At 39.1% G+C, this 57671-nt stretch carries 58 protein-coding genes, 1 pseudogene and 1 riboswitch (1 of these 60 cut by a window edge); of the genes and pseudogenes, 34 read left to right on the top strand and 25 right to left on the bottom strand.

The window, feature by feature from the left end; all coding sequences use genetic code 11:
• On the bottom strand, positions 1–1441 hold the 5' portion of the coding sequence (locus PQ474_RS07745) for a spore germination protein (RefSeq protein ID WP_273841589.1). Its footprint begins 167 nt before the window's first position; 1441 of the gene's 1608 nt are visible here — the first part of the coding sequence; its start codon is at positions 1439–1441; its stop codon lies beyond the left edge, outside the window.
• 229 nt (positions 1442–1670) lie between these two features.
• Between PQ474_RS07745 and galE the strand changes: the two genes are divergently transcribed.
• Positions 1671–2678, top strand: coding sequence for a UDP-glucose 4-epimerase GalE (gene galE, locus PQ474_RS07740; RefSeq protein WP_273841587.1), 1008 nt, complete (start codon positions 1671–1673; stop codon positions 2676–2678).
• Between the two features lie 46 nt (positions 2679–2724).
• Here galE and PQ474_RS07735 read toward each other — a convergent pair whose 3' ends face one another.
• The gene (locus PQ474_RS07735) at positions 2725–2895 is read right to left on the bottom strand and encodes a Fur-regulated basic protein FbpA (protein ID WP_273841585.1); all 171 of its coding nucleotides are present in this window, start codon (positions 2893–2895) and stop codon (positions 2725–2727) included.
• A 243-nt stretch (positions 2896–3138) separates the two neighbouring features.
• Between PQ474_RS07735 and PQ474_RS07730 the strand changes: the two genes are divergently transcribed.
• Entirely contained in the window at positions 3139–3960 is an 822-nt protein-coding gene (locus PQ474_RS07730) for an endonuclease/exonuclease/phosphatase family protein (RefSeq protein WP_273841583.1), read from the top strand.
• 98 nt (positions 3961–4058) lie between these two features.
• On the opposite strand, the gene PQ474_RS07725 is transcribed toward PQ474_RS07730, so the two are convergent.
• The 3 genes from PQ474_RS07725 to PQ474_RS07715 all read right to left on the bottom strand — a co-directional run bounded on the left by PQ474_RS07725 (position 4059) and on the right by PQ474_RS07715 (position 6380).
• On the bottom strand, positions 4059–4301 hold the full coding sequence (locus PQ474_RS07725; protein ID WP_273841579.1) for a hypothetical protein: 243 nt from the start codon (positions 4299–4301) through the stop codon (positions 4059–4061).
• Between the two features lie 79 nt (positions 4302–4380).
• Positions 4381–5988, bottom strand: coding sequence for an ATP-binding protein (locus PQ474_RS07720; protein WP_273841577.1), 1608 nt, complete (start codon positions 5986–5988; stop codon positions 4381–4383).
• A 215-nt stretch (positions 5989–6203) separates the two neighbouring features.
• Positions 6204–6380 (bottom strand): hypothetical protein, encoded by a 177-nt coding sequence (locus tag PQ474_RS07715; protein WP_273841575.1) that lies wholly within the window; start codon positions 6378–6380, stop codon positions 6204–6206.
• A gap of 298 nt (positions 6381–6678) precedes the next feature.
• On the opposite strand from PQ474_RS07715, the gene PQ474_RS07710 reads away from it, so the two are divergent.
• Positions 6679–7815 (top strand): S8 family peptidase, encoded by a 1137-nt coding sequence (locus tag PQ474_RS07710; RefSeq protein WP_273841573.1) that lies wholly within the window; start codon positions 6679–6681, stop codon positions 7813–7815.
• Positions 7816–7948: 133 nt separating this feature from the next.
• Here PQ474_RS07710 and PQ474_RS07705 read toward each other — a convergent pair whose 3' ends face one another.
• The 4 genes from PQ474_RS07705 to PQ474_RS07690 all read right to left on the bottom strand — a co-directional run bounded on the left by PQ474_RS07705 (position 7949) and on the right by PQ474_RS07690 (position 10595).
• On the bottom strand, positions 7949–8104 hold the full coding sequence (locus PQ474_RS07705; RefSeq protein WP_273841571.1) for a hypothetical protein: 156 nt from the start codon (positions 8102–8104) through the stop codon (positions 7949–7951).
• Positions 8101–9348, bottom strand: a complete 1248-nt coding sequence (locus PQ474_RS07700) for a helix-turn-helix domain-containing protein (protein ID WP_273841569.1) — start codon at positions 9346–9348, stop codon at positions 8101–8103. Before PQ474_RS07700 ends, PQ474_RS07705 begins: the two co-directional genes overlap by 4 nt.
• 158 nt (positions 9349–9506) lie before the next feature.
• On the bottom strand, positions 9507–10022 hold the full coding sequence (locus tag PQ474_RS07695; protein ID WP_273841568.1) for a YsnF/AvaK domain-containing protein: 516 nt from the start codon (positions 10020–10022) through the stop codon (positions 9507–9509).
• A 93-nt stretch (positions 10023–10115) separates the two neighbouring features.
• Positions 10116–10595, bottom strand: coding sequence for a YsnF/AvaK domain-containing protein (locus tag PQ474_RS07690; RefSeq protein WP_273841565.1), 480 nt, complete (start codon positions 10593–10595; stop codon positions 10116–10118).
• A gap of 383 nt (positions 10596–10978) precedes the next feature.
• On the opposite strand from PQ474_RS07690, the gene PQ474_RS07685 reads away from it, so the two are divergent.
• The 6 genes from PQ474_RS07685 to PQ474_RS07660 all read left to right on the top strand — a co-directional run bounded on the left by PQ474_RS07685 (position 10979) and on the right by PQ474_RS07660 (position 17462).
• The gene (locus tag PQ474_RS07685; RefSeq protein ID WP_273841564.1) at positions 10979–11467 is read left to right on the top strand and encodes a dihydrofolate reductase; all 489 of its coding nucleotides are present in this window, start codon (positions 10979–10981) and stop codon (positions 11465–11467) included.
• Between the two features lie 80 nt (positions 11468–11547).
• Entirely contained in the window at positions 11548–12315 is a 768-nt protein-coding gene (gene yunB, locus PQ474_RS07680) for a sporulation protein YunB (protein WP_273841562.1), read from the top strand.
• Between the two features lie 67 nt (positions 12316–12382).
• Positions 12383–12565, top strand: a riboswitch (Lysine riboswitch).
• Between the two features lie 132 nt (positions 12566–12697).
• Complete coding sequence (locus PQ474_RS07675; protein WP_273841560.1) at positions 12698–14299, top strand: Na+/H+ antiporter NhaC family protein; 1602 nt, start codon at positions 12698–12700, stop codon at positions 14297–14299.
• A gap of 349 nt (positions 14300–14648) precedes the next feature.
• Complete coding sequence (locus tag PQ474_RS07670) at positions 14649–15659, top strand: TRAP transporter substrate-binding protein (RefSeq protein ID WP_273841558.1); 1011 nt, start codon at positions 14649–14651, stop codon at positions 15657–15659.
• Positions 15660–15680: 21 nt separating this feature from the next.
• Positions 15681–16172 carry a TRAP transporter small permease gene (locus PQ474_RS07665; RefSeq protein WP_273841557.1) on the top strand — a complete coding sequence of 164 codons (492 nt, stop codon included), beginning with the start codon at positions 15681–15683 and terminating at the stop codon, positions 16170–16172.
• 15 nt (positions 16173–16187) lie between these two features.
• Positions 16188–17462 carry a TRAP transporter large permease gene (locus PQ474_RS07660; RefSeq protein WP_273841555.1) on the top strand — a complete coding sequence of 425 codons (1275 nt, stop codon included), beginning with the start codon at positions 16188–16190 and terminating at the stop codon, positions 17460–17462.
• Between the two features lie 541 nt (positions 17463–18003).
• Here PQ474_RS07660 and PQ474_RS07655 read toward each other — a convergent pair.
• Positions 18004–19185 carry a M20 family metallopeptidase gene (locus PQ474_RS07655; RefSeq protein ID WP_273841552.1) on the bottom strand — a complete coding sequence of 394 codons (1182 nt, stop codon included), beginning with the start codon at positions 19183–19185 and terminating at the stop codon, positions 18004–18006.
• A 158-nt stretch (positions 19186–19343) separates the two neighbouring features.
• Between PQ474_RS07655 and PQ474_RS07650 the strand changes: the two genes are divergently transcribed.
• A complete protein-coding gene (locus PQ474_RS07650) occupies positions 19344–21422 on the top strand; it encodes a sigma-54 interaction domain-containing protein (RefSeq protein WP_273841550.1) in 2079 nt (692 codons plus the stop codon).
• A 45-nt stretch (positions 21423–21467) separates the two neighbouring features.
• Here the strand turns inward: PQ474_RS07650 and yfcC are convergent, their stop codons facing one another.
• From yfcC to PQ474_RS07635, 3 genes are all read right to left on the bottom strand, one after another.
• Positions 21468–22976 (bottom strand): putative basic amino acid antiporter YfcC, encoded by a 1509-nt coding sequence (gene yfcC, locus PQ474_RS07645; protein ID WP_273841549.1) that lies wholly within the window; start codon positions 22974–22976, stop codon positions 21468–21470.
• A 1362-nt stretch (positions 22977–24338) separates the two neighbouring features.
• Entirely contained in the window at positions 24339–25700 is a 1362-nt protein-coding gene (locus PQ474_RS07640; protein WP_273841547.1) for an MFS transporter, read from the bottom strand.
• A gap of 398 nt (positions 25701–26098) precedes the next feature.
• Entirely contained in the window at positions 26099–26860 is a 762-nt protein-coding gene (locus tag PQ474_RS07635; protein ID WP_273841545.1) for an IclR family transcriptional regulator, read from the bottom strand.
• A gap of 415 nt (positions 26861–27275) precedes the next feature.
• On the opposite strand from PQ474_RS07635, the gene PQ474_RS07630 reads away from it, so the two are divergent.
• The 10 genes from PQ474_RS07630 (at position 27276) to PQ474_RS07585 (ending at position 36673) form a co-directional block, all read left to right on the top strand.
• Positions 27276–27527, top strand: coding sequence for a YciI family protein (locus tag PQ474_RS07630; RefSeq protein ID WP_273841543.1), 252 nt, complete (start codon positions 27276–27278; stop codon positions 27525–27527).
• Between the two features lie 42 nt (positions 27528–27569).
• Entirely contained in the window at positions 27570–28511 is a 942-nt protein-coding gene (locus PQ474_RS07625; RefSeq protein WP_273841541.1) for a fumarylacetoacetate hydrolase family protein, read from the top strand.
• A 5-nt stretch (positions 28512–28516) separates the two neighbouring features.
• Positions 28517–29002: a DinB family protein gene (locus PQ474_RS07620; RefSeq protein WP_273841539.1), complete on the top strand. Its 486-nt coding sequence runs from the start codon at positions 28517–28519 to the stop codon at positions 29000–29002.
• 21 nt (positions 29003–29023) lie between these two features.
• Positions 29024–30136, top strand: a complete 1113-nt coding sequence (locus PQ474_RS07615) for a cupin domain-containing protein (RefSeq protein ID WP_273841537.1) — start codon at positions 29024–29026, stop codon at positions 30134–30136.
• Positions 30137–30175: 39 nt separating this feature from the next.
• Complete coding sequence (locus PQ474_RS07610) at positions 30176–31378, top strand: FAD-dependent monooxygenase (protein ID WP_273841535.1); 1203 nt, start codon at positions 30176–30178, stop codon at positions 31376–31378.
• A gap of 409 nt (positions 31379–31787) precedes the next feature.
• Positions 31788–32615, top strand: coding sequence for a hypothetical protein (locus PQ474_RS07605; protein ID WP_273841533.1), 828 nt, complete (start codon positions 31788–31790; stop codon positions 32613–32615).
• 498 nt (positions 32616–33113) lie between these two features.
• A complete protein-coding gene (locus tag PQ474_RS07600) occupies positions 33114–34625 on the top strand; it encodes a sodium-dependent transporter (protein WP_273841531.1) in 1512 nt (503 codons plus the stop codon).
• 16 nt (positions 34626–34641) lie between these two features.
• Positions 34642–34755, top strand: coding sequence for a methionine/alanine import family NSS transporter small subunit (locus tag PQ474_RS07595; RefSeq protein ID WP_273841530.1), 114 nt, complete (start codon positions 34642–34644; stop codon positions 34753–34755).
• A gap of 272 nt (positions 34756–35027) precedes the next feature.
• Complete coding sequence (locus PQ474_RS07590; RefSeq protein WP_273841528.1) at positions 35028–36563, top strand: sodium-dependent transporter; 1536 nt, start codon at positions 35028–35030, stop codon at positions 36561–36563.
• Positions 36564–36565: 2 nt separating this feature from the next.
• Positions 36566–36673: a methionine/alanine import family NSS transporter small subunit gene (locus PQ474_RS07585; RefSeq protein ID WP_273841527.1), complete on the top strand. Its 108-nt coding sequence runs from the start codon at positions 36566–36568 to the stop codon at positions 36671–36673.
• A gap of 34 nt (positions 36674–36707) precedes the next feature.
• Here the strand turns inward: PQ474_RS07585 and PQ474_RS07580 are convergent, their stop codons facing one another.
• Complete coding sequence (locus tag PQ474_RS07580; protein ID WP_273841525.1) at positions 36708–37280, bottom strand: CBO0543 family protein; 573 nt, start codon at positions 37278–37280, stop codon at positions 36708–36710.
• A gap of 169 nt (positions 37281–37449) precedes the next feature.
• Complete coding sequence (locus PQ474_RS07575) at positions 37450–38463, bottom strand: M23 family metallopeptidase (RefSeq protein WP_273841523.1); 1014 nt, start codon at positions 38461–38463, stop codon at positions 37450–37452.
• Positions 38464–38740: 277 nt separating this feature from the next.
• Here PQ474_RS07575 and lipA point away from each other — a divergent pair, with 277 nt between their 5' ends.
• A complete protein-coding gene (lipA, locus tag PQ474_RS07570; RefSeq protein ID WP_273841521.1) occupies positions 38741–39649 on the top strand; it encodes a lipoyl synthase in 909 nt (302 codons plus the stop codon).
• Between the two features lie 503 nt (positions 39650–40152).
• On the opposite strand, the gene PQ474_RS07565 is transcribed toward lipA, so the two are convergent.
• Positions 40153–40785, bottom strand: coding sequence for a YhcN/YlaJ family sporulation lipoprotein (locus tag PQ474_RS07565; protein WP_273841520.1), 633 nt, complete (start codon positions 40783–40785; stop codon positions 40153–40155).
• Positions 40786–40925: 140 nt separating this feature from the next.
• Between PQ474_RS07565 and PQ474_RS07560 the strand changes: the two genes are divergently transcribed.
• Positions 40926–41222: a YutD family protein gene (locus tag PQ474_RS07560; RefSeq protein WP_273841518.1), complete on the top strand. Its 297-nt coding sequence runs from the start codon at positions 40926–40928 to the stop codon at positions 41220–41222.
• A gap of 31 nt (positions 41223–41253) precedes the next feature.
• Here PQ474_RS07560 and PQ474_RS07555 read toward each other — a convergent pair whose 3' ends face one another.
• Both PQ474_RS07555 and PQ474_RS07550 read right to left on the bottom strand, forming a co-directional pair.
• Positions 41254–41574, bottom strand: a complete 321-nt coding sequence (locus PQ474_RS07555) for a cytosolic protein (RefSeq protein WP_273841516.1) — start codon at positions 41572–41574, stop codon at positions 41254–41256.
• 106 nt (positions 41575–41680) lie between these two features.
• Positions 41681–41947 (bottom strand): DUF3055 domain-containing protein, encoded by a 267-nt coding sequence (locus PQ474_RS07550; RefSeq protein WP_273841514.1) that lies wholly within the window; start codon positions 41945–41947, stop codon positions 41681–41683.
• 134 nt (positions 41948–42081) lie between these two features.
• On the opposite strand from PQ474_RS07550, the gene PQ474_RS07545 reads away from it, so the two are divergent.
• The 4 genes from PQ474_RS07545 to PQ474_RS07530 all read left to right on the top strand — a co-directional run bounded on the left by PQ474_RS07545 (position 42082) and on the right by PQ474_RS07530 (position 45542).
• Complete coding sequence (locus PQ474_RS07545; RefSeq protein ID WP_273841512.1) at positions 42082–42522, top strand: DUF86 domain-containing protein; 441 nt, start codon at positions 42082–42084, stop codon at positions 42520–42522.
• Positions 42523–42619: 97 nt separating this feature from the next.
• A complete protein-coding gene (locus PQ474_RS07540) occupies positions 42620–43249 on the top strand; it encodes a helix-turn-helix transcriptional regulator (protein WP_273841510.1) in 630 nt (209 codons plus the stop codon).
• Between the two features lie 58 nt (positions 43250–43307).
• Complete coding sequence (locus PQ474_RS07535; RefSeq protein ID WP_273841508.1) at positions 43308–44075, top strand: TIGR01457 family HAD-type hydrolase; 768 nt, start codon at positions 43308–43310, stop codon at positions 44073–44075.
• A 201-nt stretch (positions 44076–44276) separates the two neighbouring features.
• A complete protein-coding gene (locus PQ474_RS07530) occupies positions 44277–45542 on the top strand; it encodes an ATP-binding protein (RefSeq protein WP_273841506.1) in 1266 nt (421 codons plus the stop codon).
• Between the two features lie 32 nt (positions 45543–45574).
• Here the strand turns inward: PQ474_RS07530 and PQ474_RS07525 are convergent, their stop codons facing one another.
• Positions 45575–47203 carry a PAS domain-containing sensor histidine kinase gene (locus PQ474_RS07525; protein ID WP_273841505.1) on the bottom strand — a complete coding sequence of 543 codons (1629 nt, stop codon included), beginning with the start codon at positions 47201–47203 and terminating at the stop codon, positions 45575–45577.
• A 281-nt stretch (positions 47204–47484) separates the two neighbouring features.
• Here PQ474_RS07525 and PQ474_RS07520 point away from each other — a divergent pair, with 281 nt between their 5' ends.
• Positions 47485–48021: a CueP family metal-binding protein gene (locus PQ474_RS07520; protein WP_273841503.1), complete on the top strand. Its 537-nt coding sequence runs from the start codon at positions 47485–47487 to the stop codon at positions 48019–48021.
• Between the two features lie 130 nt (positions 48022–48151).
• Here the strand turns inward: PQ474_RS07520 and PQ474_RS07515 are convergent, their stop codons facing one another.
• Positions 48152–48649, bottom strand: a complete 498-nt coding sequence (locus PQ474_RS07515) for a phosphatidylglycerophosphatase A family protein (RefSeq protein ID WP_273841500.1) — start codon at positions 48647–48649, stop codon at positions 48152–48154.
• A 224-nt stretch (positions 48650–48873) separates the two neighbouring features.
• Between PQ474_RS07515 and yutH the strand changes: the two genes are divergently transcribed.
• From yutH to PQ474_RS07490, 5 genes are all read left to right on the top strand, one after another.
• Complete coding sequence (yutH, locus tag PQ474_RS07510; RefSeq protein WP_273841499.1) at positions 48874–49917, top strand: spore coat putative kinase YutH; 1044 nt, start codon at positions 48874–48876, stop codon at positions 49915–49917.
• A 247-nt stretch (positions 49918–50164) separates the two neighbouring features.
• Positions 50165–51463, top strand: a complete 1299-nt coding sequence (locus PQ474_RS07505) for a homoserine dehydrogenase (protein WP_273841497.1) — start codon at positions 50165–50167, stop codon at positions 51461–51463.
• 2 nt (positions 51464–51465) lie between these two features.
• Positions 51466–52530, top strand: a complete 1065-nt coding sequence (gene thrC / locus PQ474_RS07500) for a threonine synthase (RefSeq protein ID WP_273841495.1) — start codon at positions 51466–51468, stop codon at positions 52528–52530.
• Complete coding sequence (thrB, locus tag PQ474_RS07495) at positions 52527–53462, top strand: homoserine kinase (protein WP_273841492.1); 936 nt, start codon at positions 52527–52529, stop codon at positions 53460–53462. The genes thrC and thrB overlap by 4 nt, the downstream gene beginning before the upstream one ends.
• A 48-nt stretch (positions 53463–53510) precedes the next feature.
• The gene (locus tag PQ474_RS07490; RefSeq protein ID WP_273841490.1) at positions 53511–53741 is read left to right on the top strand and encodes a transcriptional regulator SplA domain-containing protein; all 231 of its coding nucleotides are present in this window, start codon (positions 53511–53513) and stop codon (positions 53739–53741) included.
• 41 nt (positions 53742–53782) lie between these two features.
• On the opposite strand, the gene PQ474_RS07485 is transcribed toward PQ474_RS07490, so the two are convergent.
• Complete coding sequence (locus PQ474_RS07485; protein WP_273841488.1) at positions 53783–54019, bottom strand: NifU family protein; 237 nt, start codon at positions 54017–54019, stop codon at positions 53783–53785.
• 202 nt (positions 54020–54221) lie between these two features.
• Between PQ474_RS07485 and PQ474_RS07480 the strand changes: the two genes are divergently transcribed.
• A complete protein-coding gene (locus PQ474_RS07480; RefSeq protein WP_273841486.1) occupies positions 54222–54533 on the top strand; it encodes a YuzD family protein in 312 nt (103 codons plus the stop codon).
• Between the two features lie 120 nt (positions 54534–54653).
• Here PQ474_RS07480 and PQ474_RS07475 read toward each other — a convergent pair whose 3' ends face one another.
• From PQ474_RS07475 to PQ474_RS26390, 3 genes and pseudogenes are all read right to left on the bottom strand, one after another.
• Positions 54654–55028 (bottom strand): hypothetical protein, encoded by a 375-nt coding sequence (locus PQ474_RS07475; protein WP_273841483.1) that lies wholly within the window; start codon positions 55026–55028, stop codon positions 54654–54656.
• 196 nt (positions 55029–55224) lie between these two features.
• On the bottom strand, positions 55225–56295 hold the full coding sequence (locus PQ474_RS07470; RefSeq protein ID WP_337956352.1) for an NAD(P)/FAD-dependent oxidoreductase: 1071 nt from the start codon (positions 56293–56295) through the stop codon (positions 55225–55227).
• A gap of 411 nt (positions 56296–56706) precedes the next feature.
• A pseudogene (locus tag PQ474_RS26390) lies at positions 56707–56868 on the bottom strand (TetR/AcrR family transcriptional regulator); the annotation flags it as partial.
• 335 nt (positions 56869–57203) lie between these two features.
• Between PQ474_RS26390 and PQ474_RS07465 the strand changes: the two are divergent.
• Complete coding sequence (locus PQ474_RS07465; protein ID WP_273841479.1) at positions 57204–57440, top strand: YuzB family protein; 237 nt, start codon at positions 57204–57206, stop codon at positions 57438–57440.
• A gap of 23 nt (positions 57441–57463) precedes the next feature.
• Here PQ474_RS07465 and PQ474_RS07460 read toward each other — a convergent pair.
• A partial coding sequence (locus PQ474_RS07460) for a hypothetical protein (protein WP_273841477.1) occupies positions 57464–57671 on the bottom strand: 208 nt, incomplete at its 5' end.

The raw sequence follows: 57671 nt of genomic DNA, 5'->3' as shown, positions 1-57671 counted from the left end.
GAGTTAAGTAGGGAGTACCAAAAGAACGTAAGGAACACATATGACCTAATAGGATAAGAGTTCCCATCAAGATCCCGTAAAAACCAAAGATTGCTGCCATAATAAGAAGGACAAACCTAGCTAAGACGGCAGCATCAGTTAAGGCTGATACAACAAAACCACTAATAGCTGTAAGTGCGACTACAATTACCATCGGTGCACTTACAAGTCCAGCTTGTACCGCTGCTTCGCCAATGACTAACGCTCCGACAATACTAATAGCCGAACCAACTGGCCTAGGCATTCGAACCCCAGCTTCTTTAAGTAATTCGAAAACAAGGATCATGATAAAGGCTTCGATAAAGACAGGAAAGGGCACTTTTTCTTCAGCTGCAGCCATTGTAATCAGTAGAAGAGAGGGAACCATTTCTTGATGATAGGTAGCAACGGCGACAAAAAGAGCTGGTGTTCCAACCGTTAAAAATAAAGCTAGCACTCGTAACAGCCTCATCATTGTAGACAAAAAAGGCCTGGAATAATAATCTTCTGGTACTTGTATGGATTCAATAAATACATTTGGTACGGTTAATACAAAAGGGGTACCGTCACAAAAGATCGCAACCCGGCCCTCTAATATTTTTGCAGCTACTTTATCAGGTCTTTCACTATTTCCAACGGTCGGAAAAATAGAATACGGATGGTCTTCAATAAATTGTTCAATATAACCAGACTCTAAAATCACGTCGGTTTCAATGCGCTCGATTCGATTTCTAACTTCATCAACAATTTTGGAATCGGCAATGTCATTGATATAGGCAATGCGAATTTTTGTTTTCGTTTGTTTACCAACCTGCATGTCTTCAAAAACTAAATTAGGATTATTAATCTTCCGCCGAACTAAAGCAGTATTGACCTTTAGAACTTCATTAAACCCTTCACGAGATCCTCTAACACTTGACTCTGTATCAGGTTGTTCTACGCTTCTGGCCTCAAATCCTTGAGTGCCAACGGCCAAAGCAGAAGCATAACCATCAATAAAGATAACCGTTTCTCCTGTTAGTACACTAGTAAAAACAGCTTCTATGGTGTTAATTTCTTGCATCGTCGATGTGCTTATCATTCGTTTTTTTATGAGGGCTAACACGTCTGCAGACAAGTTAGGATCCGTTTCTTTGACATAGTTAGGTTCCATTAATGGCTTAACAATATATGAATTAATAGACGTTTCATTAACGAGCCCATCTAGAAAGCAAATAAATACTTTTGTAGATGTACGAAAGTAAATGTCAAACTCTCGAAATTTGATATCATTGCTTTGCCCTACGATATTTTTTAATTGAGTTAAATTTTCATTTATATCCTCAACTAATTTTTGATCTAGGTTTTGACTAACCTTGGTTTTATTTTGCGAAGATGATTTTAAGGACTGGATCTTTTTAGCGTATCGGAACTTTCTAAGCATTTTCGATTCCTCTTTCACACCGAATGATTCTTTATATTCTCTGTAGTAACAAGAAAAAAATACTAATGATATGTAAAGGTTGGACTAGTCATAAAGTCACATCTTCTATTAAATTTAACAGATATATGGTAAAGTAAGAGAAATATGCTGGAACCTTTATAAGGTAATGTTACTAGTATGTGTTTAAACGCCTAAATATTTATTTACTAATGATCAGGAGTGATTTGAATTGATCCTTGTTACAGGTGGAGCAGGATACATAGGTAGTCATACTTGTGTGGAACTACTAGATGCCGGATATGAGATTGTGGTAGTGGACAACTTTTCGAATAGTAAAATGGAATCGATTGAACGCGTCAAAAAAATAACCGGAAAAGATTTTGCCTTTTATGAAGTTGATCTTTTAGACAAGGCCGCACTTGAATCCGTGTTTGTCGAAAATAAAATCCAAGCGGTCATTCATTTTGCGGGTCTGAAAGCAGTAGGGGAGTCAGTGAGCATTCCGTTATATTACTACTACACAAATGTAACAGGTACTCTCGTTCTGTGTGAGTTGATGCAAAAGTATGGTGTGAAGAAAATCGTGTTCAGTTCTTCTGCAACTGTCTATGGTATGCCTGAACGTGTGCCAATTGTGGAAGATTTCCCTCTTAGTGCGACAAACCCATATGGTCGAACGAAGCTGATGATTGAAGAAATCCTGCGTGATCTTTATGTGTCTGATTCAGAGTGGAGTATGGCTTTGTTACGCTATTTCAATCCAATTGGTGCGCATGAAAGTGGATTGATTGGTGAGGATCCGAATGGGATTCCTAATAACTTAATGCCATTTATTACCCAAGTAGCTGTTGGGAAATTAAATGAGTTAAAGGTATTTGGTCATGATTACCCAACAGTTGATGGCACAGGTGTGAGAGATTATATTCACGTTGTTGACCTCGCTAAAGGACATTTAAAGGCAGTTGAAAAAGTGATGAGTTCAACAGGCGCTCATGCATATAATCTTGGAACCGGTAATGGGTATAGTGTGATTGAAATGGTTGAGGCGTTTGAAAAGGCATCAGATCGAAGTGTTCCTTATCAGATTGTCGAAAGAAGACCAGGGGATGTGGCGATTTGTTATGCAGACCCAGCAAAAGCAAAGAGAGAGCTTGGCTGGACAGCAACGAAGGGTATTGAGGATATGTGTGCAGATTCTTGGAGATGGCAAAAAAATAACCCAAATGGGTATGAATAAAAGAGTGTAAGCCTGTGTTCATTAGGTCACAGGCTTTTCATGTGTATTATAATGAACAAAACGTATCAAGATCATCGATTGTCGAACAGATAAAGCTTTGAAGTTCGGATTCAGATGCTTCATATAATTGGCGACCATCAGGCATTTTAAAATATTGATGCTGTAAAAGGGTATCGATAATTTGCTCCTTATCGAATTCAGAAAGTGTTGCAGACATAACGTCACTCCCTTTAATCATAATAATGTAAGCGGTTACAATATTAATTGTAATCGATTATAGAAGCGCTGTCAATCAAAGAGCTGACCAAAAGGAAATTAAATGGTATTTTTAGCGTAAAAAAGGAAAAAAGCCCTAAGGAAGATAGGTTTGGATTATTTTACCTCCCACTTAACAAAGGAACTCTATTCAAAATATTCTGATTATATAGTATGATGAATGAAAAGTAGGGAGGGGCTATAAATGGTCAAAAAGGATTATCTTTTCATTATGATCTCATTAGGGATATCGGTGCTTTTCCTTGTGAGCGAGCACGCACATCATAAAAAAACGTACACGTGGGATTATAATCAAGAGATAAATGTAGGAAACGGAAAAATGATAACGGTTTCAACTTTTAATATGCAATATGGAAAAGGGACCGATAATCGGGTTAATTTGAATCGAACGATAGAGACCTTAAGGGAATTAGATGCCGATATCATTAGTCTACAGGAAGTAGAGAGAAATAGTGTGCGTTCAAACTTTAAGGATCAGGTAACGGTGATTGCTGAGAGCCTTGGGATGAATGCTGTATTTTCTCCATCTTTATCATATCCTGGCCTTTACTACGGAAATGCGATTCTTTCTCGTTATCCCATACAAGATACGATGACCCTTCCTTTCTCAAACAGAGTAGAAAACCGAAGTGCGATTTTAGCGAAACTGGAGCTAACAGAAGGACAATCTATTTATGTTCTTAATACTCACCTAGGTTTAAATCAAGAAGAAAGGCTACAAGCGATTGATGAGATTCATCAAAAACTTAGTACACTTAATCACCCGATTATTTTAACGGCCGACCTTAATTCTCTTCCTGTGCATAATGAATACGTGGCATGGAGTGACTTATTAGCAAAAGCGAATGAAGGGACTCCGATCCAAACGTATCGACATAAGGATTGGCAAATCGATTATATTTTTCACAGTCGTGATTTCATTGTTAGGCAAACGACAGTAGTCGAAAGTGAGGCTTCGGATCATTTTCCAGTTACAGCCATGCTTCTGCTAAAAAGAGAGCAGTAAAAAAACTAAAAAAGAATGCAAAGGCTCTGCCTGCTGCCTCGTTTTCAGGCTACTCGTTGCAAGCTGAAAGCGAGGCAAGGCTCTGCTCATTGCATTCTTTATTGATGCTCTTGGGAAAGTTCGTCAATTAATTGTCGGGAACGCTTGGCATTGCCTTCTGCAAAATTGACTAGCCGATTCTTTAATACATCGTTATCATGAATATGCTCGGCAAGCATTAAATAAGAGCGCATCATTTCCTCTTCTTTGTCCAGGTTTGTCTGCAATTGGTGCATAACCTTTTCTGGTGTTAACGCATCTTCTCTATCTCCATCACGATCGTAATCTAAATCATGGTTCATTCGTATCACCTCTGTTCCATAGTTTAGACAAAAGGTAAAAACAATAACCACGTTTTTCGGCTCACTTCAATTTTTCCTGTTATTTTCGAAGGGAAATGGCAAAAGTCGTTCCTTGATTTTTAGTTGACGTCACTTCAAGCTTTCCTTTATGACCCTCGATAATTTGTTTACAAATGGATAAGCCTAAGCCTAAGCCATTTTCTTTTGTCGTATAAAATGGGTTAAAGGCGTTAACCACTTGAGAGTCGCTCATTCCTTCTCCGTCATCCTCCACGTTGATTTGAACATACTCCATCGATTCAATGGTTGTTTCAGAAAGGGTAATCTTAATGTTGCCGTCTTCGGCGATTGCTTCAATGGCGTTTTGGATCAGGTTCATCATAACTTGTTTGATTTGCGATTCGTCGATCGGTAATGTCACATCTCGAGCAGAAACAAGCTCTATATTTACATTTGCTTTGCTGGCTTGACTCTCTAATAAATAAGTCATTTCTTTGATGAGATCGGTGATATTACAAACTTTCTTTTCCTTTGTACTTGGTTTTGCCATTAAAACAAATTGATCGACTAAGCTTTTCATTCTTTTAAGTTCGCTTGAAATGATGTTTAGGTGCTTTTGGGGGAGTGTTTTCTCTTCATTTTTCTCCAAAAGGTTCATAAAACCGATGACGGATGTAAGCGGATTTCTGATTTCGTGTGCAAACCCAGCGCCGAGCTTTCCTAATACCGATAATTTTTCCGCTGCGATCACTTGTTTTTGGAGCTCGATCCGAACAGAAATATCTTTAAATTGACCGAAAGCGCCGATGAGTTGTTGGCTTTCGTCAAAAATTGGCAAAGCGTCAAATAAACAAGTCTTCTTCTCTCCATCATCTAATGACGGAAATGTAACCTCTAAGTTCTCAAACTTTTGCCCGCTTTGTAGTACTTGTTTCATGTAAAAGCTAATGGGTGCTAATACATCAATAGGCTGTTTGATTGCATCTGCTTTCGTTCGGCCAGTCATTTTTTCACCGACAGAGTTAAATTCAGTGATGAGACCGTTTGTATCCGTCATTACGATGGCACTTCTAGTGGAGTCGACTGTAACTTGATGGAGGATATTTAGACGCTTGTTTTGTTCTCTAATCTTGAGTTCTCGTTCAATCGTATCTACAGCAGAGGATAACAATCCTAAGTGAAAGGAACTAGCATAATCTATTGTCGTCATGATCGAAAGGGTTCCTCTTGTTTTCTTTGGAGCGTGATACGAGAAAGGCGCGGTAAAACAAGCGACTGATTGTAAGCAATAATGGTAATGATCTGTCCCAATAAGTTGGACAGGCTTATCCAGTTTTAGCGCGAGCGAAAGAGAATTGGTTCCAACATCTTTTTCGACAAATAAGGAGCCTTCGTGTATTCCAAGTGTATGGACTTGGTTTTCAATCGTTTGATCTCCATACATTTCAAGTAGGTAACCTTCGTCATCTGAAATCAACACTAACGTAGGAGTGCCTTCCATGAACTGAAGGAGTTTTTTTACAAAATGTCTGGAAACGGTTAAGAACTCTTGATATTCTGTCTGTTTTTGAGAAAGCACGCTCTTTATTAAATTAGATTTTGGGAAAGGGATATCGTTACGATCTAACCCATGTACATACTCACACGTATGATGGGATTCTTCGATATAGAAAGGTATTTGCTTCATCCAGTTCTCCTTGCTGTAGCCAGGAACATCAACTACACAAATAATCGCTTGCATAAAAAGTCGTATTTTGTCTAATGCCCTAAAGATATCATAAATTTACTTCTGGTGCTTCATAAATTTTTGTAGGGTACTAACTTTTTTATGGGATTATTTATAGTGGATGAAGCTTATAAAGAAAAACCTATCCTCTATATAGATGGAGGATAGGGAGGGGGTCAATCGGAATTGGCGCGATCGGTCATTCTCCAGTTAATGAAACCGAGTGCGACAAATAGAATAAATAAGAATATATAAACTCGGTTGGACCAATTTCCTATACCGGTAAAGGCTAAGAAAAGCCACAGTAGTGAGGCAACAAAATAAATGATGCTGCCAACTGGCATTCTTTTCATGTCGGACAACCTCCTTTAGACAACGTAAACGAAACCATTATGTTTACTAGTTATGTTACCCCAATAGTCATCAAGCTAATCTTAAAGCTCGAGACAACCAAATGGATTCAAAAGTTTTCCCAATACAAAAGAAAAATATTTTTTGTTAAGGTTAAAGCACCAAGTAAGTATTGGAATTTTGAAAAGGGATGTGATGGATGATACGAACCAAGCTAGTTAAACACATACTTGATCCTTAGGCCTTACTTTTATTAGCTATCTATTAAACTGTTAAAATGAGCATAGGAGGAACTACTTTATGAAGAGATTCTTATCCGTATTTTTCACCTTAGTACTGTTATTCAGTTTAGCGTTCCCAGGAGCAGGTTTAGCACAATCTCCACTTAACGTGAAAGAATATTTAGTTCAGTTTAATGGACCTGTAGATAAAGGGTTATTAAAAGCATTTGGAGTAAAAGATCAAGATATTATTTACCAATACAACTTGCTTCCTGTTGTCCATTTAGAATTAAGTGACAAACAGGCTAAGGGGCTATCGAATAATCCTCATATAAAATACTTAGAAGAAAACGCCTCGGCTGAAGCTTTTGGTCAATCTGTTCCATGGGGGGTCCCACACGTACAGGGGACATCTGTACATTCAAGTGGAGTGAACGGGAATGGAGTGAAGGTTGCGATTCTCGATACCGGGATTGATCGGAGTCATGAAGATCTTTCGGTTAATGTAAAAGGTGGCTTTTCCGTCTTTGATGATGCAGCCAATAGCGATCCATATTATGATGGCAGTGGTCATGGTACCCATGTAGCAGGGACGGTGGCTGCAGTGAATAATGATCTAGGTGTTTTAGGAGTTGCCTATAACGCAGATCTCTATGCGGTGAAAGTGTTAAACAATGATGGGAGTGGATCATATGCTGGGATTGCAAGAGGAATCGAGTGGTCTGTTCAAAATGGAATGGACATCGTAAATATGAGCTTAGGAGGGTCTACAAGTTCGCAGATCTTAGAGGAATGGTCTGATTTAGCTTATGCTGAAGGAGTATTGTTAATTGCAGCGGCAGGAAACAGTGGTACGCGTCCAGGTAGAGGCGACAATGTCGGATACCCTGCTAAATACGACTCGGTCGTGGCCGTTGCTGCCATTGATCAGAATAACCAAAGGGCTACGTTCTCAAGTACAGGTCCTGCAGTAGAGATTTCAGCACCAGGAGTAAGTATATTAAGCACAACTCCAAACAATGGCTATGCTTCTTACAATGGAACATCAATGGCTTCACCTCATGTTGCTGGAGTGGCGGCACTTGTATTGGAAAACAAGTCTCATTTAACGAATGTTGAGGTTCGTGAATTGCTTCAAACAACGGCTCAGAATTTAGGAACAGCTACTCAATATGGATACGGGTTAGTACAGGCAATGGATGCGATTAATCAGTAATAAGAGGGTGAATCAAAAGGCAAATAGCCTTTTGATTCACCCTTTGGTAATGGGCGTATGCTGGTGATGAGCATTTTTACGTTGAAAAAGCCTGCTATAGATTCCCTATAACAGGCTTAGAATGAGTAAGCATTTAGTTTGGTGGGTGTATAGGTTCTGGTGATAATGGCTCGTTCTCATATCCTTGTTTCCATTCAAAATCTGCTGCAGCACTTAAGTTCGTTAAATCCCCTGTAGCACCTAAAGCTATAGCTAATGATAAAGTTAAGGTGAAAATGGTTTTCTTCATTGGAATTCCTCCTTTTGCAAATTAGATATATATTCGTTATAATAGTCATTCGCTTTTTCAATATGACCAAGGGTTTGGTGGTGTTTGGCAAGGTCAAGAGCTGTTATCATCATTTCCTCGATATGATGATGTTTCTTTAAAAAAGGAAATAACTGATTTTCTATAAAGTCATACATCTCATTATGAGATGTGAGTTCATACTCAAATTTCTGAGCTAATAAAGCATATTTTTTTAGATTAGTAGAGTGACTATACTGGAGGACTTCCTTAATATGTTCTCGGATCTCACTCGGGTCTTTTTTTAATTTAATAAGAATTTCAATAATAGCCAGTAAACTTAGGATATGGTGCTGAGAGCCTTTATTAAAAACCGTTATAGCTTCATTAAGATAATGTAAGGCCTCAGTGAAATGATTCTTTCGAAGGAGCAATAAACTATAATTATAAATAATTTGATGATAAAGGTTGTCTAATCTTAGTAATCTCGTATTTCTGAGCAATATTTTATAGATATCGACTCCTTCGTTGTACAAGCCAAGCCTAGCATAGTTTATGCCGAGTATCATTTGGGTATGTACAGTGCGAATGAAATTATTCTCCTCTTTGTAGTAGGTGAGAGCCTTTTTTGCATAAGTTACCGCTTTTTCAGGATGATTGAGGACACTAAAACACAAACTAATTTGATAGAACAAGTCACGAATAATAAAACTGCTTATACTCATTGATTTTAAAGTAAGGAAATGGTCTCTCGCTTCAACCATTTTATTCTCATCGAACAATAATAATCCGATATTAAATGAAAAAAGTAATTCCTCCAAAGGGGAGAGGTTCGCTTGCAGTTTTTCAAGAACTTTTCTGTGTTCTTTGGCTTTTCCTAGGTTTTTAGTAAAAGAGTAATACCTCATCATATAAATATGATACAAATGAATTAAATCAGTTTGGGCGTAAAGCTCTTCTCGTTCCTTTAATTTCTTGCCATATTTATGAATGCTTTCAAGGTCATAATAGAGAATGGCTTCGACAAATTCATCTAAGTCTGTTTTTAAGAGTTGATACTTTTCGTACTCCTGAGAAAGATCGATTCCTAACTTTTCTAATAATAGGAAGGCGGTTGCTTCGCTTGCACGGTAATGATTATTTTCAATCTTACTTAAATGCGGTACCGAGCAAATTCCTTCTGCGAGTTGTGATTGGGTTAAATGCTTTTTTAGACGATAATACTTAATCATGGGTCCAATATTCATAGCATCATCCCTTCTTATTTTGATTGCCCATTATAATAGTACTAAAAATCCGACGATAGTTGACCATCTTTTATAAAGAATGGTATTGGGAAAATTTTGTTGGACTGGTTATTAATAAAAAGTTCCAAAACCTAAAGTGGTCTTAGAACTTCTTAGATTTATTGTAGTTTCTCATCGTCTTCTTTTACCACATCTGCATCACCCTCGACTTCAACGTGAGCCGTTTCTTTCTTTACGCTTGCTCTAACTTGCTCGACCTCTTCTATTTCCCGTTTCGATATAGAAACCTCATTGAGTTTAACAGGATGTTTACTAAATTTAATTTCTTCCTCTTTCAGTGGAATGCGGATTTCTTCTTCATCGCCTGCTTCAATGACCATCTCCTCGCGTCTGATAGGCACCTTGAACGTTTTTTCCTCTTCTACGACTTCCCTATGGACCTTGACTTCACCTGTTTGTATACGTTCTTTTTTAATATCGAGCTGTTCTTCTTTCAATTGAAGGCTTTGTACCTCTGATTCGTCTGTGCTTTTTTCGATGTTTCTTCTTGAAAAGAGGGCATAGCTAACGCCACCAGCTATGGCTCCTAAAACGAGTCCTGCTAAAATTGAAAAATCCATTAGCCAGCCAAGAATGCTTCCAATTATGGCTCCAATAAAAATAAATTTTCCCATTAGGACCTCCTGATTCTTTTTTCTTAGTATGTCCGACACAGAGAAAAATATGAAAAAAACCTACTTAACTTTTGTTAAGTAGGGTAGGACATGTTAGTCCTCTCTGATAATATCTGTTTCACCGTGAGTTTCCACTTCGGCGACTTCTTTATGAAGGACGTCGCGGACTTGCTCAGTCTCTTGAACAGAACGCTTATGAGCTTCCACTTCTCCCGTTACAACCGTATACTTATCAACATCGATACGTTCGGCTGTAACAGGGATGTGAACCGTTTCCTCTTCTGTAATCGGTTCATCTGTCGGCTCATGGTCAACTGCTCTTCTCTCGATAACGACTTGATCATGTGATACGGGAACGTTGACAGCTTTCTCTTCTTCAACGATATCTTTATGAAGAACGACGTCACCTGTCTCCACACGATATTTGTCAATATCTAACTCCTCTTCACGAAGATCAAGATGAGCGTCCTCAGATGCAAACTCGGTGTCTGTAACTCGATCTACCTCACGTGCCTCTTTACGATTTTTCCTTTGAGTTTCTTCTTCTTCGTTAAACAAATCAAAAAAGCCCATTCTGAAAAACCTCCTAAGAAAATGTGATCAATCGTCTTACAAGATATATCTTAACCTGATTGATCGAAACTATTCTTTGGAATAATGTGACTGTAAAGATAGCCTTAGTAAGGCTATCTCCTCTCTCCGTAAGATTAGTTCACAGGTTAAAATTTTTAGTCATTTCATCCATGACGTGGTTCATGACAAATTGGGTTTAAGATGTAAATTCTTTAAGGAAGCTGCTTCTAGTGGATGTATCTGCGTAATTCTCGTGTTATGATCCGAAATCGACGGCTTATGATCCCATACACATAATTAATAATTCAAAACCGATCATTTATTATCCAAGCCTTAATGTGATACGATATGTGCAAATACATATCACTAAAGGAGTCGGTACTATGATCTCATTTGTTGTAGCAATGGATCGAAATCGCTTGATCGGGAAAGAGAATCAGCTGCCGTGGCATTTGCCGGCAGACCTAGCTTATTTTAAAAAGGTAACAACAGGACACACGATCGTCATGGGAAGAAAAACGTATGAATCGATTGGGCGTCCTTTGCCAAAAAGGAAAAACGTAGTCCTTACAAGAAGCGAAGGATTTGAAGCGGAAGGATGCGAAGTCGTTCACCACGTTGAAGATGTTCTCAAAATGGCCAAGCAGGAGGACGAATTTTTTGTGATTGGTGGAACGCAAGTATTTTCTCTGTTCTGGGAGCATGTCGATCGTTTATATGTGACTTACATTGATGAGACGTTTGAGGGAGATACCTATTTTCCTGAAATAGATGCAGACAGTTGGGAGCTAGTATCTGTTGAACATGGGTTCGTTGATGAGAAAAATCGATATCCTCATGAATTTCGCTTATATGAGCGAGTGAATCACTAAAAGTAAAAATGTAAGAACTTCATTTTTTGGTCAAACGTCCTCCTTTGTTGCATATAAATGTGATGAAGGGGGATTTCAACATGAGAGCACCTAGAAAACGCAGACCCCAGTCTCGAAAAGGTCCGCTTCCATTTCGTTATGTCATGCTATTATCATTTCTTATTTTTGTTGTGTTAACGGTCCAAGGTTTGTGGATTATCGAGAAGGGGATCAGACCTACCTTAATGCAAATTGCCACAACGGAAACGCGAGTAATTGCGACGAAAGCAATCAATGATGCGGTTTCCAAAAAAATTGCGTCCGACCTTGATCAAGATGAACTATTTATCGTTCAAACAGATCCAAATAATGTCATTACCTCAATCCAGTTTAATACACAGATTTATAACCGAATTTTATCGGAAGCGACAAACCGTGTGCAGCGCCATTTAAAAGCGATTGAAAATGGAGAAGCCTTCGATGTTTCCATTGATGCAGAACATGAACCAAGTTTAACGACTGAAGGAGGGATTATCTACAGCATACCGCTAGGGCAAGCAACGAATAATGCCTTACTTGCTCAGTTAGGTCCGCAGATCCCTGTTCGTTTTTCTGCGATTGGGGATGTGAAGACAGATTTAAATCTAGATGTAAAAAATACAGGGATTAATAATACGACGATGTCTGTCAACTTTGATGTCATTGTCGATGCGAAAATTGTTATTCCATTTGCTACGAATACGGAAGCCATTAAAACAACGGTTCCAGTAGGGCTTGTGAATATTCAAGGTCAGGTGCCTGAATATTACTCAGAAGGTGGGGGCATGATTCTTCCAGCGGGGCAATCATCAGGTGGTGGAGGAAATTAACATTGTCAACAGTATGAAAACATGGTAATATCCAATACGGTAATTGAATAGAGATGCCTCATTGTTGAAATGAGGTAGAGGCGCGACAGACATGAGTATCTTTCTTGAGGATGACAACGTAGAAGGGAAGCGAAAGGGGATGTTGCCGAAGTGGAAGTAGAGGTCAGGCTGCTTTTGCTGGAACTGCATTGAATAAATGCAGGGCTGTCATAACTTGCATGCAAACAAGTTATGGAGGACTACCATTCAAATGGGGATATCACGCGCGCATAGGCGATAGTGGGTAACCATTATTGTCTTTTTTTGTATAGAAGTGGTCATGTGACGTTCTCAAGTAGTCCTTATTCTATGAAAATACTATACTTTTAGGAGGTTTTCGTTTATGGAATCATCTATTTTATCTTTATTGCCTCCGATATTAGCGCTTGTCATGGTTATTTTGACAAGACGAGTTCTATTATCATTAGGACTTGGTGCTATTGTTGGAGCATTATTATTACACGACTTTAATCCACTTACGGCAGCTGCGAATATCTACGCGATTGTCATGGGCATTATCTTTGACTTTGATGTTGAAATCGTAACGTTTGGAACGGTCACACGTGCGATCATTGATCAGCGTTTTGCGATTAATACGTGGGAATTTTTCATCGTTCTGTTTCTATTATTATTAGGCATGATGGCTGCGCTTATTACACGTTCTGGAGGTAGCCGCGCGTTTGGTGAATGGGCCATGACGCGTGTGAAAACCCGTGTAGGAGCTCAATTATTAACGGTGGTACTTGGTATCATTATTTTCATTGATGATTATTTTAACAGCTTAACGGTTGGGAATGTGAGCCGTCCGTTAACCGATCGACACAGAATCTCACGTGCCAAATTAGCTTACTTAGTTGATTCAACGTCGGCACCGATGTGTGTCATGGCTCCGATCTCAAGCTGGGGAGCTTATATTATCGCGATTATTGCAGGGATCTTTGCGACGCATTCTGTAACAGAATACGAAGCTTTACAAGCATTTATGCTCATGGTTCCAATGAATATCTATGCGTTGGTTGCGATTGGATTAGTACTCGCTGTAGCTTGGTTTAATTTAGATGTTGGACCAATGAAGCAACATGAAAAACGAGCTCAGGAAACAGGAGAATTATTTAATGCTAAATTAGGACCTATTCCAGGTGCTCAAGATGATATTAAAGCAAATGCTAAAGGCAAAGTGGGCGACCTTGTCTGGCCAATCGTCGCACTGATCATCGGAACTGTGTTCTTTATGATTCTTACGGGAATCCAAGGTACAGAAGGCGACGTGACCATTTTAACGATTTTTGAAAATACAGATGTGGCTGCTGCGCTTGTGTACGGCGGACTTTTTGGTTTTGCGATTGCTCTTTTATTAAATGTAATGAAGCCGAAGTCTGAAACAGGTTTAGGATTATCTCTTGGTGTCGGCATGAAATCAATGCTTCCGGCTATATATATTTTATTTTTTGCTTGGACACTAACGTCGATCATCGGTGATTTAGAAACGGGAGCGTACTTAGCTTCTATCGTGGAAAGATCGAATTTGAACCCAATGTTCTTACCTGTTATTTTATTTGTTATTGCTGGATTCGCCGCTTTCTCAACCGGAACGTCATGGGGAACATTTGCCCTCTTGCTACCAATTGCAGGGGAAATGGCGGCTGTCATTGATATCTCAATGATCCTACCAATGATGGCGGCCGTTCTTGCTGGGTCGATTTTTGGAGATCACTGTTCTCCGATCTCTGATACGACGATTTTATCGTCTACGGGTGCAGGAAGTCATCACATTGACCACGTAGTCACTCAGCTTCCTTATGCATTAATTGCAGCGGGAATTACGATTGTGTCGTATCTTGTTTTAGGCGCGACAACAAGTGTGGTCCTTAGTTTAATCGTTGCATTAGTACTATTAGTTGGAACGATAATGGTATTAAAAAGAAAATCTCAAGAAAATGCATAAGAGGTAAGATATTAGGTGCTGGGAGAAAAACCCCTAGCACCTTTTTTAGTGTGAGTAAAAGGCTAAATGCGGACAATTCCTTACCTTAAGATGAAGGTAAGCCGAAACAGGTTGGATGGTGAAAAAGGTAGAAACGAGTTAGCCAGAGTTGGGTAATTTAGTTAAATATAAATATCGAAATGATATTGACAAGTTTAATAATTTTGACTATTATCAAATTAAGGAACAAGATTCACTAAGTCGATAAAAAGATCATCAAGGGGGCATTAATTGAAAGCGGTTCCTGAAAAGGGCTTTATAGGGGCAATGGAATGTAGAGAATATTAAATGATATAAATGGGGGATTATGATGAAAAAAGGCAAGGTTTTGTTCATGATGTTAGGGTTCGTTCTGCTAACAATAGTAACTGCGTGCGGAGGAAATGAAAGCGCTAACGCAGGTGAGGCTAATGGCGAAGAAACATATTCTTTTAGAGTATCCTTAGTCACACCACCTTCACATGGGTGGACCGTAACAGCAACAAAATTCAATGAAGAACTACAAGCTCTTTCAAATGGACGAATGGAAGTGCAAGTTTTCCCGAGCGAACAGCTTGGATCTGAGGCCGATATGGTTCAACAAATGGAAATAGGGACGTTGGATTTTGGATTTATCACAAATGCTTATATGAGTACGAGATCAGAATCTTTGAATGCTTGGTTTATGCCTTTCTTATTTGAAGATTTAGAAGAAGCAAGTCAAGCTAGACGTTCTGAAGAAGCACGGAAAATGCTTGATGAACTTGAAGCACAAGGTTTAGTCGGTTTAGATTTTAGTTTTGCTGGAGAGAGACATGTCCTTATGAAGGATGGAGCGATACAGTCACCAGAAGATTTAAAGGGGAAGAAATTACGTATCATTGGTAACCCAGTCATGCAAGAGTTTTGGACAGAATTAGGTGTAAGTCCCACACCAATGCCACTTGGAGAAGTATATTCATCATTACAAACTGGTGTCATAGATGGGATAGATATTGATTTAGACGCGCTTGTTTCTTTGAACTTACAAGAAATTTCTAAAGATTTAACTTTGACGAAGCAAATGGCATTCCCGTCCGTTGTTGTTATGAGTCAAAAAGTGTTTGATTCCCTATCTGTTGAGGATCAACAAATTGTGAAAGAAGCGATCGAGGCTGCGGTAGATTGGGGAGTTGAAGATGCCATTCAACGAGAAAAAGAAAACTTAGAATTTTTGCAGCAAGCAGGATTGAATATTATCGATGATTTCGATACGACATCTTTTAAACCAGTTCAAGAACAGATCTATACAAAGTACAGCAGTAATGAGTTGATTCAAACCTTTATTGAAAAAAATCAATAAAGCGTAAAGGGGGGCGTAAAAGTGACTTTAACAAATATATTCGAAAAATTAAGTGATTACGTATTTAAAATTGAAAAATGGATCGTAATGACTTTAATTATAGCTATGTTTGTATCACTTACAGCTGGTGTATTTTTCCGTTATTACTTAAATAGCCCCTTATTTTGGAGTGACGAGTTTGCCATTTTTACTTTAGTTTGGTTGACGTTTTTAGGTGGAAGTATGAGTATTAAACGGCAGCAAACCGCTGCCGTTACCATTTTAGTAGATAAATTAAACGAAAAACTAAGAAAACTAGTCGCAAGTATTGGCTTTTTCATTGTATTCCTTTTTTGTTTATTTATCGTGTACTATTCATTTATATGGCTGAGCTCACCAAATATCGTATTACAAAAATCAAATTCTATGCAAATTCCAATGATTTACCCTTATTTAAGTGTTCCTTTAGGCTTCTTCTTTATGAGTATACATTCGCTACATTTGTTTTTACTAAGTCTTAAGGAAACTTCATAAAGGGGAGGGGTTACGATGCTACTAGCGTTATTTGTGTTTATTATTCTATTATTATTACGCATACCTATTGCGATTGTTCTAGGGATAACGAGTGTTTCTTATATCGTGATTAGTGGTAGTTTAGGTCTTTTACAAACGGTGCCACAACGGTTATATTCAGGATTAGAAAGCTATGGTTTGTTAGCGATTCCATTATTTATGCTAGCAGGAGAATTAATGAATTCAGGGGGAATTACAAAAAGACTCGTTCGCTTTGCTAAAGTGTTATTTGGCCATTACAGAGCTGGATTAGCTTATGTTAATGTTGTCGCTAATATGTTTTTAGCCTCTATCATTGGCTCAGCTACAGCACAGATTGCCATGATGAGTAAGGTAATGGTTCCTGCAATGGAAGAGGAAGGGTATAAACGATCATTTGCATCTGCCACGACAGCAGCAGCAGCCCTACTTGGCCCGATCATTCCTCCAAGCATGTTATTTATTATCTATGGTGTTCAATCTGGAACGTCAATTGGTACGATGTTTTTAGCTGGAATCATGCCTGGTATTTTATTAGGTGTTTCTTTTATCCTAGTGATTATGTACATAGGATATAAACATCAATTGCCGCGTTCTGAGAAGGAGCCTTTGAAAAACGTGTTTGAAGCTAGTTTTAAAATCATCCCAGCTCTACTTGTTCCGGGAATCATCATCATTGGGATTATCAGTGGAGTGTTCACACCAACCGAATCAGCGGCGATTGCCTGTTTGCTCGGGATCATTGTCGGATTTTTCTTTTATAAAGATCTTAAAATTAAAAATATCCCTGATATATTAGTCAATACAGCGATGACAACTGCGACTGTCACTTTGTTAATTGCTATGGCGAACATATTTGGTTGGGTGTTAACATTTGAAGGAATTCCACAAATGCTGGCAAAAGCAATGACAGGCTTAACAGATAGTCCATTAATCTTCCTCTTATTAACAAATCTTTTACTGCTTTTAATAGGAACAGTGATTGATGGAATTGCTGCACTCATTATTATCGTGCCAATCTATCTGCCTATGATTGCGATGTATGGCATTGATCCAATTCATTTTGGAATTATTATTTGTATCAATTTAACAATAGGTTTGTTAACTCCGCCAGTTGGCGCTGGTTTATTTATAGCCTCATCGATTGGACAAGTGAAAATTGAAGCTCTAACAAAATCTATTTTTCCTTTTTTGGTGGCATCGTTTGTTGTATTAATCATCATTACGGTATGGCCAGAGATTGTATTATGGATTCCGAATTTAGCTAGATAAGATTGAAGAAATAGATAGTTGATGTGCGGTTTTTTCTTAGTACAGGAAATCTACGTGACATCTTCAGGACAAAAAATATCGAAACAAGCAAGCCTGCTATGAGGGATCAGCTCTCTGTGCAGGGTTGAAGCATGAGGCCCCGCTGCTGAACGAATGATCAAGAGATTAATTGTATAGATTCCGATGATGGTTTCATTTAAGGATGGATGTAATCCTAGTAGAGCAATACCAGGCTTTAGAATGGAGGGAATGTAGGATTAATGTCAGAAATGCATTCTGATTGACTTACTTCGATTCGAAGAGAGCATAAGCCTTTTAAACTTAAAGGAAGTCATGCAAAAGGATTTTAATCAAACGTTTATTTAAATAAATAGGGAATACAAGAGGACTCAGCCATTTTTTTGCTGAGTCCTTTTTAATGCTATGTGTGGTAGTTTTCAATTTATGCGTTTAATTTCCTTAATGATACATCCTTTTTATGCGAACTGAAAAAATACCAACTCACATTACCTAATCCATCACAACATCGAAAACCGGCTTATTAAACGTTCTTTCTAGCGACTGTTCGTTCAAATTCTTCTTTGATCTCTTTCACATATGCCGGGTTGGTTAATAAGTCATAACCGGTTGCAACGAGAGTTTTAGCACCAAGAATCATTGCTTCAAATCCTCGTGAATCACCAGCAGCATCACGGAATCCCTCTGTGTGGCCAGAGTATGGGCAATCATCCATTTTGATATAGGGGTGAATAGCTGGTGCAACTTGGCTTACATTCCCCATATCTAGAGAGCCATGATCTTGATCTTTTAGGATTTCCTCTGGTACGACACCTAGAGCTATGAGGTTCTGGCAATAAAGTTCTGATAGCGTTTCATTTGTAGTAAGGTTATCGTAGCCAAGTTCATGATTGGATATTTTGAACTCACATCCTGTGGCAAGGGCTGCAGCTTCTACACAGCGCTTTACTTTCGCTGAGGTTTCCTCTAGCACATGTTTCTCATTAGCACGAACATAAAACTGTGCTTGTGCTCTTGCTGGTACCACATTAACTACATCTCCGCCGTTTGTAATAATGCCATGGATTCTCACGTCATCAGGAAGGTGCTGGCGCAGGGAATTGATTAAATTAAACGTTTGTATAACCCCTTCTAACGCATTTACTCCCTCATCGGGACTTGCTGCTGCATGCGCAGGCTTGCCGTAGAAATCGAATTGTACAGCTTCCATTGCCATAGAGGATCCGCTTCTCTCATGAACACCAGATGGATGAACCATTAATGCTGCATCAAGACCATCAAGAAGCCCTTTATCTGCAAATATTACTTTAGCTCCATTTGTTTCTTCGGCTGGAGTGCCAAATACAATGACTTCGCCTCCGAATTCAGCCACAGCTTCCTTTAAAGCAATCGCCGCCCCTGTACTCATCATTCCAATGAGGTTGTGGCCGCAGGCATGTCCAATCTCAGGTAAGGCATCATACTCAGCGAAATATCCAAGTGTCGGGCCATGTTTATCCGAACGGAATTTTGCGATGAAAGCAGTTTTTAAATCAGCAATGTTTGTCTCGACATCAAAACCATGATTGCGCAGTTCCTCCGTTAGGACTTCCATAGCTTTATGTTCTTCATTTCCAAGCTCGGGATTTTCCCATATGTAACGGCTGATTTGAATCCAGTTATCTTTATGCTTTTCAATTGTTTCAAAAAGAGAGTCTTTGTTCATTTTCTCAACTCCTATATTTTCCTTTATGTATACATATTGCAAGTTTAGTGCCAAGTATTCAAATCCTCTACTTCATACTTTTTACTTATATCTATTTATGTTAAAGGGTAATTGGCTGTTTTTGGCGAACCCAATATAACTAGAGATAGGGGTGTAGGATGATGAGGCAAAAAGAAATCGTTTTGATTGCTGGATCTAATGAAACAAGAGACGCATTAAGTGAACAGTTACATGAATTAATTGGTGATTTTATTCTTATTAAGAGCTATGCAGTTGATGATGATTCTCTTCCATTATTTACAGATCAACTCATTTTGTTATCTTCCAATCAGATTAAGCGAGAAGTTGTTGAGTATATTGGTGAAGGGTGCTCCGTTATTATAGCCAAGCGAATTATTAATTTTTCATCGATTGAAACTCTCTTTCTTATTCCAGAAGGGGAGAGTGTCTTATATGTAAATGATTTTCCTGAAACCGTAGACGAGGCTTTAGCTTCCGTTGATAAATTTGGCGTGCATCATTTAAATTTTATTCCTTATGATCCGAGCAAGCTGCCAAATCCTGCTATAAAAATTGCCGTCACTCCGGGTGAGTTAGACCTAGTACCAGATACAATTGAGACCGTTATTAATCTTGGTCCAAGGTTGATAGACATGTCCACAATGATTATGATCTTAACACGCTTTTCCATTCTTGAGTCCAAGCTAGAAGCGGTTTCCGACCGCTATCTTCATACGATCACTAGATTAAGTCAAAAATTAAGGCTGGCTACTAGTGAAGCCAATCGCACCACCGATCATTTAAAAACAGTGGTAGACGGAGTAGACGACGGTATTTTAGCTATTAAACAAGGAAATGTAACGGTAATCAACGAGGTAGCCGAAAAAATACTTGGGCTTGGAAGGGGACAAGCGCTTAATAGAAGAGTAGGGCAGTCTATTAAAGATCAAGAGCTGCTGTATTTTATAAGCAATACCGATCGTGACGATGATTTATTGAATATAAAAGACCAAGAAATATTGGTGCATAAATTTTGGATAGAACCTGATCAAACCATTGTGCTTACACTGAAAAATGTTAGTGAAGAACGTAAAGTAGAACAACGTATTCGTAGGGATCTAAAAAAGAAAGGACATCTGGCAAAGTATACATTTGACCAAATCATTGGTGAACATCCAGAGTTAAAAGCGACCAAAGCTACAGCTCAAAAATTAGCAAAGACCGACTTAACTATTCTTATTGAAGGAGAAAGCGGGACGGGAAAAGAGCTTTTTGCAAGCTCCATCCACGTGGCATCTAACAGGAGTAAAGGTCCATTCTTAGCTGTAAACTTTAGTGCTCTTCCGGAGGATTTGGTAGAAAGCGAGCTATTTGGCTATGAGGAAGGGGCATTTACAGGTGCTAAGAAGGGTGGTAAGAAAGGATTATTTGAACAAGCGAACGGCGGAACTATTTTTTTAGATGAAATTGGAGACATTAGCTTAAAAGTTCAAGCTAGATTGCTGCGTGTTTTGCAAGAAAGAGAGCTCCTTAGGATAGGCGGAGAACATATTATTCCAATTGATGTCCGTATAGTAGCTGCTACGAACAAGAACTTGCTGACCTTAATTGAAGATGGCGAGTTCAGAGAGGATCTATATCATCGTTTAAAAGTTTTATTCCTCCATTTACCTGAATTGCGAAATCGTTATTCTGATATTCGGCTGCTCGTTCGGCATTTCCTTCATGAGCAAGGATTAGGCCATGTTAAGGTAGAGAAAGATGTTATAGATATACTTGAACAGTATCCGTGGTATGGGAATATACGAGAGCTGAAAAACACTATTGATTACATGCTTGCTGTAAGTGAAGGCAGCTGTTTAACAGTGGATACCATACCAGATGACCGCTTCTTTCAAAGAAAGCCTAGTACAGCTCATATAAAATTAGGCAATGAAGTAATGGAGAAAGACAACGAGTCAGACAACCTTACTAAGGAAGAGCTACAAGCAAATCCTGAATTATTGTTTATTTTAAGAGCTCTCCAAAGTTTGCAACAAAAAGGAGAAGGAGCGAGCCGCAAGAAAGTATCAGACCTGAGTAAGCTGCAATTTCATTATGAGTTAACAGAGCAGCAGGTAAGACATCGTTTAGAACTGCTTGAGGAACAAGGGTATATAAAAAAAAGAAGAGGGAGATTTGGTACAAAGATCATGCCGAAAGGGGAAGCTGTTCTGCGTTCTACTCCAACCGCATAACAACACAGCAAAGCCCTTCACCTATTAGTGAAGGGCTTTTGATAATTAATAGAAACCTATCAATACAGCAATCACAATAAAGATGGAACCTAATGCAAAAAGGAGCAGCTGAAATTTAATCTGAAACTTAAACCATTTACTCCAATCAAGTCGAGCGACTCCTAGTACACCCATCAAAGCTGCTGATGTGGGTACAATTAAGTTGGTGAAGCCATCTCCGAGCTGAAAGGCAAGTACTGCAACCTGACGAGTGACACCGGCCATATCTGCTAACGGAGCAAGTAAAGGCATAGTTAAAGCGGCCTGTCCTGTTCCTGATACGACAAAGAAATTAAAAATGGATTGGAACACAAACATAAGCCAAGCTGATACTTCAGCAGGCAAACCGTTAAACAGCTGTCCTGCAGAGAATAAGATGGTATTTAAAACAGAAGCCAGACTAGGATCATCTCCGCCTAAGATAATGACAATCCCTTTAGCCATTCCTACAATAAGAGCAGCCGGTACTAAATCTTTTGCTCCTGTTTTAAATCCGTCTGCAATATCATTTATACTCATATTATTAAGCTTAAAAATCACTCCAATCATTCCAGCTGCCAAGCCAATTGTGAAAAATTGAGAGGCTATTTCAGGAATGTAGTAAGCGTGATACACAACCCCCCACACAATCCATACGACACCAAGTAGAATGGCTGATAAGACAAGCCCGTGACCTAGAGAAAATGTGGATTGAATATCAGTTTTCTCAAAATCTTTTCTAAAATAAGCATCAGATTCATAAGAGAGTGATCTTTTTGGGTCCTTTTTGACTCGGTTTGCATAGACCATTGTATAAATGACCCCAATCACTGTAAAAATGATCCACATCGCAAGTCTGAAAGGTGTCCCACTCATTACCGGTACATCAGCAAGTCCCTGAGCAATGGCTACTCCAAAAGGGTTCATCCATGAGGTAGCAAAGCCAATTTGTGTTGCTACATATGTGATCATGACTCCCGTGATAGCATCGTAGCCAAGAGCAATAACAAGCGGTATGACTATTAAGGAGAAAGCGATGGCTTCTTCCCCCATACCAAATACAGCCCCTCCAAGCGAGAATAGAGTAAAAAGAATCGGAATAACAAGGATCTCTTTTCCTTCTGTTCGTTTTATAACCGATAAGATACCTTCTTCTACAGCTCTAGTTTTCATAATGATGCCAAACGAACCACCAATAATCAGAATAAAGGCAACGACTCCCACAGCTGATCCCCATTTGCTGCCTGAAACAAGTCCCTCAAAAACGTAATTTAAAAATCCGGCGCCGCCGCCTGGTTCAAATAAAGAAACTCCCTCACGGACAGCATTTCCATTTTCGTCCTCAACCACTGAAAAACTCTCCGGAATTAATACAGTCCTTGTATCTTCATTACCTTGGCTGTCAGTATAGGTAACCTCCTCAGTTTGAAATTGCCCAAGAGGCACAAGGTAAGTAAGGAGAGCAGCGGCTAACACCACAAAGAAAATAATGACGAACGTATCAGGAGTTTGAAACTTTTTCTTTTTATTAGTCATCCTATAACACACCCTTCTTAAGATCGTTTTTCAGTATATAATTGCAAGAAGTGTGCCAAAATTCTAAAAGTTATATAGGCTTAAATTCACGTTGATTAATTCTTATTGGGTATAATGGTTCTAATTGGTTGAACCTTAATGTCTTAAAAATAGTTTTTTGCAATAAAGGGAAATGGGGTTTAGTTGAAACTAGAAGTGGGTATTAGTTAGCAAATAATGAATAAGGTATGAGGACAATATGAACAGCAAAAGAAAATTTGAAATGGGAGTACCCGTTTGTTAAAACGATTCGTGATCCCATTGTACGAGACCAAATTAAACAAATGCTGATTCATATTATAGAGAAGGGTATAGGAAATATGGAATTCCCGCTTAATATTCAATGCGAGCGATACTCGGTATTAAGGGAGCGCGTTATGCGGCCTCGCTCGTACTTAATCCACGTTTATTTTTAAATAATTGTCCAACAGAGGAACCGCTTTCAATATTCATGCGTTCTTCAAACTTATCGTTTTTGGTAAAAGTAAAGTTAGGACTAAATTTGGCTAGAACAGTTCCGAGTTCAAGGTTTCGTCCTTTGACTATCAAGAAATCAGGTGTTTTTTTGGGGTATTTATTTACATTAAAGGTAGAAAGAGAAGCCAGCAATCCAAAAAATAACTTCCCATCCAAACTGAGGGATTAAGAAAATGCTTAACCTCAACCGTGGTAAGTAACTATTCTTCCATGAGATAAGGAACGCCCCCCCGTAGAGGACAAGATCATACCCATCAAAAGCAATGATAAAAGTACACCAAAAACAACAACATTAAATGAAAGCGATTAAAATAACTTTTACTAATGATCTCTGTAGTGTTTTTTTAAAACAGTCTATTCCTTTTCTATGAAAATGGAGATCATATACATTTCTAGGGAAGAACAAAAAAAATGGATATTTAGTCAGAGGCCACTGAAAAAGTTCCTATTAGCAGATTCGGGGAAGTGCAATGGCTTCACACGTTGCGCGCAGCTCTCTGTGCAGGGTTGAAGTATGAGGCCTCGCTGATGAATGAATGAATGAATGATCAAGAGATTAATTGTATAGGTTCCGATGATGTTTCATTTAAGGATGGATGTAATCTTAGTAGAGCAATACCAGGCTTTAGAATGGAGGAAATGTAGGGTTAATGTCAGATGAAGTAAATGCATTCTGATTGACTTACTTCGATTCGAAGAGATCGTAAGCCTTTTAAACTCACAGGAAATCATGCAAAAGGAGTTTAATCAAACGCTTATTTAAATAAATAGAAATACAAGAGGACTCAGCCATTTTTTTGCTGAGTCCTTTTTAATGCTATGTGTGGTAGTTTTCAATTTATGCGTTTAATTTCCGACGGCTTTATCTAATGATACATCCTTTTTAGGTTTGTTCATCTCTTGCTTATAGTGAGCTGGTTTTTCTGAGACAAACCATAACACAGTTGCGGCAATCATTCCTGGGACGGCAAAAGCAAGGAAATTTATTTGTATAGGTAAGCTAGCGGCGAGTAGCATCCCCCCAAGAGTTGGAGCAACGATCGCACCGATTCTGCCCACTCCAGAAGCCACGCCAAGAGCAGTTGAACGAATAGAAGGCGGGTAGTACTGCGAAACAAAAGCATTAGCGATATTTTGTGCTCCAATCGTACATGCCCCTGCCATGGCAACAAGCACATAAAGAAAAAATAGATTAGTTTTAAACCCAAGCATGACGATACAAATTGCACCCACGATATACATCGGGATCAACATCTTTTTAGGCCCCCACTTATCTGCCAACCTTCCTATAATAAGCGTACCAACAATCGCACCAAAATTAAGAACGATTAAAAAAGTTAAACTCGAATCAAGCGCATATCCGGCTTCAATCATTAATTTAGGCAGCCACGTGTTTAAACCGTAAACCATTAACAAACTCATGAAAAAAGCAATCCAAATCATGCTCGTACTTAATCCTCGTTTATTTTTAAATAATTGTCCAACAGAGGAACCGCTTTCAATATTCATGCGTTCTTCAAACTTATCGTTTTGGGTAAAAGTAAAGTTAGGACTAACTTTGGCTAGAACAGTTCCGAGTTCAAGGTTTCGTCCTTTGGCTATCAAGAAATTAGGTGTTTCTGGTATTTGTTTATACATTAAAGGTAGAAAGAGAAGTGGTATACCAGCAATCCAAAAAATAACTTCCCATCCAAACTGAGGGATTAAGAAAATGCTTAACGTAGGTGCCAACATGCCACCAACTGAATACCCGCACAATACAATGGAAACTAATATACTACGGCTCGTTTTGGGGGCATAATCTGTCATCAAAGCAATGATGTTAGGCATAATACCGCCAAGCCCTAACCCTGCAATAAAGCGGTAAATTGAAAATGTTTCTGGATTAGGAGCAAACCCGCAAAAAGCGGTAAACAAGCTAAATAATACAATACAAAGCATGATAACGTTTTTTCTTCCAATTCGGTCTGCTAGAATGCCAAAAGAGATCGCCCCAACCATAACCCCAATATATCCATAACTACCAATTGCTCCCGCTTCAACCGTGGTAAGTGACCATTCTTCTATGAGATAAGGAACGACCGACCCGTAGAGGACAAGATCATACCCATCAAAAGCAATGATAAAAGTACACCAAAACAACAACATTAAATGAAAGCGGTTAAAATTACTTTTATTAATGATCTCTGTAGTGTTTACGTTAGCCAATTATAAAACCCCCTATATAAAAATAAAAACAAGTGCATGACCACACATTCTAAACTTTGAAAATAACAAAATTATAATAATAGAGAACCTATTTACTTAATAGTGATTATAAACATGCTTTTTCATGTTTGCAAGTTTAAAAATTTTAAAAAAACAGTTTATTCCTTTTCTATGAAAATGGAGATCATATACATTTCTAGGGAAGAACAAAACGGATATTTAGTCAGAGGGCACTGAAAAAAGTGAAAATCGTACCTTTTTCAGTGCCCTCTTTAGTCATATAGGTTTAGTTACATGAAAAACACCTTTCAATGGCAAAGATTGAGAGGTGTTTTTGAAGTAGTGCCTGTTAAAGAGTAATCGTTCAGCTACGCATTTTTGTAGAATGATAGCTATGATTAGCTCTTATAACCAAAAGTCGCGGAGATCTCTTTGCTTGAACGAATTAAGTATTGGCTAAGTTCCTCCTCTTCATGAGTAGGAATTAGGTCAGAGAATCCAACAACGGTGATTGCTCCGAGGAGCTGCTTTTTATAATTAAATACAGGAAAGGCAACGGAGGATACGTTGGATACTAGTGGTTCCCGTGCATAGGCAATCTCTTTTTCTTTAATGATTTTACATTCTTCCTTAAAGTGAATCATTTTCTCTTCTGAGAGGTCGGCTAGTTCTTTCTGAATCCATTCGTCAATGACTTGGTCCTCTAAGAATGTTGCGAAAACCTTTCCATTTGCAGAAAGAACAGGGAGTAAGGTCCCAACTTGAGCGCCTATATTATATCCTTGTTTGACATTAACTTCTTTCACAATCATGGGTCCATTGCTTGTCCAGATCGAATAAAGAACGGTACTTAAACATTTTGCATTGATTTCTTGCATATAAGGTGTAATTCGATCAATCACATTTTCTTCAGCTGTCGCAGCCATTCCGTATTCGATCAATTTACTTCCAAGGATATAGGAGCCAGATTCTTTATCGCGGTAAAGAATCCCTGATTGAGTTAACGTATTTAAATATTTATATAGATTGCTTTTTGTGATTTTCGTTAGATCGCAAATCTCAGTAAATTTAAGGGGGCGACCTTCCTTAGCGATTAAATCAATAATACCAATGCCAATTTGCAATGATTGAATTGTGGTTCCTTTTTTAGGTGCTTCCATAAAGGTTCTCCTTTTTTATATGATAATAAGTCATCCCGTCAATCAATTAGAAGTACATCGATCATGGTTTTTATAGAAACTATCGATAGTTAATAAGAACAATAAAAAGTATAACATTAGCTTCGATCTAATCGCTAATACATTTTTAGTGTGTTAAGTCTTAAGACAGTTACTGCCTGCTATTTAGAAGATCTCTCGTAGCAGGCTTTTAAAATGGAGCAACGGTATTACATCATGCTTAGAGTCTACCGCAAAAGGAACCCCAACCTTTTTTCCATATTTCTAGTGACTGATTTTTTTAAAACAAAGTGCTTTAAATATATTGACAATTCGGAACTAAAGCATATATTATATTAATAGAGAACAATGTTATCTAATTTTATAATATTATTTCGGGCGAAAGTGAGGTGACTTAATGAAGAAATTTCTTGTAATGATCGAAAGAAAGCCTACATTTACGGGAAATCTGCTGCAAGGTCATCGCGAATTTTTAGAAGATCTTAAAGAAGAAACACTGGTTATCGCTGGGGGGTTCCCCGATCAAAGTGGTGGAGCTTATATATTGCAAACTACTTCACTAGAAGAAGCGAGAAAGATTGTTGAAAGAGATCCTATGAATCACGAAAATGAATCCGTTTACAGTGTGAAAGAATGGAATATTCGTTAGGTCATCTGTAACTAAAAAATTGAAAATAAAGGGGTATAAATCATGAAGTTAATTACATTTAAGCACGCAGGAATTTCCCGAGTTGGAGCAGTGGTGAATGAAGAGGTCATCGATTTACATGCATCTTATAAAGCGCAACTTAAATCAGAAGGAAAAATTCGTGTAGAGCAAATTGCTGAAGCGTTTGTCCCTGCTGATATGACTGGTTTGTTGCAAGGTGGAAAAGAAAGCATGGAATTGGCTAAACAAGCGATTGATTATGCACTGACAAATAAAGAGGATAACGGCTATAAACTGGTTTATTCATACAATGAGGTAAAAGTAGAAGCGCCAGTACCAAAACCAGGAAAGATTTTTGCAGTAGGTCATAACTACCGTGAACATATTTTAGAAATGGGACGTGAATTACCATCCAATCCCGTTTTGTTTGCTAAATTTGGAAACACCGTAATCGGACCGCAAGATGATATTCCATTCCATCCGGTTTCCGAACAGTTAGATTATGAAGCGGAATTTGCATTTGTCATTGGTAAGCGTGCAAAAAATGTATCAGAAGAGGATGCGCTAGATTACGTTGCTGGTTATGCAGTAGCAAATGACGTTACGTACCGCGATATTCAACGTCGCACACTCCAGTGGTTACAAGGTAAAACAGTAGATGGTAGTTTACCAATGGGGCCATGGATGGTGACTTCAGATGAAATAGCAGATCCACAAACGTTAGAAATGGTCTTAACCGTTAACGGAGAAGAACGTCAACGTACAAATACAGCTAACCAAGTATTCACAGTCAAGCACTTAGTATCATTCTTATCGAACCTAGCAACATTAGAGCCTGGTGATATCGTGATTACTGGAACTCCTGGTGGCGTCATTCAAGCGATGGAACCACAAGTTTGGTTAAAAGATGGAGACGTAGTCCGTGTAGAAATCGATCAAGTAGGCGTGCTAGAAAACACAGTACGTACGGTAAAAGGAGAGTAGGAAGCATGACACAAAGCCAAATTACATCCGTTCATAAATCGATTGATCGCATTCTTGAAACCGTGAAGGAGTTACCAGAAGAAACCATTCGCTGGAAGCCTACAGAAGATGAATGGTCGATTATGCAGATTATGGCACATATTGTTGAAGCATTGCCTTATTGGGTGAAGGAAACCAGGCAGTTGGTTGAAACTCCAGGGAAAGAATGGGGAAGAAATCATTTACATGAACCACGCCTGCAAGCGGTTAAACCTGAAACCGTAGACGCGATTAGCGTAGACGAAATGACTCAAGCCCTTGAACAAGTGAAACAAACCGTTCAAGCAGGAATTGCTGAATTGACGGCAGAGCAACTTGCATCTGAAGCAACAAGTGTCAATCCGAACTTTGGAACAAAACCACTTTCATTTATTATCGATCATCTAATCGATCAACATGTCAATAAACATGAAGGTCAAATTGAGCGTAATTTATCAAAATTAAACAAGTAATAACGAAGGGTGGAATCGAACATGGCAGAGAAAAATGACTTTTTCAAAAGTAAGATGGTTCAAGATTTTACAAAAGATATTAGGCAGTATAATTTGGGGCCGCTTTGGGAAGCGATTCCAGAACTCATGCACAAGACTCCTGAACCTCATGCGCAAGCCTATCTTTGGAAATGGAGCCTTCTTGAAAAGAAACTAGGGGAAGCGTCACAGATTTTCACACCAGAACGTGGTGGGGAAAGAAGAGCGATTTATCTTCAAAATCCTGGGCTAGAGTATCGCCAACCATGGGGCTGGGCTTCTACAAGTCAAACGCTCTATGCTGCTGTTCAGTTGCTACAACCGGGTGAAGAGGCACCTTCTCACCGTCATACTCAGAATGCTCTACGCTTTGTTACACACGGTGAAGGCGCTTATTCGATTGTCCAAGGTGAGCGAATTTTCATGGAAGAAGGAGATTTTCTGATCACGCCAAAGGATCTATGGCATGGTCATGGTCATCTAGGGACAGAGCCAATGATTTGGATGGATGTTCTTGATATTCCAACAAAATACATGATGGGTGCAACCTTCTTTGAGAATTACCCTGAAAAAATTGAGCAACCAAGTCTTCCAGACAACTATGGATCTCAACGTTATATGGGAGGAATGGTTCGTCCGATTTCAGATCGTCGTCCGCAAAAAGCACCGCTTGGTTCATATAAATGGAACCAAACGTTAGCGGCGATTGATGGGTTAAGTCGCTTTGAACCAGATACCTATGATGGATATGCCGTTGAATTTATCAATCCTTCAACGGGTCAAACAGCGAACCCGACGATCGCAGCATGGATGCAGAAGCTTCCAAAAGGGTACCATTCGAAAGCGCATCGCCATACACATTCAACGATTTACCAAGTCTATAAAGGTTCTGGTTATAGCGTGATTAATGGTCAACGTTTTGATTGGTCGAAAGGCGATTACTTTATTGTTCCAAACTGGGCTTGGCATGAGCATGTGGCTAATGAAGATACGTTCTTCTTCTCAGTAAGTGATTTACCTATTATGGAGCACTTTGATGTGGAAAGAGAAGAAGCATATGAGCAAGGAAACGGCTATCAAGAGATAACGAGTGAATTTAAACCGATTCTAGGTTAGCGAGCGAGATATTAATAGACTAATTGAGGGGGAACTATCATGATAAAGACGGATTCTATGATTATTGTTGGTGGAGGAATTGGGGGACTGGCAGCGGCTTTAGCGGCTGCGGAAGCTGGTCAAAAAACAACGGTACTTGAGCAAGCACCTGAATTTGGAGAAGTGGGTGCAGGAATTCAAATGGCACCGAATGCGATGGCGGTTTTAGATCGTTTAGGTGTGGGAGAAGAAATTGCCCAAATTGCTGTTTTTCCAAAAAGATTAGTGTTGAAAGATGTGTATACAGCTGAAGAGTTAACGGCTCTAGACTTAGGGGACGAATTTAAAGAAAGATACGGCTTCCCTTATATCGTCTTACATCGTTCAGACTTACACCGTGTCCTTTTGGAAGCGTGTCAAAAGAATCCTTTAGTCGATCTTGTTACGGATCAACACATTGAAACAGTTGAAGAAACGTCTGAAGGTGTTGTCGTGACAAATGCTAGAGGAGAAAAAATGGTTGGTAAAGCACTAATTGGAGCAGATGGACTCAAATCTAAGACACGTGCACTGTTCGTCGATGATGAGCCGATTTGCTCGGAATATGTGGCTTACCGCGGAACGATTCCAATTGCTGAAATTAGTGATGATGCTAATATGGATGATGTCATCATGTGGATTGGTCCAAATCTTCATGTGGTACAATACCCAGTTCGCCGTGGAGAACTATACAATCAAGTGGTTGTATTCAAGAGCTTAAATTATAAGCTAGATTCTGATGACTGGGGTACTCCAGAGGAAATGGATCAAGTATTTGCGAATGCACATCCGAAAGTAGAGAAGGCCCTTTCTTTCATCCAACGTCAAATTCGCTGGCCAATGTATGATCGATTACCGATTTCTAACTGGACAAAAGGTAATATTACACTGCTTGGTGATGCAGCTCACCCAATGCTTCAGTATTTGGCTCAAGGTGGAGTTCAGGCACTAGAAGATGCTTCTTATTTAGCTGACATGCTTAATGAACATGGCGAAAACTATGAAAAGGCATTCAAAGCTTTCCAAGAAGAACGTCTTCCACGTACCGCAAAAGTACAAACAACAGCTCGTACATGGGGAGAAATTATCCACGCCGAAGATCAAGTTTCCATTCTGTTGCGTAATACCATTTTTAAACAACGCGATGCAAAAGATTTTAGTTACACGGATTGGCTTTATGGACAGAAATACGGTCAAGGGTCTAAAAAAAAAGTAACGAATTAAATGAGAGTTTAATGAACAGGTAAGCACGAAAACAAAAGCATAAGAGGATTTTGGGAAGCGCTAGGAACCTAGCGCTTTTTCTGTTTTTTATCGTAAAGTTACAGGTAATAAGGAGAATTCAAAAAATACTATAAATTTTGAGCGTTTCCTTATATAATTTGTTTAATATTGGGAATTGGAATTGCGGTATTTAGTAGGCGTCGCTAGCTTTACAAATAGAGTACGTTTGTATTTGTAGCTAGAATATCCACTAGGGCGGGGACGGACAAGATGCAAACCACGAATGAGGTAGAACCTCTACTCTTTATCATGAAACATGTCATTTTTAGTTTTGGTTCATAAAATAGGTTATGTGCTCGGTCAACGTTTTAGTTTATACAATAGCAATATGACCAATAGGAGGAAAGCAATGAAAGGGACAACTAAGTTCATCCTTGTTTTATTAATAGGAAGTGTGCTCCTTAATGTGTATGGCTTATTTCAAATGAAACAAATGAAGATGAATTTGATGGATTATGTATCGTCTAGTTCACACGGGATTGAACACAGGTTATCGTCTATTGAGCATGAGTTGTATCAATGGCAAGAACGTGACAGGTGGGTACAAAACATTCAGTTTACACGAAGCGAACCAACGACGGGACCTGATGCTATTCATGTAGATGTCGAGTGGACGTTGCAAGAAGTGGAGCGAGATGCACAAATCAACTTCCTATATCGAAAAGGTGAGAAGGGAAATTGGATGGAAGTCGAAGCAGAATGGATTTCAGGATCTATGTATCAGGCAACGATTCCTCTAAACGCAAAAGATCATTACTCTTATCAAATTTCCTCGAATGGGTCTGTAATGAAAGGGAGTGAGATTGGGTATATTCCGACTGAAATTTATCAACCTGATCCGTTATCGATTGGATATGGAACGACTCATACAAGTGGCTCTAGGGATATACATTACGAGCTGTTTGTCGCTAAATATCATAGAGAATCAGATTTGTATGAAGTGGCTGAAATGTACGCACTCATTAAGACTAAAAGTGGAGAAATAGAAAAAAAGAAATTAGAGTTACGTGATGGTGAATATATGAGGTATGGTGATTCTGATGAATATGAAGAATATGGTGAAACGAACTGGTTTGTTCAGTTTGAGGGAGATGAACAGACTACTGTACAATTAGAAGTCCATTATACAAATGGATATGAAGAAGTGATAGATACCGATCTTTATTATATGCATTAATTTTATCAAAACAGGCCTTAGTTTTAGTGAGGCCATTGAAGAAGTCCCTTTTAGAGATTCGAGGAAGCAGCAATGGCTCCACACGTTGCGCGCCTGCTAGGAGAAACCCACTCATAGCAGGCTTAAGACAAAGCAACGGTTCCGCTCATTGCTTAAAGGGCACAGAAAAAGGTGAAAATCGTACCTTTTTCTGTGCCCTTAGTTTAGTGGGTCTGTTTTTTTAGATTAGTTGTAGATGAGGTTTGTTAAAGTCGACAAAAGAAAATGCATCAGAATCAGATGAAAGCAACTAAGTTCCTAAAGGTTAATTTCTATATGAACATAATTTATCGAACTCTTAGTAACAAAGTTGTACTTTGTTACATCAAAGGACAACCGTGATAAAGTAGTTGATAAAATGATTATAAAAAAACAAAATAGTTAGACTAAATATTTGAATTTTTGAATAAACAATAAATGTAAGCGCTTTATAAATTGATGACTGTGGGGTGAAAGAACATGAACGGAAGAGAACAATGGGGAACACGTGCCGGCTTTATCTTGGCCGCGATTGGATCGGCCGTAGGACTGGGTAACATTTGGCGTTTTCCGTATGTTGCGTATGAAAATGGAGGAGGAGCTTTCTTTTTACCGTACTTATTTGCTCTTATTACTGCAGGTATTCCGCTTCTCATTATGGAGTTTACACTTGGACACAAATATCGTGGATCGGCTCCATTATCCTATGCACGAATGAACAAAAAGGCTGAGTGGATTGGTTGGTGGCAAGTAGCCATTGCCTTTGTCATTGCGACTTACTATGCGGTCATTATTGCTTGGGCGATGTCGTATACGTATTTTGCGGTTAATCAAAAATGGGGGGAAGACACGGGTGGTTTCTTGATGGGTGACTATCTTCAACGAGTGGATATTGTTGCAGGAGGAGCACCAGGTGATCTAGGCTCGCTCGTACCAGGTGTCTTTATCCCATTAGTGGTAGTGTGGATTATTACGCTTGGTGTGTTATTTAAAGGGATTAAACGCGGGATTGAACTGGCAAATCGCATTTTTATCCCATTGCTCGTAGTGATGTTCTTCCTGATTGTGATTCGAGCCATTACGCTTGAAGGTGCAATGACTGGTTTAGACGCTTTCTTTAAACCAAATTGGAGTGAGATCATGTCGCCAGGAGTGTGGGTGGCTGCTTACGGGCAAATCTTCTTCAGTTTGTCGATCGCTTTTGCGATTATGATTACTTACTCGAGTTACTTGTCGCGTAAATCTGATATTACCAACAATGCATTCATTACCGGTTTTAGTAATTCTAGTTTTGAATTATTAGCTGGGATTGGGGTGTTTGCTGCATTAGGATTTATGGCCAATGCATCAGGAGTTGGAGTAGAAGAAGTAGCTAGCGCTGGAATCGGCTTAGCCTTTGTCGTCTTCCCAGAAATCATTAATACGTTTCCAGGGATGAATGGATTGTTTGGGGTGCTGTTCTTTGGATCGCTTGTGTTAGCAGGTTTATCCTCACTCATTTCCATTGTTGAAACGTTTGTTTCCGGTGTTCAAGACAAATTTAAATTTTCACGACAAAAAGCTGTGGCAATCGGAGGAGGGTTATCTGCTTTAATCTCCATTTTATTTGCTACTCAAGGCGGTCTATTTTTCTTAGATGCAGCCGATTACTTTATTAACACATTCGGTATTGCCCTTGCAGGTCTTGTTTCAGTTATTACCGTTTCGTGGTTTACAAAAAAACTACCAGAACTTCAAACGCATGCAGATGGTGTGTCTGATTTCCGTTTAGGATCTTGGTGGAAAATTTGCTTAAGCATTGTGACACCAATTGTTCTCGGATTTATGTTTATCCAAAATACGATTGAAAACCTAACAAGTAATTATGAGGGATACTCTAGTGCATTCTTATTTGGATCAGGTTGGTTAGTCGCAATTGGGGCTTTAGTGATCGGCTTCTTATTTGCCAAAGCGAAGTGGGGTAAAGGAGACTTAACTATTCCAAGAAAATAATAAAGGAGTGGATCATATGAGTGGTGGCGCTGTAACGATGATGCTTCTAGGAATGCTCATCATTTGGGGAGGACTTGGATTAAGTATTGCCAATGCTGTCAAGGTTTCGAAAGCTAAAAATAAGTTTTAATTTAAGGAGATAGAAGTTCGGAAATTATTCCGAGCTTCTTTTTTATGGAGGATACACATTCGTGCTTAGTTAGCCAGTATTTTCTAAATTGCATTTTTACATTTACCTGTTGACAAAATTCGATAAAATTCACTATAATACAATAGCGAATAGTCAGAACATTTTAAAATGAATAACTACTAATTCAGGTACAAAAAGAAAATTCATTAGTAGTGGTTATTATTTTCGGATAATTCAGACACGGAATAAATAGAAGAAGAGGGGTACTTGTAATGAAAGAAAGAGAACAGTGGGGAACGCGCGCAGGATTTATTTTAGCGGCGATCGGTTCTGCCGTAGGACTTGGTAATATTTGGCGTTTTCCGTATGTAGCATATGAAAATGGAGGAGGAGCTTTTTTCTTCCCTTACTTATTTGCTTTATTAACAGCAGGGATTCCACTTTTAATTATGGAATTTACCATCGGTCATAAATACCGTGGTTCCGCTCCGTTATCGTATGCACGCTTAAGTAAGAAAACAGAGTGGATTGGTTGGTGGCAAATTGCGATATCATTTGTGATCTCGACTTACTATGCGGTTATTATCGCATGGGCAATGGCTTACACGTACTTTGCGGTGAACCAGCGTTGGGGAGAGGATACGGGCGGCTTCTTAATGGCTGATTATTTAAAACGTGTGGATCTTGTGTCAGGAGGGGCTCCTGGAGATATAGGATCGCTTGTACCTGGTGTCTTTATTCCACTTGTTTTAGTGTGGGTGATCACACTAGGTGTGTTATTTAAAGGAGTTAAGCGCGGAATTGAAGTAGCCAATCGAATTTTTATACCGTTGTTGGTTGTGATGTTCTTACTCATTGTTGTACGAGCTCTTACACTTGAAGGAGCGATGCTTGGTTTAGATGCGTTCTTTAAACCAAATTGGTCTGAAATTATGACACCGGCCGTATGGGTAGCCGCGTATGGACAAATCTTCTTTAGTTTATCGATTGGTTTTGCGATTATGATTACGTACTCGAGTTACTTACCAAAGAAATCAGACATTAACAACAATGCCTTTATTACTGGTTTTAGTAATTCAAGCTTTGAGTTATTAGCTGGTATCGGGGTATTTGCAGCGATTGGATTTATGGCAAATGCATCTGGTGTGGGTATCAATGAAGTAGCTAGTGCGGGAATTGGGTTAGCGTTTGTGGTCTTCCCAGAAATTATTAATACGTTCCCTGGTATGAATGGATTTTTCGGAGTGTTATTCTTCGGTTCATTAGTACTAGCAGGGCTTTCGTCATTAATCTCTATTGTCGAAACGTTCGTATCAGGTATACAAGATAAGTTTAAAATCTCACGTGTTAAAGCAGTTATGATTGGTGGGGGGCTTTCTGCCTTGATCTCGATCTTATTTGCAACGCAAGGTGGACTATTCTTCTTAGACGCAGCTGATTACTTTATTAATCAATTCGGTGTGGCTCTAGCGGGACTTGTTTCCGTTGTTGCGGTATCATGGTTTGTAAAAAAGCTACCTGAACTTCAAGACCACGCAAATGGCGTTTCTGATTTCCGTACAGGCCTATGGTGGAAGATTTGCTTAGGAGTCATTACACCAGTCGTACTTGGTTATATGTTTATTCAAAATACAATTGAGAATGTAACAAATAATTATGAAGGGTATCCGACGTCGTTTCTGATTTATTCTGGATGGAGTGTAGCGATTTTAGCTATTATCGTTGGATTCATTTTTGCAGCTCTTAAATGGCAAAAAAATGAACTAGAAGAGCCTTCTACAAAAGACAATCAAACGGGAGTTGAGTAATCATGAGTACGAGTGCAGTTGTCATGATGATCGTTGGAATGATCGTGATTTGGGGCGGTATGGGACTTAGTATTGCCAATGCCGTGAAAGTAGCAAAAAATAAAAAGTAAATAGACCAAGCTCGGGATCAGGTCCCGAGCTTTTTTACGCGATCTTACTAGTCTTCGTAAAATACAAAAAGAGATCGGTAATCCACTTCGATACAAGAAACACAACGACATAGGCTAAAAATAAATGAAAATAATTGACGTTATGCAGTTCGAATAAGTTAAAAACAACTAAATAAGGTTTTAAAACAAAAGCCAAAGCTGCACTTAGCCCTGTAGCATAGATGTAGTAGTTTTTCTTATGGTTTAAGACGTATTGATATAAAAACATAAATAAAACAGGAACAAGAGAAACATCTAAACCGAAATTAGCAGGTATAACTGGAATGGCCTGATACGGGTAACTCACTAAACCGATTCTCACGAAAATCGTATCTGTATACGAAAACCAAACATGGATATTGAATCCGTAAAATCCCAAAAGAAAAGCTTTGCTTCGATCCATTTTAAAGTAAAGAATAACTAGAGGAAGAATTAACATGGAAGCGACAATCCAGAATTGCCAGGTATCAAGAAAAGAATATTCCAACCAATAGTTGATCCACTCGTTTGTAATTTCTTTTTGGGAGGTTCTTAAAGAAGTTAACTTTTCTATTTGTTCTTTAGACATTTGTTTTAACCTCGCTGTTTTAAAAAATAGTGTATATAGAGCTAGTCTTTTCTTAATTTCCCAATTTATGCTTGAAAAAGGAACATCCTCTGTTAATTAAAGGGCACTGAAAAAGGTGAAAACCATACCTTTTTCAGTGCCCTTGCTCATTAGGCGATGTTTGCCTTTTTTATTTTTTCTTTTTCCGGTCTTGATAAGCCTTGCGTTCCCATTGCTTTAAAGAAGGGTATGGATCAAAAGACCATTCAAGTCGACCGTTATCGCGGTACATGCCATAGTGGAGGTGGGGTGGGAACTTTCCTTGTGTACCTGGTTTTCCGTACCCAGAACTTCCACAATAACCAATTACGTCACCTGGGGCCACGATGCTTCCTTCTTCAATACCTTTTTCAAAGCCACTAAGATGAGCGTAATAGTGGTAAATATTATCTAAATCGCGAATACCAATTCGCCAACCGCCATATTTGTTCCATCCTTTGATTTCAACACGACCATATGCCGTGGCACGAATGGGTACGTTATAGCCGGCAAAAATATCCGTGCCTTCGTGGATGCGTCGGCCGCCCCAACCACGACGATCTCCCCATGTATTTTTATAGCTGTAGTTATAATTAAGTGGCATTGGAAAAGCGTGATCATTTAAATCTAAGCGATCGAACTTTTCATAAACAAGCGCGTGCCCATGTACGATTCTTACTGATTGATCTCGCTTATATTTTTCCCATAAAGCTATTCTAAAATCTTCCTCACTGACTCCGTATTGTTCGAATTGGTGAGCAAGGGTATAAAGAACGTCTTCATCATTTAATCGATCAGCAACGCCGTCCCCGTCCCCATCAAGTCCAATTCCCCCAAACATTTGAATGGAAAGAGGATGGGTATCTTGCTTGTTAGGGTTCAATGAACCAGCCCATTCGTTTTCAGAAAAATAAATGGAAATGAAGCCATCCTCTTTTGGACGGTCATTCAGAGCACGTCGAAGACCTCTCTCATACGTATCAACAGCAGCTAAATATTGCCACGGTACGCTTGTTAAGGTTTCTACCTTTTTATATAAATCCATTCGTTTCTCATAAATCTGCTCAGACGTAAGATCTGCCTTTTGATCAGCCGCGTAGGTTACGAGGGGGAGAGAAACAAACACGGCAATAAGTGCTAATACGATGATTTTTTGTAATCTCATGTTTGGCTCCTTTCATTCTTTTCCAAGTGCATCATGGATTTTAAAATCCGTGCTTTATCTCTTTATATAGTGTGGGATAAAAAGCTAAAAAAATCGGAGAGAATCATTGGAAATTTTGAGCGCTCGCTTGGTTATTTTCGTGAAATCATGATAAAGTAGTATAGAGAAAATTTGTTCAAGCGCCTACTTATTGTGAAAGCTCTGAGCGATTTTCTTAGAGCTAGTGCGAGAGTTGCCATGGATTTGGACAAATTGAAGATTGGATGGTGGAACTAGAATGGCAAAGAAAGAAGAACATTTACGTAAGCCGGAGTGGCTTAAAATAAAATTAAACACAAACGAGTCTTACACAGGCTTAAAAAAAATGATGAGAGAAAACAAGCTTAACACCGTATGTGAGGAAGCTCGTTGTCCAAATATCCATGAGTGTTGGGCTGTTCGTAAAACGGCAACCTTTATGATTCTTGGAGACATTTGTACGCGTGCATGTCGTTTCTGTGCGGTAAAGACAGGTCTTCCGAATGAACTCGATCTACAAGAACCAGAACGCGTAGCAGAATCCGTTGAAAAGATGGGGCTTAAGCATGTCGTCATTACTGCTGTAGCACGAGATGATCTTAAAGATGGTGGTTCGGCTGTTTATGCTGAAACGGTGCGTGCGGTAAGACGTCGTAACCCATTCTGTACGATCGAAGTTCTGCCTTCAGATATGTTAGGAAGCTTTGATAACTTAAAAACATTAATGGATGCACGTCCTAACATCATGAACCATAATATTGAAACGGTTCGCCGTTTAACACCAAGAGTTCGTGCGCGTGCTACATATGAGCGTACACTTGAATTCTTAAAGCGTGCAAAAGAATTACACCCAGACATTCCAACGAAATCAAGCTTGATGATTGGTCTTGGCGAATCGAAAGAAGAAATTCTAGAAACAATGGATGATCTACGTGCTGCCAATGTAGATATTATGACAATCGGTCAATACCTACAACCAACAAAGAAACATTTAAAAGTACAAAAGTATTACCATCCAGATGAGTTTGCTGAATTGAAAGAAATTGCGTTAAGCAAAGGCTTCAATCACTGTGAAGCTGGCCCGCTAGTGCGCTCTTCTTACCACGCAGACGAGCAAGTAAATGAAGCCCAAGTCCGCGCCGAAGCTAAGAAAGTGACAAACCAATAACGAGCGGTTTTCTCGTTATTGGTTGTATAACGAGCGGTTTTCTCGTTATTGGTTGTATAACGAGCGGTTTTCTCGTTATTGGTTGTATAACGAGTGGTTTTCTCGTTATTGGTTGTTATAACGAGCGGTTTTCTCGTTATATGTGAAGAAACAATATAATACTAAAAAACACTCGGATTCGAGTGTTTTTTTATCTCTCTTTGTTTAGCGGACATAGGAGTCGCTATTTCAATGAAAAAGCTCTAATTTCCTTGGTTCGCGGACATGAGGGACGTTATTTCCTCATTTGGGCGGACATCAGGACCGTATTTCAGAAAATAACGGCTCTGATGTCCGCAGCGCCTACTTGAAAGGCGATTTCAACGTAAATAACGGCTCTGATGTCCGCAACACCTGTTTAAAGGACAATTTGACCGCTCCTAGTGTCTGCGCCAAGCCAGCCTTTGTCACCCCCACAAAAGAAAGACCAAATCACAACGATTTGGTCTTAAGCAAGTTCCATTTTATCTATCCATTAATCGTCTTTGTTTTTGTTGCATGATTTGGATGTTATCGTCTGTTTCTTCGTTGTACTGACCTTGTGGAGATGCTTGTGTCATCTCGTTAATCGTTTGAGTAAGAGCTCCTTCCATGTCAGCAGATCCTGTTGTCATGTGTTGGAAACGCTCAATCTCATCAAAGTGATCTGGGTTATCTGATATATAAACCTCATAGTAACGAGGAACGATCGACAACGCGCTTCGTTTTACTTGGTCTGCGACAGATTCTCGGTTATCAGCTTGTGCGTCATAGGCAACAAGAACGTATTTATCCGTCACAAGGGCACCAGCTTCACTGACAACATCATTGGTTAAGACTAACCGTGTTACCGAGTCAGCTAATAAGCTACGGTCTACGGCAGGAATGACATTTTGTCGACCATTGTTATTGACATGTTCTCTGTCATATCGTTGATATCCGTAATGATTGTAACTTTGAGTTTGGTTTACTCGGTTAATGGGATAATACCCACCATTCGGTTGATGACTATCATAATTGGCTGTTCGTTGCAACGACTGTCCTTGCTCCGGCATTTGACAGCCTGCAACAAGCATCATACTAGCTAGGCCAGTAATGAGTAATGATTTTTTTAACATAATCAAACCTCCCCTACTTTAAGAATGACCATTATGAAGTCGTTTTACTGCTAGTAAATGATGGAGGTAAAAGAGGAAAAGCTGTTGTCTAAAGTGAGATGTGGTATAATAAGGTAAGCTAAAATGGAGAGGTGAGCCAGATGGTTCGCATTCAAGGGATGCACTATGAAGTGGTAGAAGATGTTAAAGATGGTTGGGATGAAGAGGCTTTCAAAGCTCGGTACTCTGATGTTTTAAATAAATACGATTACATTGTAGGAGACTGGGGCTACAATCAACTTCGGTTGAGAGGTTTTTTTGAAGACCGCCATAAAAAATCAACCCATGATACGAAAATTAGTACACTGCCCGATTACTTATATGAATTTTGTAATTTTGGATGTGCCTATTTCGTTATTAAGCGGGTAAAAGAAGAAAAAGAAAAACAGCCAAATTAGGCTGTTTTTTTTTTGCATTGCCTTTGTGCCTTTAAGTGAGGTCATTCGTTGTATAAGGTGGTTCTTCATTTTTATTTGGGTCATCATGAGTTGGATGGGCACCTGGAAATTGTCTTGGTAAGTTTTGATGCAACGACTTAAATTCATAATTAAAGGCACTGTAAGAACGTTGGCCTTCTTCCCAAGGAGTACTTTTATTTACAACAGGTGTATCTTTATTAAAGGGTGAACCATAGGGCCCCTCTGGTGTTTGCTCAGGAACGATGAAGTTACGCATCGTTTCTACATTGGAAAAATCCGTGTACACTTGAGCTTCTTTGTCATGAGAGCCTGACTGTTTTGCTTTCGCCATACTTCCCACCTCCTTACGACTATTATGTCCGTAAGGGGAAGTCTTTACTTAAGGGAATGGATGAGAAAAGGGTTCAAATCAGCCGAGATGCACGACGTGGCCAACCTTAGACAAGCTCACTTAAAAACGAACGTAACTCTTCAGCTTCTTCAGCTGATAAGTTGTAAGCATGTTCAATATAACCGGGTTCTTCTAAGTCGTCCGATCCAATAATCGCAAAACGGCTTGATTGAATGTCAAGAACGAGTTGCTTTCCGTAATATCTAGATGAGGTCACAATAGCAAGGTCAAAGCGTTGATGTTCTCCCATGAAACTGACAAATCTTGTTCGTGTGTCTTCTACTTCGTCATATAAATAAAATCGTTCCGACATGGCATAAGCTCCTTTTCTTTCCTATATATACGTATCATACCATGTGTAGAGCAATGAAGAAACGGTAGGACTTAGACCTTGAGAATGATGTATACTACATATAAAGAAAGATGAATGAAGTGGAGGGGTTACGTGTGTATTTCGTTGACCGTGAAAAAATTGAACAAACGCTTGTTTATATGGAGAAGCTAGAAGGGCATGTTAGTCAATTAAATGACTTAAAAGATTTAACTCAGAAGCTTGCTCTAGAGCGAATCGCTTATGTCATGATTGAATCGATTATTGATGTTGGAAACAGCATGATCGATGGATTTATCATGCGCGATCCAGGTGGATATGAGGATATTATCGATATTTTAGAAGACGAAAAAGTGGTGCAACAAGTAGATGCCAGCAATTTAAAGGCGATCATCGGCTTACGAAAGCAGCTCGTGCAAAACTATACAGAGGTTAATCATGAGCAGCTACTAAGCCTTTTACTTGAACATAAACAATCGTTAACCAATTTCCCTGTAGAAATCAGACGATATTTAGTTGAAGAATTAGGGCCAGTAAGTGCATTTTTACCAAAATAAAATAGTCATTGGAAGAATCTGTTAGACTTTTCACAAGTGACATGATTTTGCAATTTAATGATCATCGCATACAATGAAGGTAAGGATGGTGATCGTTGTGAAAAAAGAGGCGACCTCTACACGTCAAGTAATCTTAACATTGTTAAAACGTAATAAAGAGCTAACCGTTTCGACTTTAGCAACGGAACTTGATGTGACAGAAATGGCAATCCGAAGACACTTACGAGAACTAGAAAAGGAAGAGTTGATTACATCACGGCTTGAAAAACAAGCGATGGGAAGGCCGATTCACAGATTTTTTTTAACGGAAAAAGGAAGTGAATCGTTTCCGAGAAATTACAATGAACTCTCATTAGGCATCCTTAAAGATCTAGTGGACCTGAGTGGAACGGAAATCGTCGATCAATTGTTTGAACAACGAAAAGAACGTCTTTTCGAAAAATATCAATCAGAAGTGACGGGTTCTCTCAAAGAACGTATCGAGGCATTAGCTCGTGTTCAAAGTGAGGGTGGTTATATGGTTGAATACAAGCAAGTGGAGGACGGCTCTTTTGAGTTTATTGAATATAATTGTCCGATCGCGCAAGTAGCAAGGGAGTATCCAGTTGCTTGTTCCTGTGAACAGCAATTGTTTAAACGTTTGCTAAATACCGATCATGTCCAAAGGCAATCCTGTATTGCAAAGGAAAATGCCTCTAGTTGTGTTTATAAAGTAAAAGAACGATAAACGTGCACAAAATTTAATTGTGCACCTACATATATTTTTACGTAGAAAGAGGGAAAACATGAAGGGTTACAAAGGTTTTTTAATTGATTTAGATGGAACGGTTTATCGCGGCAGTGAAAAAATTGATGAGGCGGTAACGTTTGTAAAGGAACTCGAGAAAAGGAATTTGCCATATCTTTTTGTTACGAATAATTCGACGAAGCGACCAGAGGACGTGGCAAATCACTTAAGAGAAATGGACGTCCCTGCAACGACTGAGCATGTGTTTACAACAAGTATGGCAACTGCTACTTACATTTCAGAACTCAAAAAAAATGCTCGAGTTTGTATGGTTGGGGAAGAGGGGCTAAAGTTTGCCCTTGAAGAAGAAGGACATGAGATTGTCGATGAAGGTGCTGACTTTGTAGTGGTTGGTTTAGATCGGACAATAAATTATGAGAAGCTTACGAAAGCAGCGTTAAATGTAAGAGCAGGTGCGACCTTTATCGCGACAAATGGAGACGTAGCTTTGCCAACAGAGCGTGGCCTATTGCCTGGCGCGGGTTCAATTGTTTCCGTCATATCTGTTTCAACAGGGGTAACGCCTAAGTTCATTGGAAAGCCAGAATCGATTATTGTCGAACAAGCTTTAGAAGTCATTGGATTAGCAAAGGAAGACACCATTATGATTGGAGACAATTATCATACAGATATTTTAGCTGGGATTCGTGCGGGCATGGATACGCTAATGGTTTATACAGGAGTGTCTACAAAAGAGCATATCGACTCCTATGAAGATAAGCCGACTCACGCGATTGATTCATTAGCAGAATGGACATTTGAATAAAAAGGGACGTCAGAGTATTTTAGGTGCTCTGACGTTTTTTTTGTTTGGGGATAGAGGCTAGTATTCGTGGACTTTCATACCAGAGAGTATCTGATTTCAGCATGAAGTTACAGGGGTCGTTAGAAATGGTAAAATGGACAAGGAATAGGATGAGAACGTAGTAAACAAGTATGGACCATTAAAAAAGTTAGGTGGTTATCTATGGAAAATTTATATATGAATGTGTTGATTATTTTGACGAGTATTTTCGTTTATCACATTTTTGTCAATGTACATCAGTTGTTTAAACGAAATAATAAACTCCTTCTAATCATTTTATCAGTCGCTTCAATTGCCTTGTGTATGAAATTTCCCATTTATGAACATCATGGACATGTGTTTGACTTGAGGTTTATTCCTATTTTAATTGGGGCTGTGTATGGTGGTAGGAATGTGGTTCTTACTTTGTCATTGTTCTCCGTTGTGAACCGCTTCTTTATAGGTGGAGATGGTTTTTATGTACACTTCATCACAATTGTCATAATGTTTGTTTTGTTATATACATGGTATATTCCTAAATTGAATTCTCTTTCTTTAAAAAAGAAAATATATTATTCTATCTTTTTGTCCTTATCATATCTTCTATTAGAATTTTTGACCTGTCATTTAATGTTTGGAACGATGACCAAAATTCATCCTAGCCTTATTTTCACAAGTTTTGTAACCAAACTTTTATTGACTGCTGGTTTGATTTACTTAGTTGAGTATTTAAAAAAAGCAAATGAAGTGATGGAAAATTATTACATACAAGATAAATTTAAAGGGTTAAGTGAAATGGCTTCTTCTATCTCTCACGAAGTTCGAAACCCATTAACCGTGACAAAAGGGTTTATCCAACTAGTGATGAAGGATGAGAACTTAAACAAAGAAAAAAGAGATCAACACCTAGGCTTAGCTCTCCAAGAATTGAACCGAGCCGAGTCTATCATAACCGACTACTTAACGTATGCGAAGCCTTACGAAGAAATTAATCTTGAACCCATTGACGTGGTAGAGGAGATTACGTATACGATTAACGTAATCAATCCGTTGGCACTCATGCATAATGTCAAGTGTCGCATCCTTCATGATGAATCAAATGTGTATTTTATTAGTATTGATCGTAAGAAATTTCAACAACTGATCATTAATTTAGCTAAAAATGCCATTGAAGCAATGCCTGGTGGAGGGGAGTTAGACGTAACGATTTCAGCAGAAGGCAAGTATGTAACGATTCAACTTGCAGACAGTGGTGTCGGAATGACAGAAGAAGAATTATCTAGGCTAGGAACTCCTTTTTTTTCCCTGAAAGAAAAAGGAACGGGTTTAGGGACGATGGTCGTCTTTCGTCTTGTAGATGCTTTAAATGGGCAAATATCAGTGGAAAGTACGAAAGGAATAGGAACTGAGTTTAAAGTAGCATTTAAGCGTGTCGAGGCGTTGTCTTAAAATAAAAAAGGGCTAGGTTCATTACAGAGGACCTAGCCCTTTTTTATAGGAAGTAAGATCGTTACGGTTGTTCCGGTGTTGAGGTTACTGTTAAAGGAAATCTGTCCTTTGTGCGACTGAATGATTTTATAACTGACCGTTAAGCCTAAACCTGTCCCTTTTTCCTTTGAAGAATAAAAAGGTTCGCCTAAACGTTCGATTCGATCATGATCAATGCCATTCCCGTCGTCCTTTATAGAAATGTTCAAATACTCACTCTCATGAGTGATATTGATTGAGATTTTCTTTGAATCTGCTTCAATGGAATTTTTAATCACATTGATAAACAATTGTTTCAATTGATTAGGCTCACAGTCGATTAAAGGTAAATTCTGTTCGTTCGTGTACTCAATCTCAACACTATATAAATTAGCCTGCGATTCAAGCAACCACATCACACTTGTAAAAATATCATTGATATCGCTTTGTTCAAAATGAACTTCGCGTGGTTTGCCTAAAGCTAACAGTTCACTCGAAATTTGGTTAATGCGCTCTAACTCATCAAGCATAATTTTAAAATAAGTACCATTTTTATCATCATTTGATTGCATGAATTGAATAAATCCTTTTATCGAAGTCAACGGATTGCGAATTTCATGAGCGACACTAGCAGCAAGTTCTCCGACGACAGATAGCTTTTCTGTTTTACGTAAGCGTTCTTCGGTTTCTTTCTCTTTTGTGATGTCAAGCGCGTAGCCGATGGCGCCTACTACTTTATTTTCGATCACAGTTGGAACCGCCGTACATATTAAAATCCTTTTATCTCCGTCTTTTCGAATGATTTCAATTTCTTTATTGATAATAGATTCTCTTTTTTTAAGAATTTCAAGATACGCGTATTTAACTTCGTTTTGGTCTTTTTCCGAGATTAACGATAGAACCGATTTACCTAGGAAGGTGTCTGGAGTGTAGCCAGTCAGCGCTTCAAACCGTGGATTTAATTCAATGATCTCCCCTTTAGCGTTAAGAATATAAACGAGTTCAGGATTGTATTGGATCAATGACTTGTATTTTTGTTTGCTTTGTTCCAACTTTTTCTCAGCAATCACTTGCTCTGTGATGTCACGACCTACAACGACTAATTCCTTTCGCGTTCCATCTTCATGGAAGTGAGGAATTTTAAGAGTGTCAAACGTTTTCGTTGTACCATCAGGCATTGGGACTTCTTCTGTCCATCTCGATATTTTCCCGAGTTTCCACGCTTCTTCATCAGAAGTTTCACAATACTCTAAGGCCTCCTTGTAAAAGGCACTATAAGCACCGAGTTCGGAATCTTTTTTTCCTTTGTAATCAACATGAGATATTTGAAATAACTTTAAAGCGAAGTCGTTGGCTTGAGTCCATCTACCTTCCCCGTCTTTAAAATTAACGAAATCAACCATTGAATTAATTAATGCCTCTAGCTTTTCCTTCTCAGCTGTCACGGCTTCATTTTCTTCTTGTTTCACAAACGAAAAGTAGATAAAGAAACTTGTTAATAAGATAAAAAATAATGCCTTCGCTTTTTGAAGTGTTGCATAAAATTGTGGACTTATGTCTAATTGTGCAACTATATAATCGGTTCCAATAATCCAAATCGTCGCCAGAAGAATATAGATAACCATTTTCGTCTTTTTGTTCATACTCTTCCCCCAATGGTAGGTCTTCCTCCCATCATATCACCATTTACTTCGTTGTGGGGTTAGAAAAATTACCCTTACTAGATCAAGTGGAAAAAACGTGTGAATTAGAAGAATTCGCGCTATGTACTCTTTAATGGAATGAAATAGAGACATGTGATTAGAGTGGAAATGTTCATATGTTTGCCCATTGTTTCAAAAGGCATTTAAACTAGATCATGGTAAAATAAATTCGAAGTAAAGAAAGAAAATAAAGAATGGAAAGAGATGGGGAGAGAAGCAAAATGAAAAGAAACATTCTTGCAGTTATTGGATTGATCTCCGTTGTCCTAGCGGTGTTTGTTTTTACGGCAAACGACGAAAATAATATGACACAAGTAAATGAAGCTACAAACATGAAGGAATTGGTTCATGATTATAGTGTAGGAAAGATAGAAGGTCAAACTGCTTCTATTACATCGCATCAACTGATTGTGACCGAAAGCGATGGAAACCAGTTCATCTACGACTTACCTGAAGACGACTTTTTTGTTTCCATCGCACCGTACATCGATAAAACCCATCCTTGAGCCAACCATAACTTGACAGGTTGTCAAGGAGAATTAACAAACGAAGAATTGAACGTATATATTGAAGACACGGAAGGAAACGTTATAGTTGAAGAAACATTGAAATCTCAATCTAACGGATTTATTGATTTGTGGCTACCTCGAGAAAAAACATATCGCGTATCGATTGCATATGAAGGGAAAATAGTCGAATCGGAGCTTTCCACATTCGAAGGGGATCCTACTTGCATTACAACGATGCAGCTGATGTAGAAAAAAGCACCATTAGGTGCTTTTTTATTTTTTGAATAGGCTGGGGGATTTTCACTTAACGAAGCTAGTTTATGCTGAAATAAATGGCCATTTAATGTGAAACGGCCTTTTTTCTAGTCGAACTTACTTTTTATTCGGTATTTGCAGCGCTATGTGCTAATCGGCTGGAAGCTGCAGCTGCAATCGCACCAACAATATCATCAAGGAATGTATGACATTCACCAGTAGATTTATCGTTTAATTTCTCTAAGATTCCTGGCTTTTGCTTGTCGATATACCCATAATTGGTGAAACCGATTGAACCATATACATTTACAATTGAAAGGGCGATGATTTCATCGACTCCATATAAACTTTCGTCTCGGTCGATAATGTCCTGCAATGGTTGATCTAGCAATTTTTTCTCTGCTAGGACATCTAATTGAATACCTGTTATCACAGCATTTTGAACTTCTCTTTTGCGAAGTACTCGATCAACATTTTCTTTGCATACTTCTAATTGTAAGTCTGGATGATATTTTACTTGCAAAAAATAAACGAGTTCAGCGATATCATCTAATGTCACTCCACGTTCGACTAGCCATTCTCTTGCTTTGATTTCAACTTCATCCATATTTCTCTTTGTCATACGTAGCACCTCCGACGACTAGTTCTATCTCTACTATAAGACAGTAAAGACTTCTTTTTTAAACTTAACATACCTGAGGGAAAAAAGCCGTACATTCAAGAAAAGAACCTTTTTCTTATTTGACATCTATTTTATTGCTACTACTAGTCTACTGTGCATATACACATTTTATTCATTTGGGTCATAGACTAGGAAAAGGAGTGTATGTTTGAGGAGGGAAGTTAATGTTTGAACGAAATCTCTATGACATTTATGGGATCTATTGTGAAACAAGGTTTTCGGTCGGTGAATATGATGGATTTGAGGCAGGAGGGAAGTCGTATATTTTATTACCAAAGGAAGAATGTATGTTACAGGAAGAAGAGATGCTTGCTTATTCAGATTACTTAAGGCGCGTAGGGGATACGTCGATATTAGAACCGCTTCCGACCCTTTATAAAGGCAGGTCGGGACTGATTGATGGGCAAGAAGTGTATGTCTGTCCATTACCAAATGGAGAAGAGCGCGAACGGCAAGCAATCTTTCGTTTTCAAAGTGTAGAGGAAAAAGGAGCCCATTTAGCAACCGTCCATTATTTTGGAAAACAACTGGTCTATAATAAGAAAGGATACGACTTCTTTGGACAATGGCCGAAACTATGGGAGACAAGATTGGAGCAGCTAGAAGGATGGTACCAACAAATTTTATATGAAGGGCCACGCTCCTATGTAGACGAAGCCTTTTTATTCTCCTATCCATACTTTATGGGATTAACAGAAAATGCGATTCAATATGTAGTAGACGCCACGATTGACGACCGGAGCTTGGAACAGGAAAAGCCCACGATTTGCCACCGACGGTTCAATGATCGTACTTGGCTCGTGTTATCAGAAGCTGGTGATATTGTGAAACGACCTACTGAATTTGTTTATGACCATCCATGTCGGGATGTCGCTGAATGGATTCGAGATCAGCATTGGACCGAGGAGGCGTTCTCTTGGGAAAAAATCAACACATTTATTCGTGGCTATGAACAGTATGAAACATTTACCACATATTCATGGAAGTTACTATATGCCAGACTGCTGTTTCCGCTGCATTATTTCGAAGCCGTTGAAGATTATTACCGCAGTCAAATTACGGATGAAAAGATTAAACGCGGTCAAAGCTTTTTACACATATTACAAAATGAACATAAAAATGAACGATTCCTAAAAGAGTTTGCCGAACATGTACTTATGACCAGAGGTGTAGGGACGCATCAAGTGCCTCCGATTGATTGGCTGTAAATCAATAGTGAATAAAACCTGTATCCAATCGTTATGAACTAAGACTGGATATAGGTTTATTTTTTTAGGTGAACCCCCTTGTTTTAATGTTGAAACCGCTGCATATTTTTCCCTTATTTATTTTTTCTGAATTTTTATAAATTGTCTATTGTACTTCGCCGAAAAGAGGTCTATAATGTCCTTTATAGATAAACATTTGTGTTTTTTAGATATACATGAAACGGAAGATGAAGAAGGAGTGGAGAGCATGTCAGCAGTGGAAGTTCGGATCGGATTACTTGGCCTAGGTACAGTAGGAACGGGTGTCGTTTCCATTATTAGCCGGCATCAAGAAGAATTACGCCATCAAGTTGGCTGCCCTGTAACGGTTAAAAAAGTACTAGTGCGTGATATAGAGAAACAAAGAGTGGTTGAAATGGATGATTCATTAGTAACAGATCAAATTGAAGACGTTCTTTTTGACCAAGACATAGATGTCATCATTGAAGTAATGGGTGGGATTGAGTCGACAAAAGAACATCTTTTAACGGCTCTACGTAACGGCAAGCATGTCGTGACCGCAAATAAAGATCTAATGGCGATTTACGGAGCTGAGCTTCTTCAAGTAGCAGCTGAGCATGGCTGTGATCTTTATTATGAAGCAAGCGTTGCTGGAGGCATTCCAATCTTAAGAAGTTTAAGTGATGGTTTATCTGCAGATCGCATTACAAAAATGATGGGGATTGTAAATGGAACAACCAACTATATCCTCACAAAAATGACGCAAAACGGTAGTTCTTATGAAGATGTATTAAAACAAGCACAAGAGTTAGGTTTTGCAGAAAGCGACCCAACAGCAGACGTAGAAGGATTAGATGCAGCGCGTAAGATGGCGATCTTAGCAACACTTGGCTTCTCAATGAATGTGAGCTTAGATGATGTCACGGTCAAAGGGATTTCTTCTGTTACGAAAACAGATCTAGATTATTGTGATCAATTAGGATATACAATGAAATTAATCGGTTTGGCTAAACGTGATGATGGACGTGTTGAAGTGAGCGTTGAGCCAACTTTACTGCCGAAGGAGCATCCTTTATCATCAGTGCATAACGAGTATAATGCCGTTTATGTGTACGGAGAAGCAGTAGGAGAGACGATGTTCTATGGACCAGGTGCTGGTTCTTTGCCAACAGCTACAGCGGTTGTTTCTGATTTAGTATCCGTGATGAAGAATATGCGTCTAGGCGTTTGTGGTCGTGCGGTTCAAGAGCCGCTTCATCAACGAGTATTAAAAGAAGCGAATGAAATTGACTCAAAGTATTTCTTACGTCTGCGTGTCGTTGATCAAGCAGGTACATTCCAAGCGGTCACAAGCTTATTTGCAGAATATGAAGTCAGTTTTGAAAAGCTACTACAGTTGCCAATTGAAGGCCATGAAGTTGCTGAAGTTATCGTGATTACTCATCACACAAACAAGGAAAACTATGAGAATCTATATAAAAAATTATCAGAGCTTGATGTCATTGAATCGATTGAAAGCTGTTATCGTGTCGAAGGGGGACGCTAGAAATGAGTCGTTGGAAAGGGTTAATCCAAGAATATAAAGAATTTTTACCTGTTACAGAGGAAACGCCTCTGCTTACTTTACATGAAGGAAATACACCACTTATTGAGCTTGAGCACATCTCCAAAGAGTGGGGCGTAAAGATTTTTGTTAAATACGAAGGTCTGAACCCAACAGGTTCGTTTAAAGATCGTGGTATGGTGATGGCGGTTGCCAAGGCAAAAGAAGAAGGAAGCAAAGCGATTATTTGTGCTTCTACAGGAAACACGTCTGCGGCTGCTGCGGCTTATGGAGCTCGTGCGGGACTTAAATGTGTCGTTGTTATCCCTGAAGGGAAGATCGCGCTCGGCAAGCTTGCCCAAGCGGTTATGTACGGTGCAGAGGTATTAGAAATTAAAGGGAACTTTGATAACGCACTTGATATCGTTCGTGAGATCAGTGAAACAGAGCCAATCACTCTTGTAAATTCAGTAAATCCTTACCGAATTGAAGGACAGAAAACAGCGGCTTTTGAAATTGTTGATGCTTTAGGGAAAGCTCCAGATGTACTTGCGATTCCTGTTGGGAATGCTGGTAATATCACAGCGTACTGGAAGGGATTCAAGGAGTACCATGAGAAAAAAGGTACAGGTCTTCCGGAAATGCGCGGATTTGAAGCAGAAGGCGCTGCGGCAATCGTTCGTGGTGAAGTAATCGAAGAGCCAGAAACAATCGCAACAGCTATTCGTATCGGAAATCCTGCTAGCTGGGATAAAGCAGTTGCAGCGAAGGAAGAATCGGATGGTTCCATTGACTTCGTAACAGACGAGGAGATTTTAGAAGCGTATCAACTGCTTGCAAGTCGTGAAGGTGTGTTTGCAGAACCAGCTTCTTGTGCATCTTTAGCAGGATTGAAAAAACAAATTGCCTCTGGTGAGATCAAAAAAGGAGCTACTGTTGTTTGTGTCCTAACAGGCAATGGCTTAAAAGATCCAAACACAGCAATCGATACGGTAACAGTCAAACCAACTGTTTTACCAAATGATAAAGAAGCATTCCTTTCTCACCTTAAAGGTGGTGTCACTTCATGAGCCTAGAACCATTCTCCATTACGGTTCCTGGCAGCTCTGCCAATTTAGGCCCCGGCTTTGATTCAGTCGGGCTTGCAGTTAATCGCTTTTTAACACTTGAAGTGAAAGTTTCAGATCAGTGGTTGTTTGCCTCTTCTTCTGTTGATTTACAAGGTATTGAAACAGGAGAAGATAACTTAATTTATCAAGTCGCTGCGCATGTCGCAAAAGAGCTTGGTCAAGAGCTACCACCTTGTCATGTGGAGATGACGAGTGACATTCCGCTAGCACGTGGTCTTGGTAGCAGTGCAGCTGCCATTGTGGCCGGAATTGAGCTTGCCAATCAATTGGTGGGAGAGCCACTTTCAGTTGAAGAGAAAATTCGTTTTGCAAGTTTATGGGAGGGTCATCCAGATAATGTGGCCGCTTCAATCTACGGAGGTCTTGTCATTGGGACGCATACGGAAACTTCTACAGATGTATTGTACGGTGGAATACCCGAAGTCGATCTCGTTTTACTCGTTCCTTCTGAAGAACTAAAAACGAAAAAGGCCCGAGGGGTTTTGCCAGAAGAACTTGACTATCGTCAAGCTGTAAGAGCAAGCAGTGTCGCGAATGTTTTAGTAGCCGCTCTTCTACAAGGAAACTGGGAAGCCGCAGGGAAAATGATGAATGAAGATTTATTTCATCATCCGTACCGCCGCGAACTAATTCCTCACCTTGAAGAAGTCATTCGTGTCGTTCAAGAAGAAACATCGGCATATGGCGCTGCTTTAAGCGGGGCAGGTCCAACGATGTTATGCTTAGCTCCAGCCAAGCGCGGGGAAGAGATACAAAATAAACTACAACGACATTTTCCTGCCTTTGAAGTGGCTGTCTTACGACCAGCAAAAGTAGGCATTCAAGTCAAAAAAGGAATTTCTCATAAAGCAACATCTGCTCAAACAAATTGAATAGTTTTAAATCATGGCGGGCAAACCAACAAAAAGGGGAGGTCCGCCATGATTGATATTCAGCAATTACAAGTTGGGCAACAAGTGTATATCATTTACCGCAACCCACATACCCAAACCGTTTCAACGATTCAAGAAGCAACGATCGCAAGAGATCCAATGAATCCTGAACAGTTATCTTTGTTGCTGTTTGATTTTTACCATCCGATTGAAGCGGATGATGCACTTTTTAATACGTATGAAGAAGCAGAGTCCATGTTTGAGCAATTTTATATGTAAAAAGAAAAAGAAACGCCCGACCAATGTCGGGCGTTTTCCTATTAAAAGACTTGCTCAATTTCCTTTACGCCAGGAACTTCTTCAAGAAGCGCGCGTTCAATACCTGCTTTTAACGTAATTGTAGAACTTGGGCATGATCCGCAAGCACCAAGAAGACGTACCTTCACAATTCCATCTTCTACATCAACGAGTTCAACATCCCCGCCATCACGTAGCAAGAAAGGACGAAGCTTATCTAATACTTCACTAACTTGTTCAATCATTTCAGCTGTTGCCATTTCAAACAACTCCTTTCTACTACCTATTATAATGGGGTTTCAAAAAAAAATCCATGATTCTGCTTGATTTTCCACTCGACTTTAAGTGAAAATTTGGAAAAAGTGATAAACTGACCTCTCGGTAACTGAACCGAGTCTACCCAACGTGCTATCCAATATTGAGCTTGTATAATATAATGTTGTTAGAAAAGGGTGTGAGGAGATGGTGGATATGGTAAAGATTACAGTCTATGGAGCAGAAGAAAAATGCGCAAGTTGCATTCATTTACCAAGTGCAAAAGAAACGATGGAATGGCTTGAAGCAGCAATTACTCGTAAGTTCCCTGAAACTTCGTTTGATTTTACATACATTGATATTGATCATCCAGGTGAGGAAGAAATCGATATTAAATTTGCTGAGGCCATCAAGGATGACGAATATTTCTATCCACTAGTCGTATTAGAAGACGAAGTTGTAGCAGAAGGAAACCCTAAATTAAAAGATATCTATGGAAAAATCGAACAGCTTGGCTGATTCGGTTTTTTTATTTGTGTTTTGCTGAATCCATGATTAGCTTTTAAAAGTTATTAGACTAATGAAATGGGGGAGTCAAGACCAGTCGGAACAAAAAAAGTGTCGAGGCCGACACTCGGTTTAGAGCTCTTGTATATTTGAGAGAGATTGTGCATGTTGTATGGCTTTATTAGAGGCTTTACGTGCCGCTCTTTTAGCCGCTCGTCTTGCCGCTTTTCTAGCCGTTTTATTAACGGATTTCTCTGCTTTAGTGGCAACATCATTGACAATTTCTTGAACCTTTTTTTCTAGATGTAATTTAAGCTCATAGATGACATCATTTGTAGCTTCTCTAATCGTTTTATTCGCATCTTCTAGTAATTCATCAATGGCTTTTTTTGTATCTACGACAGTTTGTTCATTCAAATGCTTCATGTTCTCGATGTCTGTAATGATGGTGTCAATTTGTTTAGAGCGAGAGATAGGGCCTTTGTAAAAAAATTGTTGGTTACTCATTTTATGATACACCTCACCTATTATTAGGATATCTACCTATGATAGTGTATGGCTGAATAACCAGGAGAGTTAGCCTATTTTTCCTTTTATCCACAATAAAATGGAACGGTCTCTATTGATTATTGCGCATTGCTTACATATTAATTTTCTTAAATAATTAAAAAGACCAAATCTAATTTGATTTGGTCTAAGAAATTTATGAACCAGAATGATACTTATACATCCAGAGTACTCCGCTTTTTAAAACCCGTGGCACTCGACCGAGTAGCGTGCGCTCGCCCATTAAACCGAATCCGTGTTTCTTCCCTAGTGAACCCAGTACACCTTTTAACTTAATACGAGGTAATTCTTCTGGTAGTGCTTCGCCAGCCCATTGCTTTTTCAAGATCATCACAATTTGTTCAGCTTGCCCTTCAGCAAGTTGAGCACTTGGGGCATGAGGGAGGCTTGCACAGTCGCCGACAACAAACACATCTTCATTATTTGGAAGGAAGTGCTGAGGTGTTAACACGACTCGACCTTGTGAATCTTTCTCTGCTTGAAGGTCACGAACGACTTCTACAGGCTGAACTCCAGCTGTCCAAATGATCGCATCGCACTCAATTGGTTCGTCGTGATTATAAAGAATGCCGTCTTCCACTTTTGTGATGTTTGATTTATTAATCACATCGACACCGTGATCAACAAACCAATTTTGCACATACGTACTAAGTTTGCGTGGGAACATAGATAAGATGATTTCTCCACGATCAAAAAGTTTAATCGATAAATCAGGACGACTTTCTCTTAGTTCACTTGCAAGCTCAACACCGCTTAATCCAGCACCAACAATAGAGACAACTCCATTCGGACGAACGTTATTAAGTGTTTCATACGTTCTTCTTGTTTTATCCATTGTCTGAATGCTGTGTGTGAATTCTGCAGCACCTGGCACGTTATGGTATTTATCTTCACAGCCAAGGCCAATAATTAATTTATCGTAAGGTACAAATTGATCACCATCTAACTCAACTGTTTTATCTTGTAGGTTAATATTCGTGATCGTTCCATATTTAATCGTCAATCTTGCATCTTCAGGAAAGACAACGCGAAGGTGGTGATCTGCGGCAGTTCCTGCTGCTAACGCGTAATATTCCGTTTTCAAACAGTGATAAGGGAGTCTGTCAATTAATGTAATTTCAACATCTTCAGGTAGACCTTCTGGTAAAAGTCGTTGAAGTACACGCATACCGCCGTAACCGCCGCCTAAAATAACGAGTTTTTTCATAAATGGATATCCCCTTTTTTCGATAATTGCTTCAAGACTGGTGTCAACCAATGTCATGACGTTTTCAAGTAAACGCCCTTTTGTCGGTTCAGTTGCAAAGGTTTTAATGCCGTGTGAGATCAAACTATGAATGATATGAGTCCATGTGAAGACAGAGGCAGCTGAATTCAGTTCCCCTTTAGTTTTCGCATCCTGTAAAAGTTCATGCCAATGTTCAAAGAGTATTGTTTGCTCTTTGAGTACATGGTTCCACATCTCAATGGTTAAGGATGGATACCTATCATAATCGTTTAAAATAAATTGTAAATAAGTGCGTAACCTGATCGATAAAGGTCTATTTTTAAAATGTGATTGTTGAACGTATGGCATAACCGCTTGAAGACGATCTTTTGCAAGCGATTGCATAATCGAATCCTTTGTAGGGAAATGATTGAAGAATGTACCTTTAGCTACTTTAGCAGCATTTGTAATTTCTTGAACAGTTGTACGGGAGTAGCCTTTCTCTTGAAAAAGAGCCAACGCAGCTTGTTCAATCCGTTCTTTCGTCTTTACTTTTTTTGCTCGTTCATTCATATCCTATCTCCTCACATAAAAGTGACCCTGGTCAGTTTTGATTATATCTAGGAATCCGAAAAAAAACAACAAATTTGTGAATTTTGTTGAGAACCTTTTCTTATGACCCAGATTTGAAAGACTAGAATAGCGTGTTCTAAAAGATGGCAATGGCTCCACAAGCTACACGCCTCTTGGATAACCCCACTCCTAGAGGCTCAAAACCTTGTAGCGGTTCCGCTCATTGCTTAGAGTCTGTTCAAAAAGGGTGATTTTCCCCTTTTTGAACAGACTCTAGAATTGACTTCTTTTCTATACGGGAGTAGCATGAAGAAGAAGATTAAAGAGGTGAAAAAATGCGTCCGATTATTGAATTTTGCTTAAGCAATTTAGCGAGTGGAACACAAAAAGCGATGGAAGAATTAGAGAAAGATCCAAACCTAGATATAATTGAATATGGATGTTTAAGTAATTGTGGAAATTGCGCAATAGAACCATTTGCTCTTGTAAATGGAGAGTATGTATCCGGTGAAACAAACGAGGAACTCGTTGAAAATATACACACCTTTCTAGAAGAAAACCCGATGTTTTAGATGGAAAGAAAAAAGGTCGAACTTTACCTTTTTTCTTTCCATCTAAGCAATGAGCGAAGCCACTGCAAGGTTTTAAGCCATCTGAGTGCCCTTCTCAGAGGGCGCGCAGTGAGCGAAGCCATTGCAAACACCATAAGTACAGGGCGAATTAGGAGAAAGAAAAAAGGTCGAACTTTACCTTTTTTCTTTCCATCTAAGCAATGAGCGAAGCCACTGCAAGGTTTTAAGCCA

The organism is Halalkalibacter alkalisediminis, from assembly GCF_028610705.1.
In the GTDB taxonomy this organism is placed as follows: Bacteria; Bacillota; Bacilli; order Bacillales; family Bacillaceae_D; genus Halalkalibacter; species Halalkalibacter alkalisediminis.
Note: the sequence above shows the minus strand (reverse complement) of the source record. Positions and strands in the feature narration are given on the sequence as shown.

Coding starts and splice junctions, on each gene's coding strand:
- PQ474_RS07530 (WP_273841506.1), top strand. CDS start 44,277: ATGGAAAATTTATATATGAATGTGTTGATTATTTTGACGAGTATTTTC.
- PQ474_RS07660 (WP_273841555.1), top strand. CDS start 16,188: ATGCTACTAGCGTTATTTGTGTTTATTATTCTATTATTATTACGCATA.
- PQ474_RS07690 (WP_273841565.1), bottom strand. CDS start 10,595: ATGGGCTTTTTTGATTTGTTTAACGAAGAAGAAGAAACTCAAAGGAAA.
- thrC (WP_273841495.1), top strand. CDS start 51,466: ATGAGTCGTTGGAAAGGGTTAATCCAAGAATATAAAGAATTTTTACCT.
- PQ474_RS07730 (WP_273841583.1), top strand. CDS start 3,139: ATGGTCAAAAAGGATTATCTTTTCATTATGATCTCATTAGGGATATCG.
- PQ474_RS07630 (WP_273841543.1), top strand. CDS start 27,276: ATGAAGAAATTTCTTGTAATGATCGAAAGAAAGCCTACATTTACGGGA.
- PQ474_RS07705 (WP_273841571.1), bottom strand. CDS start 8,104: ATGAAGAAAACCATTTTCACCTTAACTTTATCATTAGCTATAGCTTTA.
- PQ474_RS07465 (WP_273841479.1), top strand. CDS start 57,204: ATGCGTCCGATTATTGAATTTTGCTTAAGCAATTTAGCGAGTGGAACA.
- PQ474_RS07725 (WP_273841579.1), bottom strand. CDS start 4,301: ATGAACCATGATTTAGATTACGATCGTGATGGAGATAGAGAAGATGCG.
- PQ474_RS07555 (WP_273841516.1), bottom strand. CDS start 41,574: ATGGCGAAAGCAAAACAGTCAGGCTCTCATGACAAAGAAGCTCAAGTG.
- PQ474_RS07595 (WP_273841530.1), top strand. CDS start 34,642: ATGAGTGGTGGCGCTGTAACGATGATGCTTCTAGGAATGCTCATCATT.
- PQ474_RS07585 (WP_273841527.1), top strand. CDS start 36,566: ATGAGTACGAGTGCAGTTGTCATGATGATCGTTGGAATGATCGTGATT.
- PQ474_RS07600 (WP_273841531.1), top strand. CDS start 33,114: ATGAACGGAAGAGAACAATGGGGAACACGTGCCGGCTTTATCTTGGCC.
- PQ474_RS07720 (WP_273841577.1), bottom strand. CDS start 5,988: ATGAAGCAAATACCTTTCTATATCGAAGAATCCCATCATACGTGTGAG.
- PQ474_RS07475 (WP_273841483.1), bottom strand. CDS start 55,028: ATGAGTAACCAACAATTTTTTTACAAAGGCCCTATCTCTCGCTCTAAA.
- PQ474_RS07565 (WP_273841520.1), bottom strand. CDS start 40,785: ATGTTAAAAAAATCATTACTCATTACTGGCCTAGCTAGTATGATGCTT.
- PQ474_RS07670 (WP_273841558.1), top strand. CDS start 14,649: ATGAAAAAAGGCAAGGTTTTGTTCATGATGTTAGGGTTCGTTCTGCTA.
- PQ474_RS07650 (WP_273841550.1), top strand. CDS start 19,344: ATGATGAGGCAAAAAGAAATCGTTTTGATTGCTGGATCTAATGAAACA.
- PQ474_RS07615 (WP_273841537.1), top strand. CDS start 29,024: ATGGCAGAGAAAAATGACTTTTTCAAAAGTAAGATGGTTCAAGATTTT.
- PQ474_RS07675 (WP_273841560.1), top strand. CDS start 12,698: ATGGAATCATCTATTTTATCTTTATTGCCTCCGATATTAGCGCTTGTC.
- PQ474_RS07635 (WP_273841545.1), bottom strand. CDS start 26,860: ATGGAAGCACCTAAAAAAGGAACCACAATTCAATCATTGCAAATTGGC.
- PQ474_RS07515 (WP_273841500.1), bottom strand. CDS start 48,649: ATGACAAAGAGAAATATGGATGAAGTTGAAATCAAAGCAAGAGAATGG.
- PQ474_RS07470 (WP_337956352.1), bottom strand. CDS start 56,295: ATGAAAAAACTCGTTATTTTAGGCGGCGGTTACGGCGGTATGCGTGTA.
- PQ474_RS07525 (WP_273841505.1), bottom strand. CDS start 47,203: ATGAACAAAAAGACGAAAATGGTTATCTATATTCTTCTGGCGACGATT.
- PQ474_RS07505 (WP_273841497.1), top strand. CDS start 50,165: ATGTCAGCAGTGGAAGTTCGGATCGGATTACTTGGCCTAGGTACAGTA.
- PQ474_RS07710 (WP_273841573.1), top strand. CDS start 6,679: ATGAAGAGATTCTTATCCGTATTTTTCACCTTAGTACTGTTATTCAGT.
- PQ474_RS07620 (WP_273841539.1), top strand. CDS start 28,517: ATGACACAAAGCCAAATTACATCCGTTCATAAATCGATTGATCGCATT.
- PQ474_RS07610 (WP_273841535.1), top strand. CDS start 30,176: ATGATAAAGACGGATTCTATGATTATTGTTGGTGGAGGAATTGGGGGA.
- PQ474_RS07480 (WP_273841486.1), top strand. CDS start 54,222: ATGGTGGATATGGTAAAGATTACAGTCTATGGAGCAGAAGAAAAATGC.
- PQ474_RS07485 (WP_273841488.1), bottom strand. CDS start 54,019: ATGGCAACAGCTGAAATGATTGAACAAGTTAGTGAAGTATTAGATAAG.
- yutH (WP_273841499.1), top strand. CDS start 48,874: ATGTTTGAACGAAATCTCTATGACATTTATGGGATCTATTGTGAAACA.
- PQ474_RS07560 (WP_273841518.1), top strand. CDS start 40,926: ATGGTTCGCATTCAAGGGATGCACTATGAAGTGGTAGAAGATGTTAAA.
- PQ474_RS07590 (WP_273841528.1), top strand. CDS start 35,028: ATGAAAGAAAGAGAACAGTGGGGAACGCGCGCAGGATTTATTTTAGCG.
- PQ474_RS07490 (WP_273841490.1), top strand. CDS start 53,511: ATGATTGATATTCAGCAATTACAAGTTGGGCAACAAGTGTATATCATT.
- PQ474_RS07575 (WP_273841523.1), bottom strand. CDS start 38,463: ATGAGATTACAAAAAATCATCGTATTAGCACTTATTGCCGTGTTTGTT.
- PQ474_RS07605 (WP_273841533.1), top strand. CDS start 31,788: ATGAAAGGGACAACTAAGTTCATCCTTGTTTTATTAATAGGAAGTGTG.
- thrB (WP_273841492.1), top strand. CDS start 52,527: ATGAGCCTAGAACCATTCTCCATTACGGTTCCTGGCAGCTCTGCCAAT.
- PQ474_RS07715 (WP_273841575.1), bottom strand. CDS start 6,380: ATGAAAAGAATGCCAGTTGGCAGCATCATTTATTTTGTTGCCTCACTA.
- yfcC (WP_273841549.1), bottom strand. CDS start 22,976: ATGACTAATAAAAAGAAAAAGTTTCAAACTCCTGATACGTTCGTCATT.
- PQ474_RS07735 (WP_273841585.1), bottom strand. CDS start 2,895: ATGTCTGCAACACTTTCTGAATTCGATAAGGAGCAAATTATCGATACC.
- PQ474_RS07625 (WP_273841541.1), top strand. CDS start 27,570: ATGAAGTTAATTACATTTAAGCACGCAGGAATTTCCCGAGTTGGAGCA.
- PQ474_RS07695 (WP_273841568.1), bottom strand. CDS start 10,022: ATGGGAAAATTTATTTTTATTGGAGCCATAATTGGAAGCATTCTTGGC.
- PQ474_RS07580 (WP_273841525.1), bottom strand. CDS start 37,280: ATGTCTAAAGAACAAATAGAAAAGTTAACTTCTTTAAGAACCTCCCAA.
- lipA (WP_273841521.1), top strand. CDS start 38,741: ATGGCAAAGAAAGAAGAACATTTACGTAAGCCGGAGTGGCTTAAAATA.
- yunB (WP_273841562.1), top strand. CDS start 11,548: ATGAGAGCACCTAGAAAACGCAGACCCCAGTCTCGAAAAGGTCCGCTT.
- PQ474_RS07700 (WP_273841569.1), bottom strand. CDS start 9,348: ATGAATATTGGACCCATGATTAAGTATTATCGTCTAAAAAAGCATTTA.
- PQ474_RS07535 (WP_273841508.1), top strand. CDS start 43,308: ATGAAGGGTTACAAAGGTTTTTTAATTGATTTAGATGGAACGGTTTAT.
- PQ474_RS07550 (WP_273841514.1), bottom strand. CDS start 41,947: ATGTCGGAACGATTTTATTTATATGACGAAGTAGAAGACACACGAACA.
- PQ474_RS07685 (WP_273841564.1), top strand. CDS start 10,979: ATGATCTCATTTGTTGTAGCAATGGATCGAAATCGCTTGATCGGGAAA.
- PQ474_RS07655 (WP_273841552.1), bottom strand. CDS start 19,185: ATGAACAAAGACTCTCTTTTTGAAACAATTGAAAAGCATAAAGATAAC.